Raw genomic sequence first — 53,301 nt, 5'->3', positions numbered from 1 at the left:
GGTGCACCTGGTGCGCTCAGAGCTGTTCGCCGAGCTCGCCGCCGAGAGGTTCGACGTCTCCCCCGGCCAGCTCGGCGAGAACGTCACCACCGCCGGCATCGATCTGCTGGCGCTGCCGTTGGGCACCCGCCTGTACCTCGGCTCCGACGCCGTGGTCGAGGTCACCGGCATGCGCGACCCCTGCTCGATGATCGACAAGTTCCAGTCGGGCCTCAAGAAGACGCTCAAGCACACGGATGAAGCGGGCCGGATCCTGCGCAGAGCCGGAATCATGGGCGTCGTTATCGCCGACGGCACCGTGGCTGCCGGTGACGAGCTGCGCGTGGAGCTGCCGGCCGGCGAGCCGCTTCCCCTGGGCGTCGTCTAGCGCCGGTTCCCCGCGCGCCGAGTTGCCGGTAAGTGCCGCTTCACCGCTCCCGAAAGGGCGATGTGCGGCAACTCACGAGGGAACCCCGGGCGGCTAGAGCTCTTCGGTGGGGTGGAACCAGGGCGGGTACACGGCGACCTTGGGCTTGTGACTCAGGGTGGCCAGGATCGGCTTGACCGCATCGCGCACGCGGTCGTTGGCCACGCCGATCAGCGTGATCAGGCCGAACGGGACCTCGCCGGGCACGAGCAGCTCGGCCTTGAGGATCGCGTCGGAGTCGAGGTCGGCGCGGAGCATCTGCAGCATCCGGTCGGCCGACTCGGCCGTGGCACCGAAGCGGGTGGCGGTGAACGCGGCGTCGCCATCCGTCACGGCGAAGTGGCTGGCGGTCGGGTCGGCCGCGGCGTCGATCTGCGCGTCGAGCACCTTCTTGACCGTCGAGACCAGGATCACGAAGTCGTACGCGGCGGCGTCGTGGGCGTCGTCGGACAGGCGCGGGTCGAGCGACTGCGCGCGGATGTTCTCCCAGACTAGGGCGTTGGGCGACAGGAAGAAGGGCACGTGGTCGGCAACGGCGAGGCTGTCGGCGCCGGAGACGCGGACGTCGCGTCGGGCACTGCGGTTTTCCGGCGACGAGATGTCGACGACGGGACGGTCGGTCCAGTCGGCACTGGTGTCGGCCAGCAGCCGGCCGGTGGCGAGAATACCGGGCAGGTTGCGGATGTGGGTGAGGTGGTAGATCCGCTGCTCACCGACCTTGTCGTCGTGGCGCTTGGTGCGAGCGGTGCCCGTGGTGATCGGGGCGACGATGGTACGCAACGCCGTCGGCGCTTCGGGGGTGCGGGCTCGGCTGGCACGCGGGGCGCGGGCAGCGGGCACGGTCGGTGCGACGGGGGCGGCGGGTGGGAAACACAGGGCGCACAGCTCCCCGTCCAGTCCGTGGATGCATTCCTCGTTCACAACTCAACCTTTCGTGTGCGCAGGCTCGACCACGTCGGGTTCGACGGACATGTGCCTACCTATCTAAGTTACGGTCATTTCGGCGGTCTCGGTGACACATCAAGGGCTATCCGGGGGTGATCCGGTGTCGATCCGGAACCAATCGGGTCACTGACGCCCTGACGAGGCCGCAGAACGGCTGTGCCGGCCCGGATCATCCCACCGGTGCAGGGAATCGTCCCTCCGACCGACGCGAGCGGGATCGGGCTCTCCCTACCGTGAGGACATGCCCGTTTTTGATGCCCTCAACGACCTGGTCCTCACCCTCGCCGGGTCGGCTTGGGTCTACCCTGTCGTGTTCGTCTTTGTGGTCATCGACGGCTTCTTCCCCCCGCTTCCCAGCGAGACGGTGGTCGTGGCGCTCGGCGCCCTGGCCGTCTCCACCGGCACACCGCACCCCGTCGGGCTCATCGGCGTGGCCATGGTGGGCGCGGTGCTCGGTGACAGCATCGCCTACCTGATCGGCCGCCGGATCGGCCTGACCCGCTTCGGCTGGCAGCGCCGTCCCGGCGCGGCGCGGATCGCCGACAGGGCGCGCGCGGCCCTGCTGAGCCGACCGGCATCGCTGCTGCTCACGGCCCGGTACATCCCGGTCGGCCGGGTCGCCGTGAACATGACCGCGGGCGCCACGGGCTTTCCGCCGCGCCGCTTCGTCTCGTTCGCGGCTCTCGGCGGGCTCTGCTGGGCCACATACTCGGTGCTGGTCGGAATGATCGCCGGAGCCTGGCTGCGGCACAACCCGCTGTTGGGAGCACTGCTGGCCGTGGCCGCCGCCCTGCTTCTGGGCGTTGTCATCGACGCCATCGTGCTGCGGATCGTGCGTCGGCGCACCGACCGGCGGGCCGGCATCCGCAGCGGGGGAACGCCGGCGCCGACACCACATCGAGAGCTACTCCATCGAGAAGTCGGCGAAGTCGAAGCCGGGTGACACCAGGCAACTCACCAGGGCGTCCTCCTCGCTCGGCACTGTGCGCTGCCAGACATCCGCCGGGATGATCACCTGGCTGTGTTCGCCGCGCAGCAGCCGGCCGCCCAGGACCGGGCTCGACTCGGTATCCGGCTCATCGCCGTCGCCGCCGAGTTCCAGCTGCACGGCGCCCTGACCGTTCCAGATCCAGATTTCGCTGGAGGACAGGCGGTGCCAAGCGGAGAACTCCCCAGCCGGCAGGAGAAAGTGGATGAGCGTGGCCGCCGGCCGCACCCGTTCGGAGCCGTCGGCATCCGTGAGCGTCACCGGCACCGGCGACGTCCAGGTACGCCGGTACCAGCCGCCCTCCGGATGTGGTTCCAGACCAAGTTCGATCGCCAGCGCCGGACGCTCCAGACGTTCGATGAACTCCCCGGCGGCCGTGCGGCGGGTGGCAAGTCGGCTATTTCGGTCCTGTGCGGCCATCAGAAGTCTCCCTGGTGTCGAGGGTGCGGAGGATGCATAACTCCTGCAATTCTCCCCGCCCGCCGACGTCCGCCGCGTCAGTCCACTGACGCCGGGTCGGCGCCTGGAATCCCGAAGGAGTTATGCTCAGCGCAGCAGCTGGCCGGCATACTCGCTGAGTCCGGCCAGCACCAGGAACACGCCCAGCAGCAACACCGTGATCACCGTGATCACCGGCATGTTGCGCACCAACCAGCCGCGCAGGCGCACCAGCTTCTCCCGCACCGCGGGGCCACCGAACGCGTACGCCAGCACCGGGCTGAGCATAGTGATGGACGCCAGCGCGGTGAACAGGGCCACCGAGACCACGATGCCGGTGGGGTCGCTGTGGGCGCCCAGGATCACCACCCCGGCGGCAGCCGCCATGACCAGGTTCTTCGGCCGGAACGCGGCGTAGCCGACCCCGATGATGGTCGCCCGTGCCGGGGTCAGCCGGTCCAGCGCGCTCAGCCAGCGCGGCAGCGGCACCTCCGCGTCGCGCCGCGGCCGGTCGTGCCACTGCACCAGGCCCAGCACGATCAGGGCGATACCGAGCAGCAGCGGCACCGCCACCTGCAGGGTGCGGGTGCCGGCCGACCTGTCGTGCGGCAGCAGCGATGACAGCAGCGCCAGCAGGGTGGCCGAGAACAGCACCCCGAGAAACCAGCCGATGCTGAACCCCGCAGCCGCCTTGAACCCGTCGGGGGCGAGCAGGATCAGCAGCAGCCCCGCCAGCGGCAGCGGGCTGAGCGCGATGGTCAACGCCAGCGGCAAGAGCTGTGTCCACTCGTTCACCCGCGCTCCTCCCCTACTCCAGCTATTGCAGTGACGAGGTCAGCCGGGCCAGGTTGTCGAGCACCTTGGCGCCGGCCGGCCGGTGGAGCCAGTCGGCCAGCTCGACCTTGCTGCTGTTGGCCCGGTAGCCGTCCTGCACCACCCGCATCCGCTTCACGAATTCGGTGCCGTGCACCAGAACCGAGACCTCCATGTTCAGGCTGAACGAGCGGATGTCCATATTGCTGGATCCCACCACCGACACGTCGTCGTCGATGGTGAAGTGCTTCGCATGCAACACCGTGGGCTCCGCGTAGAGGTAGATCGACACTCCCGCCCGTAGCAGTTCCTCGTAGTAGGACCGCTGCGCGTGGTAGACCAGCGCCTGATCGCCGATGTGCGAGGCGAACAGCTCCACCTCCACCCCGCGCGATGCCGCCGTGACGATGGCCAGCATCGTCGATTCCTCGGGCACAAAATAGGGGCTGGTGATGCTCACCCGGCGCTCGGCCTTCTGGATGAGCATCGCGTAGAGCTTGAGGTTGTTGTCATTCTCGAAGCTCGGACCGCTCGGCAGCACTTGGGCGTCGAGCAGATCCGGGGCGGGGTCGAGCACGATGGGCGACGTGTCGAAGGGCAGCATCTCGTCGGTCTCGCTGAACCAGTCGGCGAGGAACACGGCGTTCAGCTCGCGCACCGCTGGCCCCTCGATGCGCATCATCAGCTCGTGCCAGCGCAGTCCGCGCTTGAGGTTGCCGGGCTTGAGGTAGGTGGCGTCGATCATGTTCTGCGAGCCGCTGAAGCCCAGCCGCCCGTCGACGACGAGGAGTTTGCGGTGGTTGCGCATGTCGGGCCGGCGCCACTGGCCCTTCCAGAACCGCAGGGGCAGCAGCGCATGCCACTCGGCGCCCATCGACGCAAACGCCGCGATGGTCTCCTTACGGCGCGGCAGCATCAGGCAGGCGAGGTAGTCCGAGAGCACCCTGACCTGCACGCCGCGCTGGATGGCCCGGGCCAGGGCGTCGAAGAACGGCTGCGTGACGGTATCGAGCACCAGGATGTAGAACTGCACGTGCACGAACTCGGTGGCCTCGTCGACGGCCTCCACCATCCGCTCGATCGAGCCCTCATAGTCCGGCAGCAGCTCCACCCGGTTGCCGCCCACCATGGGCAGCGCCCCGAGGTTGCGGTTCAGCTGCACGGCCGAGCCGAGCCAGGGCGGCCACTCGTCGCGGTGGCTCACCAGGTGCAGGCCCTCGGTGCGGGCCAGGATCAGCTCGTTCACCTCGCGTTGCTTCTCCCGCCTCCGCCGCGGCAGCCGCCCCACACCCACCAACAGAAAGATCAGCACGCCGAGGTAGGGGATGAAGATGATCGCCAGCACCCAGGCGATGGCCGCGGATGGCCGCCGGTTGGCGGAGACGTACACCGTGGCGATGAGCACGAGAAGGGCGTGCAGCGCCACCAGTAGCCAGGCACCGAGCTGAAAATCCACCATCGTTCTCCCTTGACCTCGTCGTGAACGTACACCGGCATCGCCGGCGGCGGTTGGCGCAGCTTGCCGGAGCCACCGTGACGCACTACATTGCGGTGTGCGGCGAGCATCGCATCATCGTCAGCTGCGCCGCACGCTGCACAGCATTCGCCAGGTCGAGAGGTGACACGCATGGCAACCCATCCCCCCACCCGATTCCTGGTGGCCTCCGCTGCGGTGCTACTGCTCGTCCTCGCCGGCTGCAGCATCCAGACGCCGAACTCGGCCTCCAGCTCGGGCACCGTTCAGGCCGGCGCCCTCGTGGGCACCTGGGTTCTCGAGGAGACCTTCGACAGCCCCGAGCAGCCGTACATCTCCTTCGTGCAGGACAACACCTGGAGCGCCTCCGACGGCTGCAACCGGGTGCAGGGCACCTGGGAGGTCGACTCCGACGGCACCCTCACGACGACCTCCGGCCCGCAGACCATGATGGCCTGCCCCGGCGCGCAGCTGCCGCTGGCGGTCACCCGCGGCACCCGGGTGGAGGTCGACGGTGACACCCTGGTCATCCACAGTTCGTTCGACTCGACGGCGACAACCCTGGTGCGGTCCACCGACAGCACCGTCGGCCCGCAGGGTCTCCCGATCGGCTATTGGGTGGAGTCGAACACTCCGACGGCGCCGTTCCTGTCGATCGAGGCCGACGGCACCTACTCCGGCAACGACGGTTGCAACGTGCTCACCGGATCGTGGGAGCAGGCCGATGACGAGGCGATCCTCTTCACCGGCGGCGTTACCACGCTGATGGCCTGCGAGGGCGTGGATCAGTGGCTGAACCAAGCCGCCCAGGGCCGGGTGCAGGCCGGCGTGATGACCCTGCAAGCCGCCGACGGCACCGTGCTCGGCCAACTGACGGCCCGCTAGGGAAGAGGCGACGCATGGGCACCTATCCGCTCACCATCGTGCTCATCGTGGGAGTCGCGATCGCGCTGGTCTTCCTGCTGCGGTTCGGCATCCGCCAGAACGCCGCCGCGGCCGCCGTCGACCCGGACCCGGATGCGACGGGCGCCCTGGCCGTGCTCAGTTTCATCCTGGCGCTGATCCTGCCGGTGATCGGGGTGGTGCTTGGCCATGTCACGCTGTCCCGCATCGCGCGCGGCCAGGCCAGCGGGCGCACCTTCGCCTATGCGGCGCTGTGGGTGGGCTACCTGTTGCTGGCCCTGGAACTGGGTGTGATCATCTTCCTGTACCAGAACAACTACTGGGCTTGACCGGCGCCGGGGCGCGGGCTGATCAGTACCAGTTCATCGCCTGCGAGTGCGACCAGGCTGCGCACGGGGTGCCGTAGGAGCCGTTGATGTACTCGAGTCCCCAGGCGATCTGGGTGCTGGCGTTCGTGGCCCAGTCCGAGCCGGCCGAGGCCATCTTGCTGCCGGGCAGCGCCTGCGGGATGCCGGTGGCCCCGCCGTTGTCGTTGTAGGCCGTGTACTTCCACTCGGATTCTTTCTGCCACAGCTGAGCCAGGCAGGAGAACTGGGATTCGCCCCAGCCGTAGCGCGACGAGGCCAGGCTCGCGGCGGTGGCCTTCGCACCGGCGGGGGTGTTGCCGGCGGCCACGGCGTCGGCGGCGGCCTGTGCTTCGGCGGCGGCCTGAGCGTCGGCGGCGGCCTGAGCGGCTGCGGCCTCCACGGCCACCCGGTCGGCTTCCACGGCGGCGGCCTGCACTGTCGCGGTCTGCTCCTTGGCCTGGGTGGTGAGCTCGCTGACCTCGGACAGCGGCATCGAGTAGTAGCCGGCCAGCGTGCTGGACGTGGCCGACAGGGCCGACGCGTCCACCTTGTTCGCGGCGGCTTCGAGCGCGGTGTCGGCGTCGACGAGGGCCACGGATGCGGCGAGGTGCGTCTTGCTGATGGCCGCGGCCTTGGCGGCGGCACGGTCGTCGCGCTCCTGCTCGGCCTGCTGCTGCTGGTCGGCGACGGCGGACTGCACGGTGAAACCGGTGCCGGTCACGACCCCGGCGAGCACGAGGCCTCCGGCGAGGAGGGTGAGGCGTGTGCTGCGCGAGCGGCGGTTCTTGCGCCCAGCGCGGGTGCTGGTGCTGCTGGTGGTGCTGGGAATTTCGGGCGTGGCGTTCTGGGTGTTTTCGGGGCGCATGGACTTCCAGGTCGTGTCGGGGTGCGCTCCATCGGGCACGCTCACTGATGGGTGGGCCCACGCGCGCAGAAGCGGCGCGGGCAAGCGGCCTAGCCTGCCTAAACTCCCTGAACGGAACCTCAGTTTTTCCTGCCAAAGCCATGTGAACGGGCGCCACACCGCCACGTGAAGATGCCCAGGTGGCGACCAGAATGCCCGGCCAGACGGTTATTCGCACCGCGCATTGCGGCGAGCGCAGGTTGTCCTGTGGGGTAGCGTAAAAAGATGCCCACCACAGACCACACTTCGCAGGCCGCCGCCGATCACTCCTCAGCTCCAACCGGGCCTCCCACCAGCGCCGACCGTCTCATCGCGGCAATCGAGAGCATCAACGACGTCGACGTCGCCAACTCCCCCGAACCCGACCGGGCGGCCGTGCTCGAGCTCATCGACATCATCAACGATGAGCAGCGCTCCAGCTTGCTGTTCGCCCTGCTCTTGGAGCGCATCCGCACCGGTGCCTGACCTCTCCCGGACGCCCGTCGAGCAGCGCGCCCTCGACCTGGAGAAGACCGCCGACTGGTACCGGCGCTTCCGGCTGTTCGAGACTCCGGGCCAGTCCGGGCTCTACGCCGACTGGGCCGGCGGGGTCGAGGACGATGCCGAGGTTCTGGCGCTGATCGTCACTCTGCCCCGGCCCAAGCGCCAGCCGAACCTGGTCTTCGCCTGCGCACGTCTGCTCGGCGCACCGCTGGCGGGCTATCCGGTCTTCCGCCGCTGGCTTCTCGAGCAGTGGCCGGCGGTCGCCGCCGAGGCGCTGGTGCGCGCCACCCAGACCAACGAGCCCCGCCGCCTCACCGCGGTCATGCCGATCCTCGCCTCGATCGGCCCGCGGGTGGCCCTGATCGAGGTCGGCGCCAGCGCGGGACTCTGTCTCTATCCGGACCGGTACAGCTACGACTACTCGGGTCGGCGGGTGGATCCCGCCGACGGACCCAGCCCGGTGCTGCTCTCAGCCGAGACCACCGGGCCGGTGCCGTTGCCGGAGCATCCGCCCGAGGTACTCTGGCGCGCCGGCCTCGATCTGAACCCGCTGGACGTTCACGACCCTGAGGACGTGCGCTGGCTCGATACACTCGTCTGGCCCGAGCAGGCCGCGCGCCGCCAGCGACTGGATGCGGCGATCTCGATCGTGCGACGGGACCCACCGCTGCTCGTGCGCGGGGACGCCGCCCACGACCTCGAGGCGCTGGTCGCCCGCGCGCCGGCGGGGGTGCCGCTGGTCATCGTCAGTCCCGCGGTCCTGGTCTACCTGGCCCCCGAGCAGCGGGCGGCCTTCGCGGATGCCGTGACCGGCTTCGGCCGCTGGATCTCGCTGGACGGCGTCGGGGTGCTGCCCCGGGTGGACGCGTTGCTGCCCGAGACGCCGATGCCGGGCGACTTCACAGTTTCCCTCGACGGCCGGCCACTCGCCCGGTGCGGTGCGCACGGACAGAGCCTCGACTGGTTCGTCGGCTAGGTCTCCCCGCAGGGGGCGCTTCTAAGATGGCTGGATGCGTGCACTCGTGGTCCACACCCCAGGCGGCCCGGACGCCCTCACCCTCGATACCGTCCCCGGCCTGGTCGTCGGCGCCGGCGACATCCGTATCGCGGTAGCCGCGGCCGGCGTGAACCGGGCCGATGTGCAGCAGCGGATGGGCCTGTACCCGTCGCCGGCCGACGCGCCTCAGTGGCCGGGTCTGGAGGTCTCCGGCACCGTCACCGAGATCGGAGTCGCCGTCACCCGCTTCGCCGTGGGTGACAGGGTCTGCGCCCTGCTGGCCGGCGGCGGCTACGCCACCGAGGCCGTGGTTCATCAGGACCTGGCCCTGCCGGTTCCCGACGCCGTGGACCTGATCGACGCCGCCGCGCTGCCGGAGGCGCTGGCCACAGTGTGGTCGAACGTCTTCATGAGCGCGGGACTCACGGCCGGCCAGACCCTGCTCGTGCACGGCGGCGCCAGCGGCATCGGCACCACCGCGATCCAGCTGGCCCGGCTGGCCGGGGCCCGCGTCCTGGTCACGGCCGGCTCCGCCGAGAAGTTGGCGGTGTGCGGGCAACTCGGCGCAGACGTGCTGATCAACTACCGCGAGCAGGACTTCGTGGCCGAGGTGCTCGCCGCGACCGGAGGGCACGGCGCCGACGTGATCCTGGACATCATGGGCGGCTCGTACGCGGCCCGCAATGTGGCGGCGCTCGCCCTGGGCGGCACCATCATGGTGATCGCCAACCAGAGCGGTGAGGACGCCGTCTTCAACCCGTTTCACCTCATGCAGAAGCGGGGCCGCTACTGGGGCACCACGCTGCGCGCCCGGCCCGCCGTGGAGAAGGCGGCCATCATGGCCGACCTGCTCAGCCGGGTGTGGCCGTGGCTGGACTCCGGCGCACTGAAACCGGTGATCGACAGCAGGTTCTCGTTCGCCGACGCGGCGGAGGCGCATCGCCGGCTGGAAGCATCCGCGCACGTGGGCAAGATCGTGCTGGTGCCCTGACCCGACGCCCGGTTCGGGTGGGGCTTATCGTCAGGTCCGGGCCGCGGCGAGCTCGACCCGGTTGCGGCCGGCGGCCTTGGCCTCGTACAGGGCGGCATCGGCACGGCCGAGCCAGCGGGAGACGCTCTCCCCCTGTTTGAGCAGAGCCACCCCCACGCTGGCGGTGCAGTGAAGCCCCTCGGTGACCGCGCCCCACGGATGGTTGCGCACCTCGCCGAGCAGGCGCTCACAAATCTGCGCGGCCTGGTCGAGGGTGGTGTCGCCGAGCACCAGCAGGAACTCTTCGCCGCCGACCCGCACCGCGAGATCACTGTCGCGGGTGGACTCGCCGAGGATCTCGGCCATGGTGGTGAGCACCCGGTCGCCGGCCGCGTGGCCGTGATCGTCGTTGACCCGCTTGAAGTGATCCATGTCGACCATCACCGCGCACAGTGGTTCCGCACGTTCCCCGGCGAGGCGCATCATCTCGGGCAGCTGCCGGTCGAGGGCCCGGCGGTTGGGCAGCCGGGTGAGCGGGTCGGTGTGTGCCTGCTGGTCAAGCTCCTCGGCACGGATGCGCTGCATCTCCGCTTCCAGCTGCGAACGCTGCGCCTCGTGGCGGGCCTGTTCGATTTCCAGCGAGTTGATCAGCATCCGCGACTGCAACCCGGCGGTCTGCCTGGTGAGTCCGAGAATCAGCACGTGCAGCCGTTCGTGATGGTGCAGGGCCTGCTCGAACCGGCCGGCGCCCCGGTGCATCTCGTAGAGCGACCTGTGCAGCTTCACGTTCAGGGCCGCGTCCTCAGCCACCGACGGGTCGGCGAGCTGGGCGTCCATCATGGCGCAGGCCAGGTCGACGCGACCCTCGGCCTGGGCCACCTCGGCCAGCTGGGAGTCGTTGTTCACGGCCAGGTTGCGGTAGCCATTGGTGACGGCGATGGTCTTGGACCGGCCGGCCTGCCGGCGCGCTTCGGCGTATTCGCCGCGCTCCATGAGGAACCCGACAAGGTTGGTGCGCGCGATGGTCTCGTCGAACGCGTGTCCCTGCTCGACCGCTCGCGCCACGGCGGCACGGATGATGGCGATCCCGTCGGTCAGGGCCACCTGGGCGTCTTCGCCCCTGGCCCGCCGCGCCCGGGCGATTTCCAGATAGCTGTCGCCCAGATTGTTGCGCGCCGCGAACTCGGCCTGAGAGTCACCGAGGGTGTCGGCCAGGGCGAGCGCCTGCCGGCCCAGCTCGATGCTGCGATCGGCGTCGCCGAGGGCCTGGTGCACCATCGACGAACGCGACAGCGCCCAGAACTCCGCCGTGTGGCTACCGCAGAGCCGCGCGGCTTCGAGGGCGCCGAGCACGTGGCCGAGCGCTGGTTCCTCCAGCGCTGTCTCGTGGAACGCGAGCGCGAGGGTGCAGTGCACCATCGACTGGCCGAGCAGGTCACCGCTGGCGGCGAGGTACTCCAGGGCGAGCAGACCGTGCCGCACGGATGCCTCGAACTCGCCCAACCGCAGCCGGTGGCCAGAGAGCAGCTGTCGGGCGCGGGCCTCCTGGCCGGGGGTGATGAACGGGTCGGCGAGCACCTGTTCGGCCTGCGCGGCGCCGGCATGGTGTTGGCCGTCCTGATTGGCCTGGGCGCTCTCGGCGAGCAGCCTCTCGATCGTGGACCGACGGGCGAGCGAGGCCGGCAGACCGGCCGTCCGCAGCGTCTGGTGCAGCTCATCGTCGGATGCCGGGTTCGGCAGGTCGACAAGCTCCACAAAACCGCCGGGCAGGGTCGTGTCACGCCCACCGTCGGCCAGACTCAGGTCGGCGATGCCATCGGCCACCGAATCTACGGCGGCCAGAAGGGCGTCGGATGCCGGCTGTTCGGACGGCACCGTGGCGCCGGCCGGAAGCGGGGCCACCAGGTCATCGAAGGTCGTCATGACGACTCACAGGCCCGGACATTACCTGGAGACAGGCCGAGCGTCCTGCCCGCTCGTTTCAGCGGGAAGTGCTGTGTTGGTACGCCAGGTGCCTGCACGGCTCAGTCCCCAAACTGCTCGTATCTCCGAACCTAGCAGCGCCGCACCGGCCGCCGGGGCTGTGTCGCGCTGTCCTGAGCCCCCGTTCGCGGGTGATTTCACCGCAAATGATCGCGCTCTCACGAATGTCGGCACACGAGGCGGTGCGTGGACCGGTCCCGCGCTCCGGTCACCGCCAGCCCAGGCCGGGGGCCACGAAGCGCAGCACAGAATCGAGCAGCTGCGCGTTGTAGTCCACACCCAACTGGTTGGGCACGGTCAGCAACACGGTGTCGGCCGCCGCCACCGCGGCATCCTGCGCCAGCTGCTCGACGAGCAGGTCGGGTTCGCCGATGTAGCTCTTGCCGAACCGGGCGAGGCCACCGTCGAGGTGGCCGACCTGGTCGCGGTTGTCGGCCTGCGCGCGCAGACCGAAGAAGCGGCGGTCCTGCTCGGTGACCAGCGGCATGATGCTGCGACTCACCGACACCCGCGGGGTACCGGGGTGCCCGGCGTCCGCCCAGGCCCGTCGGAAGATTCCGATCTGTTCGGCCTGCAGGTCGCCGAAGTCGGCGCCGGTGTCCTCGGTGAGCAGGGTGGAGCTCATCAGGTTCATGCCCTGTTCGCCTGTCCACTTCGCGGTGGCGCGGCTGCCCGAGCCCCACCAGATGCGCTCGGACAGTCCGGGCGACTGCGGTTCGATGGCAAGCAGGTTGCTGTGCCCGGTGAACTGTGGGTTCGCGGCAGCGAAGCCGGCCCCGCGGATGGCGCGGCGGAATTGTGCGGTGCGCTCGCGGGCGTCATCCGCGTCGCTGTGGCCGGGGCCGGGCACATGCCCGAACGCCTCGGCGCCGCGCAGGGCGGTCTCGGGTGAGCCGCGGCTGAGGCCGAGCTGCAGCCGTCCGTTGCTGATCAGGTCGGTGATCGCGGCCTCTTCGGCCATGTAGAGCGGGTTCTCGTAGCGCATGTCGATCACGCCGGTGCCCAGCTCGATCCGGCTGGTGCGGGCGGCCATTGCGGCCAGCAACGGGAACGGCGAGGCGAGCTGCCGTGCGAAGTGGTGCACCCGCACCGACGCGCCGTCCACACCGAGCTCCTCGGCCGCCACCGCGAGCTCCACGGTCTGCAGGAGGGCATCGCGTGCGGTCCGCACGAGCGATCCCGGCACCGCCTGGTAGTGGCCGAAGGACAAGAACCCGATCNGATCCCGGCACCGCCTGGTAGTGGCCGAAGGACAAGAACCCGATCTTCTTCATGGTTCGTGCAGCGTTCCCCGGCTGTGACGTATTCCCGATCTCATCCGCGGTTCTGTGCCGCGGGGACGGTGCTGTGCGGGGTAGGCGCCGGTGTGCGGGTGGCGCGCCACCCGCACACCGGCGCGTGACCCGCAGAACGGCGCCGGGTCGTTAGCCGGACGAGGCCCCGCACCCTGCCAAGCTGAGGACATGCGGCATCTGTTCCTCGACTTCTTCGGCACCCTGGTCAACTACGCGGACTCCCGCGCGGGCCAGGGCTACGCCGACACGCACGCGAGCATGCGGGCCTTCGGCGCGCGCGGCACCGAGCAGGAGACCGCCGATGCCTGGCTGGATGCCTTCCACCAGCTCAACACCGAGTCCGACGTCGACCACCGCGAGTTCACCATGGAAGAGCTGTCGCGGCGCGCGTTCGTGCGGCTGCTCGGCCGGGAACCCGACGCAACCGAGATCGCCGCGGGAGCGGCGAGCAACATGGCGGACTGGGAGCGCGGGGTGGTGCTGATCCCCGGTATGGCCCAGACGCTCCGGGAACTGGGCCAGAGCTTCACGCTGACCATCGTCTCGAACACGCACAGCGCATCCGTCGTGCCCCGCCAGCTGGCGGCCATGGGGGCCACCGACCTCATCGCCAACATTGTGACGTCGCTCGAGGTGGGTTTTCGGAAGCCCCATTCGGCGATCTACCAGGCGGCCCTCGACACGGCGGAGGCCGATCCGGCCCGGGTGATCTTCGTCGGCGACACCTGGGATGCAGACTTCGACGGCCCGCGGGCGCACGGCATGGAGGCCGTGCTCGTGGCGCCCGCCCCGCGCGACGGGGTGCCGGAGACCCGTCGGGTCACCTCGGTGCTCGACCTACCCGACCTGCTCTCGTTCCGCTACCCGAGCACCCGCCCGATCAGCACCCGCGGGGTGGCATAACTCCAGCGGTTCCCGGCGCCGCGTCTACCCGCGCAGCGGGGCGCGACGGAGGGCGCCCCAGCCGAGGCCGAAGGCCAGCGCGGCGGGAATCAGCAGCGCGGCGAAGAAGCTGACGGTGCTGATCCCCATCAGCCAGTCGATGATCGACGGGGCCGTGCCGGTGAGGACCGCGAAGGCGATGAGTCCCAGCACCAGCAGAGCCACAGCCGCCCAGAGGACCAGCATTCCCAGTGAGCGCCAGCGGGCGTAGACGGCGGCGAACGCCGACGTGACGGCGAAGATCAGGATCTGCAGGGCGAAGAGGGAGAGCCACACCGCGCCGGCACCGACCTCGCCGAGCCAGAGCGCCGTGAAGTGGTGGAACACGACGCCGGACTCGTTGATCGCCCGCTCGATCTCGGTGAGGATGGCCCAGCCGGTGGCGTTGAAGGCCGCGATCACGACATAGGTGAGCAGCGTGCCCAGGGCGTATTCCCGGCGGGTGATGCTGAAGCCCAGCGCGAAGGGGAAGACCGCGCTCACGGCCTGAACGCCCACCACGGCGAGGTACCAGAGCGGCGAGAGCACCGCCCAGCTGTAGCTCATGCCCTGCAGGGCGTCTTGTCGGCCGGCCTCGGGCACCGCCGCGGAGATCAACAGCGCCACCACGATCGAGATGAACAGGGCGACTCCGGTGATGATCCAGGGGATGCCCACATAGGTGAGGCGATTGACCAGGTGCAGCCGCATCACCTTGACGAGGCGGTGCCGGCTTGCCAGGCGGGGCACCGGAGGTGCGGTACTGATGGCGGTCATGATGTGCTCCTCACTCGTGGACGACCGACGCGACGGCGGGCGCCGGCGCCGATCGGGTGCTCAGGTCGACGATCAGTTGTTGGAAGGACACCGGTGCAATCTCGAGGTTCGCAGCGGTGGCGGCGCGGTGGTCGGCGGCGGTCAGCCGGCCCGCGATGGTCACGGTGGCCAGGCCGCCGAGGGTATCGCGATGCAGAATCTGACGGCCCTCGACGAAGCTGTCGACGTCGCCGGCCCGTCCCGCTACCGCGGCGGCGCTGCCGCGCAGGCTCTCGGCGCTCTGGTCGAGCAGCAAGCGGCCCTCGTCGAGGACCAGCACGTGCTCGAGGAGGTTGCTCACCTCATCGATCAGGTGGGTCGACAGCAGGATCGTGCGGGGCCGCTCGGCGTAGTCGGCGAGCAGGGTGTCGTAAAAGGTGTGCCGGGCCACGGCGTCCAGGCCGAGGTAGGGCTCGTCGAAGATCGTGATGCTGGCCCGACTGGCCAGGCCCACGATGACGCCGAGAGCGGACTGTTGGCCGCGGGAGAGTTTCTTCACGTCTCGCTTGAGCGGCAGCCGGAACTTGCCGACCAGGTCATCGGCGAACGCGGCATCCCAGTCGGCGAAGAACCACGGGGCCCCGGCTAGAACGTGCCGGGCCTGGAAACCGTCGGGGTAGCGCTGCGCCTCCGACACGAAGCAGATCTGCTGCAGGACGGTGCTGTTTTCCACCGGATTCTCGCCGAAAAGGCGCACGCTGCCGGCGCTGGGGAAGTCCTGGCCGGTCAGCATCCGCATCAGGGTGGTCTTGCCGGCACCGTTGCGGCCGAGCAGCCCGCAGATCATGTTGGGTTCAAGGCTGAACGTCACGTCCCGCAGCGCCGCGACGTCCCGGTAGCTGCGGCTGAGGCCATCCACCTGGATGACCGGGTTCTGGCTGTTCATCGTGTCTCCCTTTCGCTGAGCTGGTTCTCGATGAGCTGGGTGATCTGGTCGGGCTTGATGCCCAGGCTGGCGGCTTCGGCGAGCATCGGGGCGATGTACTCCAGCACGAAAAGTTCGCGCCGGCGCGCCGTGATGCGCTCCCGGGCACCGGCGGCCACGAACATGCCGATCCCCCGGCGTTTGTAGAGGATGCCCTGCTCGACGAGCAGGTTCACTCCCTTGCCGGCGGTGGCCGGATTGATGCGGTAGAACATCGCGAATTCATTGGTCGAGGGCACCTGGCCCTCTTCGCTGAGCGCGCCGGACAGGATGTCGTTCTCGACCCGCTCAGCGATCTGCTGGAAGATCGGTCGACCCTCATCCATCACGACGATTACCTCCATGGTTAGTTACCTAACTAATGAACCACAGGACCGCGGCGCGCGCAAGGCCCCGGCGCGGCGACCTGCGCGCGTGACTGGGTAAGCTCGGCGAATGATTACCGAGGGGTTCAGCATCCGCGCCACACGGGTGGACGACTGGCGTGAGGTGCGCGCGCTGCGCCTGGAGATGTTGCAGGACACCCCGATCGCGTTCGGCGAGACCCTGCAGGACGCCCTCGGTCACACCGACAGTGAATGGCGGATGCGCGCCGCCCGCGGCACCGCCGAACACGGCACGGTTTTGGTCGCGATCGACCCCGCCGGTCGCTGGGTGGGCACCATGGGCGGGTACGTGCCCGACGCGATCACCGGCGCATTGCTCGTGGGCGTGTATGTGTCGCCGGAGCACCGCGGCCGCGATGCCGGGGTCTTCGACGCCCTGCTCGTCGCGATCCAGGAATGGGCCCGAGGCGAGGGCGACCGGCTGACCCTGCACGTGCACGAGGACAATGCCCGCGCCCGCGCCGCCTACCTGCGCCGGGGGTTCACCGAGACCGGGCACCGGGTGCAGTACGTCCTGGACTCCAGCGCCATGGAGATCGAGATGGTCAAGCCGCTCTAGCGGCCACCACCACCGCCGCCCCCACCACCACCGCCGGAGAAGCCGCCGCCACCGGATCCGCCGGAGAAGCTGCCGCCACCGCTGCTCGACCACGAGGACGTGGGTGTCTGAGTGGTGTTCATCGAGTTGACCATGCCGCCGAGGGCCGTGGACAGGTGGATGCCGCTGAACGCGTTCTGCGAGAGGAACCAGTCCGGCGTCGTCGTGGCCTGCTCGTAGTACACCTCGAGCTCAGCGGCCCACTCTTTCTCCACACCCCAGAGCACCGCGAACGGCAGGAGCTTTTCGTAGAGTTTCACCAGTTCCACGGTGTCGAGGGTGGATGCGGCGGGTTCCATCCCGGGCACGGTACGGGGCACGGTCACTCGCAGGGCGCCATCCGGGCTCTGCAGCATGCGGAACCTGTCCGCCTCGGCCAGGTCGAGATACATCTTCATGCCGGCGAGGTAGTCGCGCCGTTCCAGGCCGGCCGCGGTGAGCAGCAGCGGCCGACTCCCCGCGACGATGCCCACTATCACGGCGGACGCGGCGAGGAGCAACAACGGAGACCACCAGATCGCGGGCGGGTCGCCGATCACGAGAACTGCCACGACCAGGGCGACCAGCGCGCCGAGACCGACGAGCAGACGGATCCTTGCCCGGGTCAGGGCCGGTCGAGCGCGCCAGCCGCGGGCGGTGTTGCGAACCGTCGCATCTGCTGTGGCGGCCTTGAGCCCGCGGGCGAGCGGGTCGTTGGTGACCCCGAGTTCGCACACCGCACCAGCCGGCAGCCCGGGGAAGAAGGTGGCGAGCACGGCGAGCTCCTGGTCGTCGACGCCGTCGGTGCGGAGAAGCTGCAGCGTGTAGTCGCCGCCGTCGGCGCTGACCGGGTAGTCCAGGATGCGCACATTACCGCGCACCGCAAAGCTCACGATTTGCGCAGCCATGGCCGACTTCGGGCGACCGATGAGGTCGGCGGCCTCGAGGAGGTTGTAGCCGTCCGCAACGCTGTACTGGGCGATGATGGTGCCGCCCTTCGGGTCGCGGGGGCGCGCGAAGGTCCGGGCGAGAACGAACACCCCTCCGAGCATGGCCATGCCCAGCAGCCCGAACGGGAACCCGCCGAAGCCGGACGAGGGACCGAAGCCGGGCGAGTTGTCGGCGTCGGACCTCGCCTCGGCGGGCACCTGCACGAAGGTGCCGAGCGTGAAACCGATGGCAAGGGTGAGATTCTCGCCCGGGCCCAGATCGGCGGCCTCGGCGGTGAACATCTGGCCGGCCGGGGCGGCGGCATCCGGGTCAGCTTCCTGCACGATCTGGCAATCGCCGCTCTCCCCCTGAGCCCCGGTGTAGCAGGCGTTGTTGCCGGTCAGGAAGGGGGCGATCACCGGATCGACGTGCACCCGGGCGGCGACGGTACCGAACTGCTGGTCGAAACCGGTGCCGTTGGTGTCCCAGTAGAACTCGTCGTCGTTGGTGTCAGCGAACGCGCGCACCACGTTCTGCTGGGTGTAGCTGATGACGTACGTCTGGGTGCCGCGCACGAACTCGTCGGTTCCGAGCGCAAGCTCGGTGAAACCACCGTTGATCTCGGTCTCGAAGTACACCGGCTCGCCCTGAGCATCGGTGACGGACTCTACCGTCGTGTTCAGCGGCACACCGTCATAGTCGTTGGGGATGGCGCGGATGATGCCGCGGTTCTGGTCGAAGTCGGGGAACTCGGCCACGAAGGTCTCGACAGTGCGCAGGGTGGAGTGCCCGGCATCGTCGCGGCCCAGGTAGTACTCCCCCGCGTACAGCGCGAAGGTGAAGTCCGAGGTGTCGGCGGGCACAGCCGCGCGCACGCTCCCGACCACGTTCGAATGCGCAGCCGGAGCTGCCGATGCCGCCGTTGCCGGGCTCAGCGCAGTGGCGTTCGCCGCCAGCGGGGCGCCGAGCGCCAGCACAGCAGCAACGACAACAGCGGACAGGACCTTCAGAAGACGCGTCACGCCCCCGAGCCTAGTGACCACCTCACATTGAGGTCGAAGGCATGCCGCTCCACGACTGTCCCCTCGGGCAGGTCCCCGGCCACGGCTAGCAGCCAATCGACGAAGTCAGCCACCGGAAAGTCGCTGCAGTCCGGGCACCGTCCCATGAGCTCGAGTCCCGCCATCGACGCGGCGAGGTACTCCTGCCGAGTGAGCCCGGGGATGTCCCGCACCAACGCTGTGGTCGTGTGCCTGGTAGAGCTCAGGCCGGAGAACGAGCGTCCGCACCCGCACGCTCCGAACGGGTTGCGCTCGCTCGAGGGTGAGTGAGTAGGTGACGTCAGGCTAGACGGAGCCACCGACATCCGCGGGCCTAGAAGCCCTCGGGCGTGTGCGGCCGGTACGGGGCGGCCAACCGGGCCAGCTCGTCGGCGGTGAGGGTGAGGTCCACGGACGCGACGGCATCCAGGAGGTGGTGCGCCTGGGTGACGCCCACGATGGGCGAGGACACGGCCGGCTGCTGGCGCACCCAGGCCAGCGCCACCTGGGCGCGGGGCACCCCGCGCTCTGCGGCCACCTGGGCCACGGCGCGCGCGATCTCGCGGTCGCCCTCCTCCTGCTGTTTGTACAGGGTCTGGCCGAAGGTGTCGGTTTCGGAGCGGTCGGTGGTCTCATGCCAATCGCGGGTGAGCTTGCCGCGGGCCAGCGGGCTCCACGGCAGCACGCCAACGCCCTGATCGAGACAGAACGGCAGCATCTCGCGTTCCTCCTCGCGGTTGAGCAGGTTGTACTGGTCCTGCATCGACACGAAGCGGGTGAAACCATGGAGATCGGCGGTGTACTGAGCCTTCGCGAACTGCCACGCGTACATCGACGAAGCGCCGATGTACCGGGCCTTTCCGGCCCTGACCACGTCATGCAGCGCCTCCATGGTCTCTTCGATCGGCGTCAGCGGGTCCCAGCGATGGATCTGATAGAGGTCGACGTGATCGGTGCCCAGCCTGGTGAGACTGTGGTCGATCTCGGCCAGGATGGCGCGGCGCGAGAGTCCGGCACCGTTGGGGCCCGGCCGCATCCGCCCGTGCACCTTCGTGGCGAGCACGTACCGGTCCCGCGAGCTGAAGTCCCGCAGCGCCCGGCCGAGGATCTCCTCGCTGCTGCCGTCGGAGTACACGTTGGCGGTGTCGAAGGTGGTGATGCCGGCTTCCAGCGCCTGCCAGATCAGCGGGCGACTGGTCTCCTCCGGCAGCGTCCAGGAATGATTGCCGCGCATCGGATTGCCGAAGCTCATACAGCCCAGCGTGATCGCCGACACCTCGAGTCCGGTGTTGCCCAGTCGCACGTATTTCATGGCGTTCCCTTCGTTGCGAAGCCGAGCCGCTTAGAGGCCGGCGCCCCTGCCGGTGTTCCGAATCTTCGGGCTCTGGGCCGCTTCGGTCTCGCTGCGGGAGTCGTGCTCGGCGCGCTGATGAGCGGAGAGCGGAGCTGAGCGAGGGCGGCGGGAGATCACGTAGAGGAACACGGAGACGGTGATCGCCACCGCCAGGATGAGGATCCCCAGGATCAGGCTGAACGTTTCGGACACTAGGTCCTCCAAGCGTTGCGGATGGGTCACTCGGGCCGGTTGGGCCTTCACAAAGGTCTACCGTCTGGGCGCGCCGGCGTCAATTGTGCCGTCGCGGATGACCCCCCGGTGCCGGCACTCCCGCGGTACGCTCCGTTCATGGTCGATCGTTATCGCTCAGTGGAGGAGTACCTCGCCGCGCAGCCCGCAGAACGACTGCCCGTGATCCAGGCGCTGCGGCAGCTCGTTCTGGAGGCCAACCCGGCCGCAGAGGAACACATCAAGTGGAACTCCCCCAGTTTTGTACTCGCCGGGATCGACCAAGCCACGATCAGCGCTCAGGGCAAAAACGGGGTGCGGCTGGTGCTGCATCGGGGCGCGACCACCGCCGAGAACCCGGATGCCGCATCCGCTTTCATCGGCGACCCGAACGGCCTGCTCACCTGGCACTCTGATATCCGGGCGAGCTTGCTCGTCACCGATCTCGCCGATCTGGAGCACAAACGTGCAGCGGCCGTCGAAGTCGTGCGCGCTTGGCTCGCCGAGGGCACCGACTCCCCGTGACCGGAGGTCCCGGTGCCGTCACGGGCTGGGTTGGATAATCCAACCAAAGGTAGACTACGCACATGTCAACGGGACCCTCCGATGCTCGTGCGCACCCCGTCTCGTCGAAACGCTCCGGCGACGACCTGCGTTGCTCCATCGCGCGCACTATGCAGGTGCTCGGCGACCGGTGGACGATCCTGATCGTGCGGGAGGGTTTCCGCGGACACACCCGGTTCAGCGACTTCCGACGGGTGCTCGGCATCCCCACCGACATCCTCACCTCCCGGCTCTGCTCGCTCGTGGCCGCCGGGGTGTTCGAACGCCGCGGCTACCGCGAGCCGGGCGCCCGTGAACGTTTCGATTACCACCTCACCGCCGCCGGCGACGCGCTGCTCCCGGTGCTCGGCGCGCTTGCCCAGTGGGGTGACGACTACCGGCCGTCCGGTCACGGCCCCAGCCGGCTCTACCAGTACGCCGACACCAGCGAACCCACCTCGGTCGCGTTCGTCACCGCCGCCGGCGTCGTGGTGCCGTTGGCCGACATCGCCATCGTGCCGGGGCCGGGCGAGAACGACCCTGACATCGGCCCCACCCGCCCCCTCGCCGCCGCGCACCCCTGATCGCCGGGCTCGGCTGGGCCGCCGGCAGCCGGCGCTGCAGTCAGTTCGGCGGAAGGTTGACCGTGTCACCCTCGGAGGTGAGGTCGGCGCCCTCGCGCAGCTCCAGGACCTCGATCGTGGGATCGGCGACCAGCGCGTCCACGAGTGCCCGGGTGCCGGCGATCACCGTAGAGTCGAAGTCGATCTCGCTCACCAGCGCCCAGGCGTGGTCGTCCGGCCAGATCAGGTTCGGCGACTGCGGCCACGTCGAATCGGTCCATGGCGCATCCGTCAGCCAGGCCGGGTCGACGAACCGGCGGATGCCCGCGTCGAACAAGACGTAGTCCCGCCCGGGCAGTCGCAGCCGAGCACCGGACGACACCTCGGCGGGCAGCAGGCCGGGGCCCCTCGAATCGTCGGGCTCGACCATCGCGGCGAGCGCCGCCTGCCGGAGCCTCGCCTCGGCGGCCTCAGTCTCACGATCGGTCGCACGATCGGATGCGCGGTCGGCCGCCTCTTCGTCGCTCACCATGATCACGGAGACCCCGGTACCGCTGACGAGTCCACCCCAGCCCTCCCACACGGCCGCGATTCCGGCATCCGGGGTGCCGGTGTGGGCGGCCAGGTGCAGGGCCACGGCGGCGAGAACGGCCACGTCGAGGGTGCCGACGGCGGGTTCGGAGTACCGCCAGCCGTCGGCATCCACCAGTTCGTTGTACTCGTTGGGCACCCCCGGGTTCAGCCGGCCGAACTGCGCCAGCGGATGCATGGTGGCACCCCCGACCTCGGCCACCCGCGCCCACGGCACGCTCCGGTAATCGATGCCGGACGCAAACCCCCGGTTTGGGCCCGACCAGGTGCCGGTGCCGGCTGGCCGGTCAATCGTGACGGGGTGGAACACCCGCGCGTACGCTTCGAAACCATGCGGCACCGCGGAGTGCATGTTTCGCCACCGCACATCCAGCCGCTCGCGCAGCCACTCACCGCGCCCCACGTCGCCCACCCAGTCCATACCTCACCGTAGGACCTGCCCGGCCAGAACACACTCCCCCGATCAGCCGCGGGATGCACAACTCCTGCTATTTCTTCCGGCCGGCCGGTGGCGCCCCGGATGTCAGCGGACGACCCGCCGCCGTCCCATGGCTCTGCAGGAGTTATACCCCCGATCGGGTGGTTTCGCTGGGGGTGTGGGCGCAACTCCCGGGCACCTTCCCCGGTCCCGGCCGCGGCAGTACCGTGTCGGGCATGAGGCGGATGTGCCCCTCGCCGATGACACTGAATGGAGGCCTACCTTGAGCAGCACGCCCACCCGCCGCCGCGGTTACCTGCCGCCCAGCCGCTTCATGCGGCACGTCGTCAACCCGGTCGCCCGGGCGTGCGGCACCCCCACCCTCATCGTGCGTGGTCGCATCAGCGGCCGGGAGATCAGCACCCCGGTGGCACCGTTCCGGTTCGAGGGCGACCGGTATGTCATCGCCGGCCGCGGCGAGACCCAGTGGGTGCGCAACCTCCGGGTCGCCGGTCGCTGCGAGCTACGCATCCGGTGGCGCCGACACCCGTACCGGGCCACCGAGCTGCGGGGCCTCGAACACGACCAGGTCGCCGCCGACTACCTCGAGAAACTGGGCCGTCGGGCCAGGCCGTTCCTGGCCGAGCTGCCGGATCTGGTCGACCATCCGATCTTCAGGCTGGAACTCTGCGAGGCACCGGTGCGCAGCTAAACCCGCCGCTCACCGCACGGGCAGCCCCACCAGGCGCAGCCACGCGGCGAGGTGCGGTTCGTCGAGCACCGGAGCCCGCAGCCCGACGTAGCCGTCCGGTCGCACGACGAGCATGCCGGTGCCGGGCCTGTCGTCGAGCCGGTAACTGTGCACCAGCGGGCTCAGCATCCGGTCGGGCACCGGTCGCGCGTTCGCCTGCAACAGGATGTGCACCCCCGGCCGCGCGAGCAACGCGTGCAGGCGCACCCGACGGCCCTCGCAGCGCACCAGGGTGTCGGGCACCCGCGAGCCCGGCCGCAGCACCCGCCGGGCCAGCCCGCCGCGCACCGGGGTGAGTGACGCGCGCACGTCCATCGACAGCGGACTGTGCGGGTACCGCAGCCGGAACTGCGAGAGGGTGCGGATGCCCACCGCGGTCAGCCGGCGTTGCCGGGCGAGCCAGGGCAGCACCGGCCCGGCCACAGGCACCAGCACCGCCCGGCCGAGCTGGGCCAGCGGATGCAGACTCGCCTCGGCCCAATATATGGTGTGCGTCAGCCGCAGCACGGCCCGGTCGGCGGGGCGACGCTCCAGCGCGTACGAGTCCAGCAGCGCCGAACCGGGCCGGGCGGCCAGGGAGCCGCCCGGCCGCGTGTCACCCGGGGTGTCCGCCGTCTCGGGCAGCCGCCGGACGGCCGCGGCTGCGAACGCCAGCTTCCAGCCGAGGTTCACGGCGTCGTGGATGCCGGCGTTCATGCCCTGCGCGCCCGCCGGCGAATGCACGTGGGCGGCATCGCCGGCCACGAACAGCGGACCCCGGCTGAACCGGCTGGCGATCCGGTGTTGCAGCCGCACCTGGGCCGACCAGGCCACCTCGATGATCTGCGCCGGCAGCCCGGCCTCGTCGACCAGCCGCTGCAGTTGCTCCTGCGGTACGGGCGGACCCGGCTGGCCGAACGGCTGCCGGTCGTCGCCGGCCCGTCGGGTGGCGAGCATCCGCCAGGTGGCCCGTTCACCGATGTTGAACAGGAATACCAGCCCCTGCCGCCCGACGACCACATGCGCGACCCCGGTCTCGAGCATCACCGGCGCCACCGCCCGCGATCCGGCGCCGGCGGGGCCCAGCTCCACGTCCGCGAGCACCACCTCCTGGTCGTAGTCGCCACCGAGGAATCCGCCGACCGACCGGCGCACCAGGCTCGCCGGCCCGTCACAGCCGGCCAGGTAGCGGCACAGCACGTCCTCGTCCGGCTCATCGTCCGCGGTGCGCAGCACGGCCCGGGCGCCGCCCTGACGCAGCCGCGCCAGCCGCACCACCTCCGCACCGCGCTGCACCAGCACGCCGCGTTCGGCGAGCGCGGCGGCCAGCACGGCCTCCACGTCGGACTGCCGCACCAGCAGCGGGTGCGGGAACGCGGTGCCGGGCAGATCAAGCTTCTCGATCGACACCGACACCACCCGCGAGGGCAGGTGCAGCCGCACCGACGGTGCGGAGTCGCCGAGCGCGAGCAGGGCATCCGTCACCCCCAGCGGACGTAAGAGTTCGAGGGTGCGCGGATGCATCACCATCGCCCGCGACGGCCGGAACGCCTCCGGCCGGCGTTCGACGACACGCACCCGGGCGCCGTGGTCGACGGCCTGCAGCGCAAGGGTGAGGCCGGTCGTGCCGGCACCCACAATCAGAAGATCGGTGTCGAAATCGGTCATGCGGGTTCGCGCACCCGGCGCTTGGCCGACATCGGCTCGGCCGGACGCCACCAGTCCCCCGCAACGCCGACAGCCCCGGCCGAAAACCGGTACGGATCGCGCAGGAACTCGTCCCGGTGCACCCCGGGCAGTACCGCGTAGTGGATCGATCCGGGTTCGCTGCCCAGCGCGAGCACCCGCCACAGGGTGCGGGCGTAGGTTTCCGCGAGCTCCGGGCCGTCCCACTCGTAGATGCCCCGGTACAACCCGTTGATGTCGTGGGTCAGCCACAGCTTCGACACGTAGCCGGGAAAGCCGACGAACAGCGGGGTGTTCATGATGCTCTGCACCCGAAACCAGCGGTGCGCCCGGCCGCGCAGCAGCCGCAGGCGAAACCCCACCACCAACACCGTGGGGGTGTGGGCCGCCGCGCGGTCCACCACTGTTTCGCGGTAGACCACCGCGCGGCTACCGTCGGCGAACGACAGTCGCTTGCCGGCGTTGCCCCGCGGCAAGTGGATGCGCCGCTGCACGAGCAGCAGACCGGTGCGCGCCACGCAGGCGGCCAGGCCCCGCACCGCCGGGCCCAGCGGAAGAGGCGGTTTCTCGCTCATCATGGTCGCTCCTCCCGATACCAGCGGCGGCCACCGTCGCCGGCGGCCGGTCCCCCGACGGTGCCAGCATAGGCAGCCGGTCCGTTTCGGGGAAGGCCCGGCCGGGGCACCTGGATGGGTACCGGTTGTGGCGCGGGAATCGGCGGGTAAGCAGATGCGCCTGCACAGTTGCGCCTCTTCGTGGGTCCGGGTGGCCGGAGGCGTCCACGGGGCCGACGTCGGTGCACGATTGAGCGAACTCCGGAAAAGTCCTCGAGAAACCCGGGCGCTGAGCGGTAGCCTCAGGTGCGCGCGCTCGGAGCGGCCACGGCCGCCGTCGATACTGCGTTCGCCGCCCGAACCACCAGGTGGCCCGTCCACCATCAGTCCCACCCGGAACGGCCCCGAAGGACCCATGATCTCTACCTCCTCGCTCGACGACCCGTGGCCATCCACCGTGGCGCCCAACGTGCACCTCGTGCAGTTGAGCCAGGTCACCATCGATGCCCTCGCCGAGGAGGACCTCGACCTGGCCAACGAGCAGGCAGCGGTGGAACTGAGTCCCTTCTTCGTGCAGGCGGCCAGCGCCAACACCTGGCGGTACCGCAGCCGGCAGCTCGCCGCCTCGCCGGGCGACGCCAGCTGGATCACCCGAGTCATCTTCGACCCCGCCCGGCGGCTCGCCGTCGGTCAGTCCGGCTACCACGGCCCGCCGGACGACACCGGCATGGTCGAGGTGGGCTACGCCGTGGATGCCGCATACCGGCGGCAGGGCTATGCCCGCGCCGCACTCACCGCGCTGCTGGAACGCGCCCGCATCGAGCCGGCCGTCACGGTGGTCCGGGCCACCATCAGTCCCGACAACCTGCCGTCTCGGGCCCTTGTCGCCCAGTTCGGCTTCGTCGAGGTGGGCGAGCAATGGGACGACGAGGACGGCCTCGAAACCATCTTCGAGCTGCCCCTCGGCTGAGCCGGGCCACCCAGGCACCGCCGCGAGGCACTCTCGCGGCACACCTTCGTTCTCGCGGCACACTTTGATTCTCGCGGCACACCTTTGTTGTCGCGGCACCTGCTCTAACCTGTGCCGCCGTGAACAATACCTGCCACGAAGCACAACACCTGCCGCCGCACCGGATGCCCGCCGCAGCCACCCGGGTGCGGCGCCACCGGCATCCGTGCCAAGCTTGAAACCCGTGCCTCGCGCTCACCAACGGGACCCGCACGACCACTCACCACCACCAGAAAGTCCGCTGACGCAATGACGCCTCCCGCCCGCTCCGCAGAACGCACCGCTGCCCGCCCCGACGTGGCCGTGCGCCGCGCTCGCTTCGCCGTTGCCATGCTGTTCTTCACGAACGGCGCCCTGTTCGCCAACCTGATCCCCCGGTATCCCGCGATCAAGTCCGAGCTCGGGCTCAGCAACGCCGAATTCGGTTTCGCGGTCGCGGCGTTCCCGCTCGGCGCCCTCCTCGCCGGGCTCGCCGCGGGCATGCTGATCCGCCGGTTCCGGTCGTCGCGGGTCGCCGTGGTCTCGACGATGCTCACCGCGGTGGGCCTGATCCTGGCCGGAATCGCCCCCAGCTGGGCTGCCCTGGCCGCCGGTATCTTCCTGGCCGGAGCAATGGACTCCATCACCGACGTGGCCCAGAACTCGCACGGCCTGCGCGTTCAGCGGCTCTACAAACGCTCTATCCTCAACTCCTTCCACGCAGTGTGGAGCATCGGCGCGGTCACCGGTGGCCTCCTCGGCGCCGCCGCCGCCCAGCTCGACATTCCGCGCGGCCAGCACCTCATCGTGTCCGCCGTCACCTTCAGCCTGTTCGCGCTGTACAGCTACAGGTTCCTCCTCGCCGGCCCCGAGCCCCTCGAACCCGAAGCCACCGCCCCGGAACCGCACGCCGACGCACCCACCCGCTCGGCCGGCCGCTGGGGCAAGTGGCTGGTGCTCGGCGCGCTCGTGGTGATCGCCGCCTCCGGCGCCGTCGTCGAGGACGCCGGCGCGTCCTGGTCGGCCATCTATCTCTCCGACGCTCTCGGCGCATCCGCCCTGGTGGCCGGGCTCGGCTTCATCGCTTTGCAGGGCATGCAGTTCATCGGCCGGCTGCTCGGCGACGGCCTCGTCGACAGGTTCGGCCAGCGGGCTGTGGCCCGCACCGGCGGCGCGATCGTGTTCCTGGGTATGGGCACGGCCCTTGCCTTTCCGTCGATCCCGGGCACCGTCGTGGGCTTCGGCCTGGCCGGCTTCGGCGTCGCCACGCTGATCCCGGCCGCGATGCACGCCGCAGACGAGCTGCCCGGCTTCCGCGCCGGCACCGGACTCACCATCGTCGCCTGGCTGCTGCGCCTGGGTTTCCTGTTCTCGCCGCCCATCATCGGCGCCATCGCCGACCTCTCCCAGTTGCGCTACGGGCTGCTCCTCGTGCCGCTGGCGGGCCTGCTCGTGGTGTTCTTCGCACCGGTGCTGGCCACCCGGGTACGCACTCGGTCCGCGGATGCCGCCGCAGCGGATGAACCGGACCTCACCGCAGCGCCCGCACCGACGGCGCCCTGAGCACACTCTGAACGGTCGCCGGGTCGCCGGGGCCGGTCGGCCCAGCTGGGCGTGCGGGTGGGCTAGACGCGCGGTGTCTCGTCGTCGGCCGGCATCTGGTCGCGCATCGGCTCAGCGGGCCGCAGCACCAAACCGAGGAACACCGCCAGGCCCAGCACCCCGGCGAGCAGTCCGCCGCCGCCCAGGTAGATCTCGGCCGGCGTGGCGAAACCGCTCGGCGCATCCGGTTGGAGGCCCACGTAGATCAGGTACCCGGTGAACCCGACACAAAATCCGGCACTGACGACCAGACCGATCACGGCGGCGCTCGGGCGCTTCATGGGGTACTCCTTCGGGTGGATCCTAAGCTGAGTCAACCACAGTTTCGCTCTGATCAGCGTATTATTTCGCACGGGGACTCGTGCGGGGTCTCCGCGACCCCCGGCACCCGGCATCCACTCAGCCGACACCCGCCTAAACTCGACGGATGACCGCACCTACCGCATCCGCCGCCGCCACCATCACCATGTTCGGCGCCGAGTGGTGCCGCGACTGCCGTCGCTCGAAGAAGCTGCTCGACGGCCTCGGTGTGGTCTACGACTACGTCGACCTGGAGGCCGTGGCCGACGGCGCCGACCGGGCCAAGGCCATCAGCGGCCGCACCCAGATCCCCGTGATCGTGTTCTCCGACGACACCCACATGGTCGAGCCCAGCGACGCCGACGTGCGCGCCAAGCTCTCCGAGCTCGGCACCATCTAGCCTCCGGGCCGGAGGGCGTTCGGGCAGCACGCGGGGGTCTCACCGTCGAGGCACCCCGAGCATTCCCGCCAGCGTCTTCAGCGCCGCGGCCACCTCCCCGCTTCCCCGCCTGCCCCTGGCACCCGGCGGCGCACCCTCCGTGGCGGTGCGCGCCACGTGCTCGGCCACCCGGAACAGCCAGGCCCGGAAGGCCGAGTCCATCGTCGGCGCCTGCGCCTCGACCAAGGCCAACGCCCGGGCCAGCTCGCCCAGCACCCGGGCCTGGTCATCGGCGGCGCCGTCGATCACGCCGAGGTCGCGGGCGAGTACCTCGGCCACCAGGTCCGCGTCGATTTCCTTGACGATGGGCAGCGCGTCCGGGTGATGCGCCTCGCGCGTCACGGCCTTCTCCGCGGCAAGCATCTCCGTTACGACCACCATCGGCCCTCTGGGCGACGCCCCCACCATGTACAGTCCCACGAGAAACGGTGCGGCCCCCACGGCCTGCCATTCCTCGGCGGTGAAGGCCTCCCTGACGGCCATCTCAGTTCCTCCTCGAGCGCCGACCCCCGCGAGAGGTGCCCGAGCGGCACCAACCGCGCCCGGCCCGAGGCGCCTCTGTTTCGTCCCACCGTCCCGCTACGCCCACGCCGCGCCCGCGCTTCGGCCCGGCTAGCGCTGCGCCAGGCCTCCCGGTCCACGCTACGCCTGCGCCGCCGGCGCCCGCTACGCCTGCCGGGCAGGATGCGGTCGACCGAGGTGTGCGGGCAGGATGCCGTCGGCCGAGGTGCGCGGGCAACGCGCCGCTATGCGGGTGGCGCGCCACCCGCATAACGGCGCCTGACCCGCGTAACGCATCTCCCCGCCGCACACCCGCACCCGCCCCGCGTCACCACCCGGCCCATCCGCCCCCACGCGCCGGCGCACCGCCTCACCTGCCCGGCGCATCAGCCCCGTTGCACCCCACCCCTGCTGGGGGTACCGTAAACGCAACATCGCACCCGGCCCCGATCGTGGCCGGCTGACCTCCGTTGCCGCATGGAGCGGTAGCCGACAGCGCAACCTGAAAGCCAACCCGCCGCGCATCCCCGGCCCCGGGTCACTCGTAACGACGTCCGCACCACTCCACGCACCGGTAGTCTTCCCCCCGGGGGTACAGATGGACACGACACAGCACAACACCGCAGAGCGGAACGCGCCGGAGGCCGACGGGCTGACGATCTTCGACGACGTGCACGAGGTGCGTGACGAGCCCGTCGCTTTTGTGGGATTGCAGCTGATGGCCGTGGTCCTCAGCTACTCCTTCGCGCTGGGCGTCCTGGTGATCATCCTGGTCCCGGTCGTGCTGGCCCTCACCCTGTTCTGGCCGTACCTGCCTGGAATGCTGTTCCCGGAGCTGGCGGGCCTGTAACCGCCCTCGGCTCCGAACGCCGGGCCCACCCGGTCGACATCCGAGCGCATCCGCCTATTTGACCAGCGCCGCCCGGTACCGCTCGTACCGTGACCTGCCCACGAGCCGCCAGAGCAGCCGCACCGGAGCGGGCAGGTGCTCGTGTTGCCAGTCGTCGCCGCCGTCCGGTTGCGCGGCGAGGATCGTGCCGAGCTGAACGAACATCTTGCCCTTGGGGGTGGCCTTCCGACCGTGTTCGGAGAGCGCGTCGATCTCCCTCGGCGTGATGACGGTCTCCATCACGGGCACGATGTGGGTCTCCTCGTCGGGCAGGTGCACGGCGAGCGCCGCATTGATGCCGGCCAGCGCTGTGGCAACGGATGCCGCATCCGTTGCCCGGCCGCTCGCCCGCCAGGCCGGCAAGGCCGCATCGAGTTCGTTGAGGTGCACGAGCATCAGCGCGTGCTGCTCCTTCATGCGCGTCACGTGGACCGCGCAGGAGGGGGCCCGGCTCTCGAGCCGGCCCCACAGCATGGTGTCTTCGCCTTCGTGGTGTGCGTGCAGCCCGGTGGAGAGCATCGCTAGGTAGTCGCCGACGAGGTCGGCCTGCTCGGCGTCGTTGTCGGGCACCGCACCGACCAGCGCCGGGGCCTCACCGAACCCGGCCCGGAACATCCGATGGATCTCGACCATGCCGCGGCCTTCGCAAATCTTGACGGCACCGGCGCCGTCGTCAGGGTTATCGCCGCTGGAGGGCAAGGCGGTGGCTGGCATGGGGCCTCCTTCGTGAGATGTGCACGCTGGAACCGTATCCGCGTGGCTGTGCCCCTTCAAGGGGGTTGCCACGGTCGGACTCGCCAAGTGGATGTGGGAGCGCCGCGCGGGTTTGCGGGAGCGACGTGGGGTTAGCGCATCCGCCGGATGCCCGGCCCCGCATCCGCCGATCGGTGCCACACTCGCGACAGCCGCCGTGGTGCACGCTGACGCGGCGACAGCGCCGCCCCCTACGATCGAGACAGCACCCACCCCATCCCGAAGGAGATCACCATGGAGCTAACCGGTCGAGACGTCGACGAGTTCCTCGCGACCCTGGACGGCCCCTTTGTCGACTCGATGCGGGCCCTCGACGCCATCATCTCCGAGGTCTTCGCCGGGGTCACCCGCGAGCTGTGGGAGGGCGTCTTCTGGGGCGGCACCGAGCAGCAGATCATCGGCTACGGCCACACCGTGATCGCCCGGCCGGGCAAGCCCACCGTGGAGTGGTTCGTGGTGGGACTGGCCAGGCAGAAGAACCACCTCAGCGTGTACGTGAATGCGGCCGACGAGGACGGTTCCCTCGTTCAGCAGTACAAGGGCCGGCTCGGCAAGGTCAAGGTCAGCTCCGCCGCGATCACGTTCGCGTCGATCGACGCCCTCGAGCTGGACGCGTTCCGGGCCCTGCTCCAGGATGCCGCGCGGCTCACGCCCGACGCCACCTGAGCCAGCGCGCAGCCGCAACGCCTCGGCCCGGGCGTGGCCGCCGAGGTATGCGGGCGAGGCGCCGTTATGCGGGTGGCGCGCCACCCGCATAACGGCGCCTGACCCGCCTAACGCCCCGAAGGCCACGCCGGCCGCTCCTCCGCCGGACCCGTCCCTCCGTAGGATGAGCCCATGCCTGCAACCCCCGAACTCGAAACCCCGTCAGCGGATGACCGCGAACTCATCGAGCTCGCTCGTGCGACCATCGACGCCAACACGGATGCCGGCCCCGACGAGGACGGCGCCCACACCATGGGCGCGGCCGTCCGGGCCGCCGACGGCCGTATGTTCGCCGGCGTGAACCTGTTCCACTTCACCGGCGGTCCGTGCGCCGAGCTCGTCGCCCTGGGCACCGCCCGCGCCGGTGGTGCACGGGAAATCACGACGATAGTTGCCGTGGGCAATCACGGTCGCGGCGTGGTCGGCCCGTGCGGGCGGGACCGCCAGGTGCTCTTCGACTACCACCCCGGCATCCGGGTGTTACTGCCCACCGCCGAGGGGGTGCGGGTGGCCCGGATCGAGACCCTGATGCCGTTCGCCGCGACGTGGAGCCTGGCGGATGGCGTGCAGCCGTTCGACGACGACCGCCTCCGCTGACGCCGGGCAGTCCCCCGCTGCCCGAGTCGTCGGCAACTGTTGCCGATCCGCCCCCCGCCGGTGCTCCCGAGGGTGGCCGCGGAAGGCCCGACCGGCGGGAGAGAATTGCGGTATGACCCGATCGGCGACCCTCAACCGGCCCCTCGCCCTTCTCGTGGCCGCCACCCTCTTCATGGAGATCCTCGACGGCACCATCATCCAGACCGCCGCTCCGGCCATGGCCGTCGACCTCGGGGTGAACGCCGTCGACATCAACATCGCCATGACCGCGTACCTGCTCACCCTGGCGGTCGGGGTTCCGGTCAGCGGATGGCTGGCCGACCGGTTCGGCACCCGGCGCATCTTTGCGCTGGCCATCGTGATCTTCACCGTGGCCTCCGCCCTCTGCGCGCTGAGCACCTCGCTGCCGATGCTCGTCGCCATGCGGGTGCTGCAGGGTGTGGGCGGCGCGATGATGGTGCCGGTCGGGCGCCTCGCGGTGCTGCGCGCGATCGAGAAACGTGACCTGCTGGATGCGATGGCCTACCTCACCTGGCCGGCCCTGCTAGCGCCGGTGCTGGCGCCGGTGCTCGGCGGGGTGCTCGCCGACACCGTGGGCTGGCAGTGGATCTTCCTCGTCAACATCCCGATCGGTGTCGTCGCGTTCGTGGCGGCGCTCCGGCTGGTGCCGGCGAACGACCCTGTGCACCGGCACCGGCTGGACTGGGCCGGTTTCACCCTGGTGGGGGTGGCCCTGGCGGCGCTGGTCCTCGGCATGGAACAGGTCGGGGCGGCCCCGACGAACTGGTGGCTGGCCGGCGGGCTGCTCGCGCTGGCGGCCGGGGTGGGCGCGGGTGCGGTGTTGCGGTTGCGGCGGGCGGCGCATCCGCTGCTCGACCTGACCGCGCTGAGCATTCCCACGTTCCGGGTGGGCAATGTCGGCGGGCTGGTCTACCGGCTGCTGATCGGCGCCGCACCGTTCCTGTTCGTGTTGCTGTTCCAGACCGGATTCGGCTGGAGCGCCTCCCAAGCCGGGCTGCTCGTGATGGCGGTGTTCCTGGGCAACGTCGCCATCAAGCCGGCGACGAGCCCGCTGATTCGCCGGTTCGGCTTCCGCATCGTGATCGTGGGCAGCAACCTTTGCGGCGCCGTGGTGTTCGTGCTGTGCGCGTTCATCGACCCGGCCACCCCCATCGCCGTGATCGCGGTGCTGCTCTTCGCGAGCGGGGTATTCCGCTCGATCGGCTTCAGCGGCTACAACTCGGTGCAGTTCGCGGATGTGCCGGCGCCGCTCACCTCCGGCGCGAACACCCTCGCGTCCACCCTGCAGCAGGTGGCCGTGGGGCTCGGCATCGCCGTGGCCGCGCTCATCGTGCGGGCCACCACGGCCGGCGCGGTGTTGGTGGACCCCGGCGCGGACGAGCTCGGCTACCGCTGGGCGTTCGCGGTGCTGGCGGTGCTGCTCCTGCTGCCCGCGATCGAAGCCTGGCGGATGCCGGCCCACGCCGGCGCGGAGGTCGCCGCCCGGCGGACCCGGCTGGTGGCCCGCTGAAACCCCACGGTCCCTGATGCTCCGCGCCCCACCGACCGGAATTCGCGTTATGCGGGGTAGGCGCCGTTATGCGGGTGGCACGCCACCCGCATAACGGCGCCGTGCCCGCGCAGCACCCCGGAGCAGGCATCCGGCACCCGAACCACCCCTCCTGCGGCCGAGCCGACACCAGGCCCAGGGGCCGAACCGCTACCGAGCCAGCCGCCCCCGACTCCTCAGCAGCTCCACCAGGGCATCGAGAACCGGCACCTGCCCGCGCACCAGCTGCACCCGGGCCTGCTCCAGACCCACCCACCGGGCGTGGTCCACCTCGGGGAACGACCGCAACCGGCCGGACCCCTTCGGCCACTCCAGCTCAAACGTGTTGCTCACCACGATGTCGACCGCGAGGTCGGCCTCCGCCGCGAACACCGTCACCACCTTGCCCGACGGCTGCCGAAACTCACCCAGCTCGACATACTCCACCGCCGGTGCCGGCACCCCGATCTCCTCCTCGAACTCCCGCCGCGCAGCCGCGAACGGGTCTTCCCCGAGCCCGTACTCGCCCTTGGGGATCGACCAGGCCGCGGCATCCTTGCGCGCCCAGAACGGGCCGCCCATGTGCGCGATCCACACCTCGGGCTCCGCCGCATCCGTCAACCGATAGAGCAGGATGCCCGCGCTCAACACCACCATGGACCCACCCTTCAGGATGCGGCCAGCCTGGCCCGCTCGGCGGCCACGTCGAAGTCGGCGGGCGGCCAGGTGAGCACCATGTCGTTCAACGCCCTGAGCAGCAGCTCCCGAACCGCGAGGCGGGCGAACCATTTGCGGTCGGCGGGCACGACGTACCAGGGCGCGAACACCGTGGAGGTGCGCTCGAGCGCGGTCTGGTACGCCGCTTGGTAGCCGGGCCAGAGCATGCGCTCGTCGATGTCACCCGGGTTGAATTTCCAGTATTTGTCGGGCCGGTCGAGCCGCTCGAGCAGGCGCTTCTTCTGCTCGCCGGCGCTGATGTGCAGCATCACCTTGATCACGGTGGTGTCATCGTCGACGAGCTCCTGCTCGAAGGCGTTGATCAGGTCGTAGCGTTCCTCGATCTCCTCTGGCGACGCGAGCTGCCTGACCCGGCCGATCAACACGTCTTCGTAGTGCGACCGGTCGAAGACTCCGATCATGCCGGCGGTGGGCAGCTCTCGGCGGATGCGCCACAGAAAGTCGTGCCGCAGCTCAACCGGGGTGGGTGCCTTGAACGCCACGTGGCTGACGCCCTGGGGGTCGACAGCGCCCACCACGTGGCGCACGATACCGCCCTTACCGGAGGTGTCCATCCCTTGCAGGATGAGCAGGATCTTGCGCGGGTCGCCCTCCCGGCTGTTGGCGAAGAGCATCTCCTGCTGGTGCGAGAGTGCCTCAGCGGCGGCGACCCCGGCGGTCTGGGCATCCGTTTTGCTGCCGCTGAAGCCGGGCGTTGAGCCGGGATCGACGGTGCCGAGGACGAACCCGCGGGTGACCTTGAGCAGGTTGCTGGATGCGTCCGTCCAGGCGGAAGCGGATGTCGAGGCCACAGTGGCTCCCTTCGTCGGATGTTGCCATTCTGCTCCGACGGCTGCCGAAAACGGTGGATTCCGTGACGAATTGCCGGTTTCACGCCACTCATAGGTAGGGCGAGTCATCCGCTCGGCACCGTGGCCGGTCAGCTCGGCCGTACCCGGCCTGGGCTCGGACGCCTCGCCTCAGTCCCCAACCAGAAAGCAGGCCACCATGACCGCACTTCGTCTTCTCCTCGCCGCCGCCGTGGCCTTCGCGTTCTACCTCATCGGCGCCAAGGCCGGCCGAGGCCGGTACAAGCAGATCCGCCGCAACGCCAAGAAGGCGTGGAACGACCCGACCGTGAAGAAGGCCCGCGCCGGCACGAAGAAGCTCGCCCGCCGCAACACGAAGAAGATCACCAAGGCCGTTCACCGCTAAGCCAGCACCCCCTTCGAAAGGAATCTCATGACTGACAACACCGCACAGCAGGCCCACGACCTCGTCGAGGACACCGTCGCGAAGGCCGGCGAGCTCGCCGACCAGGCCCGCCACGCCGTCGACGACACCGTCGCCACCGCCACCGCGGCCCTGCGCGACATCGACACCACCGCAGCCATCGCCTCGGCACGGGAGTTCGCGACCGACACGTTCGGGAAGCTCTCCGACGCCTACAAGCGCAACCCCACCCTGGTCCTCACGCTCGGCTCCGTCGCCGTCGCCGCGGTGACCGGCCTCGGCGCCCTGCTCGCCAAGCGCCGGTAGTCGCGGAGCCGACCCGCGCGGGCGCTACCTGAGCGCAGCCGTCATCCCCTGTCGAGCACCGCCGCGAGCGTGGTGCCGAGCAGCCGGGCCGACTCCGTGTACTTGGCCGTGAGCCGCCGGCTCATCTCGGGCGGCAGCGCGGCCTGACGGACCGGGTTCGCGTTGTGGGCGAGGTCGGCGTGCTTCACGACCAGCGCCAGCGGGTCGGCGGCCACCCGGGCCATCGACTCGGCGAGCGGTTCGCCGGCCCGCTTGGTCAGCGCATCCACCGCCCGCACGACGGGCTCGTCAAAGCCCTGCGCGCGCAGGTCGTCGAGCGTGATGGGGGTGTCCTCCACGACGTCGTGCAGCACGGCCACGGTCTTCTCGGGCACGGTGTTGACCAGGCTCATCACGCCCAGTGGATGCTCGATGTAGGCCACCCCGAGCTTGTCGACCTGCCCGGCGTGCGCCGCCTGTGCCAGCGCGATGGCGGCCGCCAGGCTACCGGCCGCCTGGCTGCCCTGCCCGGCGGTGTCGTCCTGCTCGGGACCGGCGCCGGACGGCGCGGTGGTGTCTGTCATGGCAACTCCTCGAGGGCGATCAAAACTGAGTCACCTCGACGCTAGCGCACCCCGTGCCGGCCCGCGGTGCCGTCGGCGGTGCTCCTCGACGTACCGCACGCATGCCGTCGAGGCGCCGTCGGCGTGCCGTCGCTGTGCTCGTGGAGGTATGCGGGTCGGGCGCCGTTATGCGGGTGGCGCGCCACCCGCATAGCGGCGCCCGCCCCGCACAGCGCGCCGCCTTCGCGGCCACGCGTCACCCGGGCACCAAGGCCCTACGCTCGACGACCTACGCACGGCCGCCACCCAACGCGGCTACCATCCACAGCATGACCGAACCCACGAACCCCAACCCGGCCCCCGTCCGGCAGCTGCGCCTCGTCGTCGCGACCGAAGACTTCGATGCCGCCCTCGCCTTCTACCGCGACGTGCTCGGGCTTCCGGTGTCGGAGTCCTACGAGGGCGAGGGCGACGCCCGGGTCGTGATCCTCAGCGCCGGGATCGCCACCCTCGAGCTGTCCAATCCCGCCCAGGTGCGGCTGATCGATCGGGTCGAGGCCGACGGCCAGCCCAGCCATCGACTCCGCGTCGCGTTCGAGGTGGACGACACCGCGGCGACCACCGACCGGCTCGTTGACGCCGGCGCGATTCTCACCGCCACGCCCCGCGAAACCCCGTGGCGCTCGATCAACTCGCGAATGGATGCGCCGGCCGGCCTCCAGATCACCCTCTTCCAGGAGCTCGACGCCGGGGAACACCCCTCCGGCGACAGCGACGTCCCGGCCTAGGAGCGCCTCGCGCCGGCCGCATCCGCGCTCACCTGGGAGGGACGGGGATTGCCCTCATCACGATTGCGGATGAAACTGCCCGTGTGGATGACACCAACTGCCCTCACCCCCTCAGTAAGCGCGATGCTGCCGCTCTCGTCGGCGTGCTGGCCAACCTCGAAGGGCTGGTCTGGATGGCCGGCCTCGACGATCATTCGGTGCAGACCCTTCTGCACCGTCTCGCAAGCGACGGCATCGCCGCGCCACTGAGCGAGGGCGCCGACCCTCGTTACAACGTGCGCCAGGCGCTCAACGACCTTAACCAACAGCTGCGCTACGCCCTGGGCGAGTACGACAGCCCGCACAGCTCGGCGCCGGTGCCTCGCTGAGAGAATGCTGTTCGAGCGGGACTGGTCGCCGGGTGCGACAGGCTCAACCAACGGATGGGTCGAGCGCGCCACGGCGTTGCACGGCTCAGTGCACCACCCTGTAGACGACGTGGGTGACCAGCTCGTTCTCCACCGAGCTCACCTGTTCCAACCTCACGTCGTCCAGTCCCTCCAGCAAGGGCTCGCCGGTGCCCTGCACCACCTGCGCGATATGCAGCCGCAATTCGTCGATCAGCCCGGCCGCGAGGTACTGCCGCACAGTGGACGCACCGCCGGCGATGGCCACGCTCAGTTCCCCCGCCGCGGCACGCGCCTGCTCCAAGGCCGATTCGATGCCGTCGGTGACAAACGTGAACGTCGTGCCTCCCGCCATGACCAGCGGTGCCCGCGGATAGTGCGTCAGCACGAACACCGCCGCGTGGTGGGGCTCGTCGCCCCACCAGCCCGTCCACTCGTCGTCCCACTCCCCTCGGCCGGGACCGAACATGTTGCGGCCCATGATGTATGCACCCGCCTCCAGGATGGCCGCCAATTGGGCGGCATTCTCGGCAGGCTGCTCGAGCGCCCAGCGGTGCAGCCGCATTCCCCCTTCACCGAGCGGATTCTCCAGGCTCTGGTTGGGGCCGGCCGCGTAGCCGTCGGTGGAGACGGTGATATCGCAGGTCACTGGCGTCATGGTCGATCGCTCCGTTCGTTCGGTCACGCGCTCACGGCCGCCGGCACAACATTGTGCGGCACCGGGTCGTGCCGCAGGTAGCTGCGGCGGAAGAGACCGCTCCCCGCCGTCAAGGCCCGGAGCTCGATGGCATACCGTAGCAGCTCGGCATCCGGGATCTCGGCGCTGATCTCGGTGGGCTCATCACCCACCGAGGTGGTGCCGGTCATGTGGCCGCGGCGGGTGGACAGGTCGGTCATCACCGCACCGACGGAGGCGTCGGGCACGCTGATCGTGACCGCCGAGACCGGTTCGAGCAGCTGGATCCGGGCCTCCGCAGCGGCCTCCCGCAGCGCCAGCGCCCCGGCGGCCTGGAACGCCGCATCCGACGAATCGACGCTGTGCGTCTTGCCGCCCACCAGCGTCACCCGGATGTCCACAACGGGGAATCCGGCCGAGACGCCCTTCTCCATCTGCGCGCGAACGCCCTTCTCCACCGACCCGATGTAGTGCCCGGGGACCACGCCGCCGACGATCTTGTTCACGAACTCGAACCCCGCCCCGCGCTCCCGTGGTTCGACCTCGATCTCGCAGATGGCGTATTGGCCGTGGCCGCCGGACTGTTTCACGTACCTCCCCCGGGCGCCGGCCGGCGTGGCGAAGGTCTCCCGCAGCGGCGTGATCACGTCGACGGTCTCCAGCTTCACGCCCTGGCTGCGCAGCCGGTCCAGCACGACCTCGGCGTGCGCCTCGCCCATGCACCACAGCACCAGCTGGTGGGTCTCAGCGTTGCGCTCCACCCGCAGGGTCGGGTCGACGGCCACGATCTTGCCGAGATTCTTGGCCAGCGCATCGTCATCGCTGCGCGCCGCGCCGTGCACCGCCACCGGCATCAGCGGCTCCGGCATCTCCCACGCCTCGACCAGCAACGGCGCCTCCCGGTCGGACACGGTGTCCCCGGTCTCCGCGTCGGTCAGCCGGGTCAGCGCGCAGATGTCTCCCGCCACGCAATACGGCACCGGTCGCAGGATGGCGCCCAGCGGGGACTGCAGGTGGGTGACCCGTTCGTCACTGTCGTGGTCCTGATGGCCCCGGTCGGTGAGGCCATGGCCGCCGATGTGCACGATGGTGTCCTCCCGCAGCGTGCCGGAGAAGATGCGGACCAGGCAGACTCGGCCCAGAAACGAATCGATGGTGGTGCGCACGACCTCGCCCACCAGCGGCCCGTCCGGATCGCAGGTCAGCGGCCCCACCGGTCGGCCGTCCAGGTCCGTCACCGACGGCAGGGCACGCTCCATCGGCGAGGGGAACGCGCCGGTCAGCAGCTCCAGCAGTTCCGTCATGCCCACCCCGGTCTCGGCGGAGGTCGCCAGCACCGGATAGAAGCTGCCGCGCACCACGGCGATCTCCAGGTCGGCGGTGAGGGTGTGCAGGTCGATCTGGGCGCCGCCGAGATAGCGGTCCATCAGGGTTTCGTCTTCGCTCTCGGTGATGATCCCCTCGATCAGGGTGGCCCGGGCCGGCTCCGCGTCAGCGCGTTCGGCCTCGGTGGCCGGCCGTTGGGTGGGCCCGGCGGTGCCCGCGCCGGAGTCCGAGACCGTGCCGGAGAGCAACCCCAGCAGCCCGGTGATGCTCCCGTCGGTGCGGATCGGCACGGCCAGCGGCAACACGGCGCCGAAGTTCTCCTGGCACGCCGCCAGCACCGCCTCGTACGCCGCCCGCGGGTGATCGATCCGGTTGATCACCACCGCCCGGGGCATCCCGATGCGCTCGCACTCCGCCCAGAGAGCGGTGGTGGCCGCGTCGACACCGTCAACGGCCGAGACCACGAACAGCGCCGCATCCGCTGCCCGCAGCCCGGCACGCAGGTCGCCGACAAAATCGGCGTAGCCCGGGGTGTCGAGCAGGTTCACCTTCACCTCGCCGACCGTCAGCGGCAGCACCGACAGCGCCACGGATCGTTGCTGGTGGATCTCGGACGGGTCCGAGTCGCTCACCGTGCTGCCGCCCTCGATCGTGCCCATCCGGGTGAGGGCACCGGTGGCCGCGAGCAGCGCTTCGGCGAGCAGGGTCTTACCGGCGCCGGACCGACCGACTAGGGCGACGTTGCGGATTTTCTCCGGCCGATCTGCCGGAGGGCCCGACGACGTCGCGGCCTTGCGTTGTTCCGCGCCGCCCCGGCCCGTCCCCTTCGACGCATCCTGTTTTCCCGACATGAGCAACTCCCGACGTCGTCGTCCCAACTTTTCCTCACCGCTGCATCCAATTGACACCCAGACCTCACCAAACGGCAAGGGCCGACCGGCACGCTACCCCCTGTGCGCAACCCCCCAGCGATCCCGGCCTGCCAGGCATAGGGTCTCGCCAAGCACACCGTGAGGGAGGTCATCTGATGGGACATCTGGTCTACGACTCGAGCCTCAGAATCGACTTCAACGATCGGATGCTCGCCCATCTTCAGGTTGCCTTCGCGGTGAAGCTGCACTCGAACGAGAGTTTCCAGTTCTCCTGGCGACAGGACAGAGATGGCGACGGCGGTCGAGGTTCGATCTGGATCCACCCCCACATTTCGATCCTCTACAGGTTCACCGATCGACTGAAGCCAACGCTCAATCCCCGCTGGATCGAAGCGCTCGTTCGCTCCGCCGACACGCCAGAGGGCATGTCCGCCCTGCCCGAACCGAGCGCGCTCAGCACGGCTGCGGTTCCGCCCGCCGCACCATGACACGCTGAGCGGGGCCATGGTGGCTCGGCGCCCGTTACGCTCGAGCCATGGGTTCCCGAACTGAGCAGTCCACGCGGGTGCGCCCGACCGGGCAACGGATGCCGTCCTCGTCGCGTCGCACCCCCGCCCGGCGCACATCCCGCGCCGCACGGTACCTCCCGATCCTGGTCTTCGTGGCCGGCTACCTCGTCGTGCACCTGCTCTGGCCGATCCCCGTATGGGTGGCCGGCCTCTACCTCGTCGCCAGCATCGTCTGCTTCGCCGTCTACGCGGCCGACAAGTCTGCGGCCACTAAGGGGCGCTGGCGGGTGTCGGAGAAGACGCTGCTGCTGCTCGGCGTCGTCGGCGGCTGGCCGGGCGCCATCGTCGCCCAGCAGACGCTGCGGCACAAGACCCAGAAGGCCAGCTTCCGGTCCGCCTTCTGGGCAACAGTATTTCTGAACCTGCTTGCCTTCGCGGTGTTCGCGACGCCCGTGTTCGACCTCCTGGCCGAGTGGACCCAGCGAACCCTGTCCCTCTAGCGTCGAGTCTCAGCCGGAATGCGCGAGGTTAGCGCACCCCGCCCATCAGCCGCAGGATCGGCCGGGCGAACAGCGCCAGGATAATCCCGAGCACAATGGCGATGCCACCGAGCACCCCGAAGTACAGGTGTTCGGGGGCCACCGCGTACCACTCGGCCAGCAGACCGGAGATGGCGGTGCCGAGGGCGACCGACAGGAAGAACAGCGCGACCATCTGGGTCTTGAACAGTTCGGGCGCGAGCTTCGTGGAGACGGACAGCCCGACGGGTGACAGCAGCAGTTCCGCGACGGTGAAGACCAGCAGGATGCCGACCATTGCCAGCAACGGGGTCGAGTTGGCCGCGCCCCCGGCGAACGGCAGGAAGAAAAGGAACCCCACGCCCATGATCGCTGTGCCGAAGGCGAATTTCACCGGCGTGGACGGCTGCTTCGAGCCCCACTTGGTCCACAGCGCAGCGAACACACCCGACAGCACGATGATGAAGACCGGGTTGATCGACTGCACCCACGACACCGGCATCTCCCAGCCGAAGAACACGCGGTCAAGCCGCAGGTCCGAGTAGAGCGTCACGACGGTGAACTGCTGCTGGTAGAGCGACCAGAACGCCACACTCGCCACGAACAGCGGGATGAACGCGTACACGCGCTTCCGTTCCACCGTGGTGATGTTCCGGTTGGTGAGAATCACGACGAAGTACGACACGGATGCGACGATCGTCACGCCGATGACGATGGTCACCAGGTTCGAGGCGGTGATGATCCCCATGAGCACCAGCACCACGATGAGCACGATGAACGCGGCCGCGATCATCGCGTACGGCAGGTACTTGCTGCGCGGCAGCGGGTCGGGCACCTCGCGGGAGGAGTCGGGCAGGCGCTTGCGCCCGAACGAGTACTGGGTCAGACCGATCGCCATTCCCACGGCGGCCAGACCGAATCCGTAGTGGAAGCCGATGGTTGACTGCAGCAGTCCGGTGAGGATCGGGCCGAAGAACGCGCCCAGGTTGATGCCGAGGTAGAACAAGGAGAAACCGGCGTCGCGGCGGGGATCGTCCTTGCGGTACAGCGTGCCGACCACGGAGGTCGCGTTGGCCTTGAGACCACCGCTGCCGAACGCGATCAGGATCAGGCCGACGATGACTCCGGCGACGCCCGGGATCAGGGCCAGGGCGATGTGCCCGACCATGATGACGACCGCACTGACGTAGAGCACCCGTTCGGAACCGGCCAGCCGGTCGGCGATCCAGGCGCCCAGGATGGTGGAGAGGTAAACCGCTCCGCCGTACGCCCCGACGATGCCCGCGGCCGTGGCCTGCGGGATATCGAGGCCGCCCTCCGCCGCCGAGTAGTACAAATAGAGCAGCAGGATGCCCTGCATCCCGTAGAACGAGAAGCGTTCCCACATCTCGACACCGAAAATGCTGGCCAGCGCCCGAGGCTGACCAAAGAACCGATGGTCGTCCTGTGGGGTGCCTGCCGCTGACTCCGCAATGTTTGTCATTGTTCCGACGATACTACGGAGGCGGAACTCCGAATACCGTGGGTCGGCTGACGCGGGCGGCATAGGCTATGGCGCTCCGCGGCATCCGTGATGTCGAATTCGCGAGTCATCGAGCCTCGAACCACACCTGGGTGAACCCGCCGGCGGCGATGAACACCGTGCCGCCGCGCTTGTCGCCTTTGCCCTTGCGCGCGTCGGGGATCGGCTGGCCGGCGGCGTCGAAGGCCTGCTGCACCAGCTGCTGCCCGCGCGGCACGTCGATGCGGCGCTTCGTGTCAGCGACGTCGGCGCTCACGAACAGCGTCGAGTAGCCGTCCGGCCCGGTCACCGCGACCGTGGAGATCAGCGGCTGGATCAGCAGCGCGTCCAGCTGCACCGAAGCATCCGTCGTGCCGACGACCTCGCTGGCCTTGCCCGGCAGGGTGTTGGCCAGTGGCAGCGGCAGTAGCTGGCCGGGCACCTCGGTGACGCCTTGCTCGCCGGCGCCGCCGTTGGCTGTGCTGCCCAACAGCGGGGCCTTGCCCTTGCCCGGCCGCTTGCTGCCGACGGTCCACGTGGTCGTGCCAGCGGGGTCGACGACCTGGTTCACGATCGGGTGCACCCGGCGCGCCTGGTCGTCGGTCGGGACGGTGATGCGCAGGGTGCCTCCCGCCGCCAGGTCCACGTAGGCGCCGCCGGACCAGTTGGCCTCACCGGTCCAGGCCGAGGCCGGGGTGGTCACGGTGCCGCCGGTGATCGTCCCGGACTCGGCCTCCACCACACTGAGCCCGTCGGTGGCCACCGTGGCGGTGATTCCCAGGGCCGCGGCCTTGAGGTCGGGGTTGGCGTCCAGGGTGAGCATCGAGAACAGCGCGTGGATGGTCGACTCGGCGCCGGAGTTGGGGTTCACCCCGCCGTCCGGCTCGATGCCGTCGATGGCGGTGCCCGTGGCCGGGTCGTACGCCGGCAGGCCACTGGGGTTCGCGCCGAAGTACCAGCCGGCGGTGATCGCGGCGAGGTTCAGCAGCCCGGGGGCATCGGCGGCCTCAGCGGTGGCCACCAGGCTCTGCAGCCGGGAATCGACGCCGTAGGCGATCTGCGCCTCGCCGGGGGTCGGCGACCAGGCGTTGTCAGGTCCGCCCGCGGCGAGCAGCTGCGGGGTGAACTGTGCGGTGTCCTGAACCGCGGCCGCGAGCAGGGTCGGGTCGTCGAGCACCCCGGATGCCGTTGCCACGGCCGCCGGGGCCAGCCCGCCCCAGGCGTGCCACAGGCTGGGCGACTTCGTCCACGGCATGATCGCGCCGAAAGGCCAGTCGCCGCTGGCGCCCTCATCCGTCGACATCGCCGCGATGCCCTCGCTCAGCTGGCTGAGCGCGGTTTCGGCCACGGCCACGGTGGGGCCGGCGGGCTCGGCCTGCAGGTAGGCGGCGAGGCCGAGCACGGCCTCGGCCGACGCATCCGCGCCGTCGGCGATCAGCCAGGCCGGCACCGGGTCGCCGTCGGCGACGTCGTAGCTGGGGTAGTCGCCGAGCGACCCGGCGTTGAGCGCGGCCAGGCTGAGGTTGAGCCGCTCCTCGAGGAACGCGGCGAACTCCGGGTCATCGTCGGCGAACGCGGCGTAGCCCTCGCCGAGCGCCCACACCATGCGGGCCAGCCAGTAGGACTCGTCCGAGTCGCTCGGGTCGGGCAGCTCGACGGGCTTGGCGCTGGGGTTCAGGGTGCCGTCCACCTGCTGCCAGAGCACCACGTTGCCGGCGTTGGGTCCCTCGGTGGTCTGCAAGTAGGTGAGCGAGCGCAGGGTCTGGAAGGCGTGGTCCCGGCTCGTCGTGTCGCCGGTCTGTTGCCAATGCCGCAGGTACACCACGGCGGCGCGGGAGGTGTCGTCGGCGTTGAACGCGCCCTGGCTGTAGTAGCCGGTGGCCGAGTCGAAAACACCGCCGCCGATCGGGCTGTAACTGCCGTCGTCGTTCTTGTCGGCATAGGTCCAGGGTGCCTCGACCACCGGGTTCTCCGCGGCCTGGTAGGTGGTGTGCCCGGCGATCACCGGCAGGGGCACCTCGGCGAGCAGGAAGTTGAGGTGGCTGAGGTTGGTGAGCGGGGCGGATGCTTCGGCGGCCGGGAGAGCCGCCGGGGTGCTTTTTGCGGTGGTGCCGGTAGTGGTGGTGGCCGCCGACGCTGGCACGGCGGCCAGGGCGCCGGTGCCGACGAGGGCGACCGACAGGGTGGCGGCCAGGGCGAAACGGCCCGGCCGTGAGTGAGCGGATGAACAGGAGCTTGATCGAACATCGTTGTACGTCATTCGTCAACTAAACCGGTTAAGTTCCGTCGCGTCAAGAGTTATCCTCAGTTCTCTCCACAGGTCCGTCCGGCCTCCACCTGCGAAATCCAGGGCGTTGTGCCCCCGCGCGCGGCGGACGAGACTGGCGCGTATCACTGGCATCGACCCGGAAAGAAGGCCGCCATGACTGCCGTTCTCGTCATCATCGCCGCACTGATCGCCCTCGTCGGTTACGCCTTCGGCACCAAGGCCGGCCGGAGTCGATACGAGAAGGTTGAGCGTGGCGCCCGGAAAGTCTGGAACGGGCCGGAGGCCAAGAAGGGTCGCGCCCACCTGCAGAAGCTGGCCAAACACAACGCGAAGAAGATCGACAAGGCGCTGCACCACTAGACGCTCCCCCAGGGGGCAGCTGCGGTCCCCAGCCGGAATGCACAACGAGTGTTGCGCAATGATCGTTGTTCTTATATCGTCGGGGGCATGACTCCCCGCGATACCCGCCGAACCACGCTCACGTCGGCCGCCTCGATGCGGGTGCTCGCGCATCCGACCCGCCTGCGTCTGCTGGGATTGCTGCGCGAACTCGGACCGCAGACCGCGGCGCAGCTCGGCGACATCGTGGACGAGGCCCCGGGCACCATCAGCTACCACCTCGGCAAGCTGGCCTCCATCGCGTTGATCGAGCCCGCCGAGGCGCAGAGCAGCGACCAGCGCGAACACTGGTGGCAGGCCACCACCGCGCTCACCAGCTGGGAGCCCGCCGATCTGCTCGACGATCCCGACCAGCTCGCCGCCTCGGCGAGCCTGCAGAAGTCGATCGCCCAGGCCTACGCCGCCCGGTACACCGACTACATCGACGCAACACCGAACCTCCCCCGCGACTGGGTCGGCGCCGCCGCCAGCGGTGACCGCAGCCTGCGCCTGACCGTCGAGGAGCTCACCGCCATGCGCGCCGAACTCGAGGCGCTCGTGGACCGCTGGGTCGAGACCGGGGCCGCCCACGACCCCGCCGGCAGCGACGGCGCCGAACCCGTGGTGCTGGTCTACCAGGCCTACCGCCGCCCCTGACCGGCCCACCGATGACCACACCCACCACGGAGGCGCGCCCCCGCGACCGCCGCGCCACCGGTTCCCTCACCGCGCTGCTCACCGCACACGCCATCTCCCAAACGGGCAACGTCGTGACCGCGTTCGCCATCCCCTTTTACGTGCTCGGCCTCGGCGGCTCCGGGGTCGAGGTGGGCGTCGCCGCGTTCTTCGCCACCGCCCCGGTCGTGATCGGCGGAGCGCTCGGAGGGGTCGTCGTCGACAGGGTCGGCCACCGCCGCGCGGCCATCGTCGCCGACCTGGTCAGCGGAGCGACCGTGCTGACCATCCCGGTGCTCGCCCTCACCGTCGGCCTGCCGTTCTGGGCACTCCTCTTATTGGTGTTCGCCGGGGGCCTGCTGGACACCCCCGGGCAGACCGCCCGGCGGGTGATGCTGCCGAGCCTCACCGCCCGGGCAGGAGTACGCCTCGAGCAGAGCGTCGGCCTGCTCGACGGCTCGGAACGCTTCGCGAGGCTGATCGGCGCCTCCATCGCCGGACTGCTCGTCGCGCTGGTGGGGCCGATGGCGGCCCTGTTCGTCAACGCCGCCACCTTCGCGGTCTCGGCGCTGCTCACCTGGGCGTTCGTGGCCGTTCTGCCTGCCGACTCCCTCAAGCCCGCGGCCGTCGACCGCTCCGACGCGCCCCGAACCAGCTACTGGGCCGACCTCGCCGAGGGATTCCGGTTTGTCATCCACGACCCGCTGATGCGGCTGATTGTGGGCCTGGTTCTCATCACGAACCTGTTCGACGCGGCCCGCGGTGCGACCCTGCTGCCCCTCTACGCGAACGATCGCCTGGGCGGCGCGGCCGTGCTGGGTCTGCTGGTGGCGGTCATGGGCGGATGCGCCCTGGTCGGCAACGTCGTCTTCGGTTTCGTCGCCCACCGCGTTCCTCGCCGGCTGACCTTTGCGGCGTGCTTCGCCCTGGCCGGCGGGCCCTCGAGCGCAGCCTTCGCCCTCGGCGCTCCACTGCCCGTGCTCGTCGCCATGACCGCGCTGTCCGGCCTGGCCGCCGGGGCGATCAACCCGATCCTGGGCACCGTGGAGCTCGAACGTGTTCCCCCGCACATGCGCGGCCGGGTGTTCGGCATGATCAACGCCGGCGCCTGGGCGGGGGTGCCGTTCGGCGCCCTGCTCGGCGGTATCGCCGCCGACACCATCGGCCTCGCGGCATCCTTCGGCATCATCGCCGTCGCCTACACTCTCGTCACGCTGAGCCCGCTCACCGGTGGCGCCTGGCGCGAGATGGAGCGGCAGCCGGCGCCGACGACCGACACCTGATCCACCGCGGCCGTCCGCGGCTGCCCGCGGCTGCCCTGAGGTCGCGCCAGCGGCGCTATGCGGGTGCAGCGCCGCTATGCGGGTGGCGCGCCACCCGCATACCGGCGCCTTGCCCGCACAACGACATCGAGCCAGCCCAGGCCGTCCCCGAGCTCGCGCGTTGGCCCAACCACGTCGTTGATCTGCATCGGCCCAGCCCACCTGACCCCCGGCACGATCGCCGCCGCGCTGGGGTTCGTGCCGACCGGACGTCCTCGACAGTCGCCCAGGTGGGCCATCCTAGGCTGGGCCCATGCAGAGTAACGCCGTCTTCGTGCCCCGGGACCAGAGCTGGTGATCGCCGACAGCCAGGCGACACGCAGCCGTCGACTATTCGTCACCGGGGTCGTCCTGATCGACCTGATCGCAGTCGCCATCGCCTTCTGGCCGGTGCTTGTTCTCGGCTTGGGGCTCCAAGCGATCGGCGACGCCAACGGCTGGTGGCTGGGCGATCCCAATTCGAACGATAGCGAAGAGGTCTTCGCCACCATCGTCGGAGCGGTCGGTCTGCTGATCGTGCTGGTGGCGGCGGCGGTTCCAGTGGCACTTCTCGCGCGGCGGCAGCGGCAACCGGTGTTCCGCTCAACCGCGCGCAACACGCTCTACCTTCTGGGCGTCTGCCTCGTGGTCGGCATCCTGCTCGTCATCTTCTGACGGGGGCCGCTGAGACTGAGGGACGAACGATTAAGAGGAGATAGGTCGCAAAATAGGATGCTGCGCCCGATTGCATCCTAATAGAGTCACTGTTTCCTTTTTTGGAGGTGCCGGCTGGCTCAGGATGCGTTGACGTTGATCAGCACCTCGTTGCGCCGCAGGAACGCGGGCTTGAACGGTGGATCGTAGCGGGCGAATCGCGGCTGACCAACCGGGGTGAGCCCGGCGGCCGAGATGGCCTGCCGCAGTTCGTCGAGGTGCCGCGTGTAGCTGTCCTGGGTCCAGCGTCCGCGGTAACGGATGACGGCCACGAGTGCCTCAGGCACGGCACGCAGGTGCACCTCGGGGTTGGTCGGGCGCGGGGCGGTGTCGATGGTGAGGCTGGCTGGCAGAACGAAGGCCACCCGGTAGCCACCGTCCGCGGCATCACCGGCATCGACAGGCTGCTGCACCACCGGGGCGGTCATAGCAATCCGCGATCCGGCGGCATCCTGCACCACCGGCGCCGTCATCGCCACCTTGGTGCGGGAGACGTTCTCTCCGCTGATGTAGGCGAACAGAGAACGGAAGGCCCGGTTGCCGGCCTCGTCGAACGGCCCACCGACCACGATTTCGGCCAGCACATGGCCGGGATAGCGGCGCACCTCGAAGTCGTCGTAGCTCTGCACACGGTCGTAGGGCTGCTTTTCGGTCACACGCCCACGCTACAACGCACCCCGCCCGCGACCATGATCGGTCGGGGCGGGGTGCGAACGGAAGCAGTGCCGAGAACTAGACGGCGGCCGGAGCAGCTTCCGGCTTCGTGTAATTGTGGTGGGCCTGCGCCACGGCTTCGTCGAACTCCGCCTCAATCTCGATCGACGGCTTGTAGGTGGCCAGCGAGACCACCACTGTCACCAGCAGGCTCGCGAGGAAGCCCGGCACGATCTCATACATCGTGGCGCTCAGCTCGGAGTTGCCCCAGATGAACACGACCACGGCACCGGTGACCATGCCCGCCAGGGCACCCCAGGTGGAGAGCTTCTTCCAATACAGCGAGAGCAGCACCACGGGGCCGAACGCCGCACCGAAGCCGGCCCAGGCAAAGCCGACCAGTTCCAGGATGGTCGAATCCCGGTTCAGTGCGATCAGCCCGGCGACGAGGGCCACCAGCAGCACGCCCAGACGGCCGAGCATGACCAGCTGCTTGGGCGTCGCATCCTTTTTGCCCACGATCTTGTACAGGTCCTCGACCAGCGCCGAGGAGCAGACGATCAGCTGCGACGAGATGGTGCTCATGATCGCGGCCAGCACCGCCGCCAGCACCAGACCGGCGACGAACGGGTGGAACAGTATCTGCGAGAGCAGCAGGAACACCGTTTCCGGGTTGTCCAGGGTGACGTCGGGGTTCTGCTGGAAGTAGGCGATGCCGATCAGCGCCGTGGCCAGGGCGCCGAGGGCGGTGAGAATCATCCAGCCGATGCCGATCCGGCGGCCGGCCTTGGCGTCCTGCGGGCTGCGCAGCGCCATGAACCGCACGAGGATGTGCGGCTGGCCGACGTAGCCCAGGCCCCACGCGGCGGCAGAGATGACGCCGAGCACGGATCCGCCGGCGGTCAGCGAGAGCAGGTCGGGGTTGACCTCGCGGATGGAGTCGATGGTGGCGCCGATGCCGCCGGTGGCGGAGAGGGCCACCACGGGCACCACGATCAGGGCGGCGAGCATCAGCAGGCCCTGCGCGACGTCGGTGAGGGTGGCACCGAGGAAGCCGCCGAAGAGCGTGTAGAGCAGCGTGACGCCGGCGACGATGAGCATCCCGGCCAGGAAGGTGGAGCCGAACGAGTTCTCGAAGAACACCCCGCCGGCGACCATGCCGGAGGACACGTAGAACGTGAAGAACACCAGGATGATCACACCGGAGACCACGCGCAGCAGACGCGAGGTGTCCTTGAGCCGGTTCTCGAAGAAGCTCGGGATGGTGATGGAGTTGTTGGACACATGGGTGTACGAGCGCAGCCGCGGGGCCACGAACTTCCAGTTCAGCCAGGCGCCGATGGTGAGGCCGATCGCGATCCACGCCTCCACCAGACCGGACACGTAGATGGCGCCGGGCAGGCCGAGCAGCAGCCAACCGGACATGTCGGATGCGCCGGCGCTGAGCGCCGCGGTGCCGGGCTTCAGGCCGCGGCCGGCGAGCATGTAGTCGTCCAGATCCTTCGTTTGCCGAAAGGCAAACCAGCCGATCGCGAGCATCCCGGCGAAGTACAGCACAATCGCCGCCAACTGAAAAGTTTGATCCGTCATTGGAGTTCCTTTTGTTCGGATGCCCGGCCTGCGGGCACTCGGATGCCGCAAGCGGGCACGAGAAGTCGTCAAGTTTCACACACAAACGAGTTTCTGTGAAGTCGCACAGCCCGAACGGCGTCGCCAACGGGGCCGTTCACCGGCTCGGTTACGACCCGGAGGGAGTGGTCCGTCCGGGCGCCGGTATCAGGGTCTCGAGCTCGTCGATCAGGGTGGTGCCGGCGGCGTCGTGTCGGATCGCCTGGCCCAGCGCCTCGGCGGCCTTTCGGTAGTCGTCGGTGCCGAGCACCGTGGTCACACCCCGGGCGATGCGCTGTGCCGGTGCGCGCCGCGACACCGCCACTCCGGCGCCGCGAGCCGTGACCCGGGCGGCGTTGTCGGCCTGGTCGCGGCCGTGGTGCAGGATCACCAGGGGCAGTCCCGCCGCGAGCGCCTTGATGACAGTGCCGTGGCCACCGTGGGTGACGACGAGGCTGGCGTGGCGCATCACCTCGCGGTGCGGCGCCGAATCCACCACCGTGACATTCGCCGGCGCGCGGAGCGCGTCGGCGGGAACCGTGGGCCCCGTGGTCACCAGGCCCCGCACGGGCAGGCTGCCGAGCGCGTCGACGACCCGTTGCAGGCAGTCCACCTGATTCTGGAACGTGGAGGACATCGCGACCAGGACCAGCGGATTGTCACCGGCCGGCGCGGTCCATTCCTCCTCGGCCGCCCAGGCCGGATCGTCCAGGATCGGCCCCACATAGCGGGCGTTGTGCGGCAGCGTCGCCGGAAAGTCGAACGCCCGGGAGGTGAGCACGAGCTGACGTCGGGCGTGATGGATCTGGTCCCACATGTGCGCGACCGGGCCGAGACCGTAGTCGGCCCGCACCGCGTTGATCTTCTCCAGCGCGTACCGGTCGATCATCCGGGCGCCCAGGGCGGTCATGGTCTCATCCCGCAGTCGCCCGAGCGGTCCGTGCACGGGTGACAGGCCGGACCCGAACGGCGGCATGCCCGTGGCCGGCAACGGGTAGGAGTTGGGGAGCAGCACGTCGAACGGGCATCCGAGGGCCTCGGCGGCGATCATGGCGCCGAGCGCAAAGGAGGAGGTGACCAGCAGATCCGGCCGCACGGCGTCCAAAGCGACCGTCGTGTCCCGGGCCTGGGCCGGCGCCGGACCGGTGAACATGTAGTCGGCGATCCCCCGGGCGAGGCTCGTCGGGGTGCGCAGCTCATAGTCGCGGAACGCCTCGGCCGGGCTCCACAGGCAGGGCACGAACATCGCGCCGGTGCTGCGCACCTGGTCCGCCAGCGACTCGTCCGCGAGCACGGTGACCCGGTGCCCCCGGTCGACCAGCCGGCGTGCGACACCGAGCTCGGGAGGAACGGTGCCACCGCCGTCGGTGAGGGCGAACAGGTAGGTGCGCGGTGTGACGGTGGTCTCGGAGGTCGACGCGACGCCGGTCATGCCGGTGATAGTACGCCGATTGCCGGTTCCGGCGCCGACCGCGCCGGTTTCTAGACGACCGCCAGCTCAGCGCCGAGCACGGCATGGGTGATGAGGCGGTCCAGCGCTCGCACGTCGACGGCCTTGCCCACCTTGATCTTGATGTGACCGGCCCGCGTCCACAACTCGATTTCCCCGTTCATGTCGAGCGAGCCGGCGTTCTCCGACGACCACATGTTCACGCTGGAGTACGGCAGCGAGTACATCTCGACCTTCTTGCCGGTGATCCCCTGAGCATCCCGCACGATAAGACGCTTGGTCGTGAACACCGCGCTGTCCCGGAACGTCTTGTACGCGGCGACCGCCTTCTCCCCCGGAACAAGCATGGGTTCAACGTCGGCCGGGATCGGAACCTCGGAGACAAAAGTCCAGGCGGTGATTGCAGCGGTATCCATGGGAGTCCTTTGGGTCAGGTTCACCGCGTCTGAACGGATGCGGCACGGCCAATCTATTGCTCGTCGGCCACGAGCTCGGGCAGCGGCAGACCCCCATAGCGGGGCTTCGCAAGCGCCCTACCGCGGTCGCCGCAACCGGATCGGCCCCTTCGCTGTCGACGGATCCACCACGGAACCACCCTGCGTGATCTGCAGTGCTCCGCGGGCGACCATCCGCCGGGCGGCCCGCCGGGCCGGCTCCATGAGGTCGCGCCACTCCTCGCCGCCGATGGCCCGCGCCGCGTCGGACGGACAGATCGTGGCATCCTGCGCCCGCGCATCCAGCAACGTCACGATGGTCTCCTCCAGCCGGAGGTCGGTCGAGTTGATGCCGTGTGAGCGGCACGCGGCGGAGCAGTATTTCACCGCATCCCAGTTGTCAGCCCACTTGGCGCGCCACTCGATGCGCCGTCCACACGAGGCGCAGGTCTTGTCTGCCCGATCATCGGGAGAGGCGGGGGTGCGTTGACGGTGGGCCATGCCTTCTATCCTGCGGGATTCCTGCCCTGAGCGCTCTCCTACTGGCCGGCCGCCACGTCGATCAGCACCTTTCCCACCACGCCGCTCTCCACCAGCGCATGGGCATCCGCGGTGTGCGCGAGATCGGTGCGGTGCAGCGGCAGCCCGGCCTCCTCCCCCACGGCGAGCGCGCCGTCGATGAGGGCGGCGGTGATGTCCTCGGCCGCGGCCCGAATCGCGTCCATCCCCACCGTGTAGAGCAGCACGAACTGGTAGCGCACGTTGAGGCTGAAGTGCTGGCGCACGTCGAGGGTCATCTGGTCGCCGCCGTTGTTGGCGTAGACCGCGATCGACCCACGGTTACGGATGACCGCCAGGTCTAGCCGCGCATTCTGGGCGGGTGCGACCTCAACGATCAGGTCCACCCCCTCCGGTGCGATCGCCCGGATCT

The 53,301-nt window shown here is 69.7% G+C and carries 61 protein-coding genes (2 of these 61 running past the window's edge); 29 read left to right on the top strand and 32 right to left on the bottom strand.

Annotated elements, in window-relative coordinates; genetic code table 11:
* Positions 1-367 carry the 3' portion of an MOSC domain-containing protein gene (locus E3O57_RS15045; RefSeq protein WP_133159707.1) on the top strand. 227 nt of this gene lie to the left of the window's left edge, so the window shows 367 of its 594 coding nt (coding positions 228-594); its start codon lies beyond the left edge, outside the window; it ends in the stop codon at positions 365-367.
* A 93-nt stretch (positions 368-460) separates the two neighbouring features.
* Here the strand turns inward: E3O57_RS15045 and E3O57_RS15040 are convergent, their stop codons facing one another.
* Positions 461-1,327: a DUF4433 domain-containing protein gene (locus E3O57_RS15040; RefSeq protein WP_103461659.1), complete on the bottom strand. Its 867-nt coding sequence runs from the start codon at positions 1,325-1,327 to the stop codon at positions 461-463.
* A 265-nt stretch (positions 1,328-1,592) separates the two neighbouring features.
* Here E3O57_RS15040 and E3O57_RS15035 point away from each other — a divergent pair, with 265 nt between their 5' ends.
* Positions 1,593-2,294 (top strand): DedA family protein, encoded by a 702-nt coding sequence (locus E3O57_RS15035; RefSeq protein WP_103461660.1) that lies wholly within the window; start codon positions 1,593-1,595, stop codon positions 2,292-2,294.
* Here E3O57_RS15035 and E3O57_RS15030 read toward each other — a convergent pair.
* From E3O57_RS15030 to cls, 3 genes are all read right to left on the bottom strand, one after another.
* Positions 2,256-2,759 (bottom strand): cupin domain-containing protein, encoded by a 504-nt coding sequence (locus tag E3O57_RS15030; RefSeq protein ID WP_103461661.1) that lies wholly within the window; start codon positions 2,757-2,759, stop codon positions 2,256-2,258. The genes E3O57_RS15035 and E3O57_RS15030 overlap by 39 nt on opposite strands.
* Before the next feature lie 126 nt (positions 2,760-2,885).
* A complete protein-coding gene (locus E3O57_RS15025; RefSeq protein WP_088456824.1) occupies positions 2,886-3,572 on the bottom strand; it encodes a GAP family protein in 687 nt (228 codons plus the stop codon).
* A 22-nt stretch (positions 3,573-3,594) separates the two neighbouring features.
* Positions 3,595-5,049 carry a cardiolipin synthase gene (gene cls, locus E3O57_RS15020; protein ID WP_088456825.1) on the bottom strand — a complete coding sequence of 485 codons (1,455 nt, stop codon included), beginning with the start codon at positions 5,047-5,049 and terminating at the stop codon, positions 3,595-3,597.
* Between the two features lie 168 nt (positions 5,050-5,217).
* Here cls and E3O57_RS15015 point away from each other — a divergent pair, with 168 nt between their 5' ends.
* Both E3O57_RS15015 and E3O57_RS15010 read left to right on the top strand, forming a co-directional pair.
* Complete coding sequence (locus E3O57_RS15015) at positions 5,218-5,949, top strand: META domain-containing protein (protein ID WP_088456826.1); 732 nt, start codon at positions 5,218-5,220, stop codon at positions 5,947-5,949.
* A gap of 14 nt (positions 5,950-5,963) precedes the next feature.
* Entirely contained in the window at positions 5,964-6,296 is a 333-nt protein-coding gene (locus E3O57_RS15010; protein WP_088456827.1) for a DUF4190 domain-containing protein, read from the top strand.
* Between the two features lie 22 nt (positions 6,297-6,318).
* Here E3O57_RS15010 and E3O57_RS15005 read toward each other — a convergent pair whose 3' ends face one another.
* Positions 6,319-7,224: a phospholipase gene (locus E3O57_RS15005; RefSeq protein WP_241990445.1), complete on the bottom strand. Its 906-nt coding sequence runs from the start codon at positions 7,222-7,224 to the stop codon at positions 6,319-6,321.
* Between the two features lie 219 nt (positions 7,225-7,443).
* Between E3O57_RS15005 and E3O57_RS15000 the strand changes: the two genes are divergently transcribed.
* From E3O57_RS15000 to E3O57_RS14990, 3 genes are read left to right on the top strand one after another with little or no spacing between them, the layout of a single operon-like run.
* Complete coding sequence (locus tag E3O57_RS15000; RefSeq protein ID WP_103478713.1) at positions 7,444-7,683, top strand: hypothetical protein; 240 nt, start codon at positions 7,444-7,446, stop codon at positions 7,681-7,683.
* A complete protein-coding gene (locus tag E3O57_RS14995) occupies positions 7,676-8,677 on the top strand; it encodes a DUF2332 domain-containing protein (RefSeq protein ID WP_241990444.1) in 1,002 nt (333 codons plus the stop codon). The genes E3O57_RS15000 and E3O57_RS14995 overlap by 8 nt, the downstream gene beginning before the upstream one ends.
* 34 nt (positions 8,678-8,711) lie before the next feature.
* Positions 8,712-9,689, top strand: a complete 978-nt coding sequence (locus tag E3O57_RS14990; protein WP_103478711.1) for an NAD(P)H-quinone oxidoreductase — start codon at positions 8,712-8,714, stop codon at positions 9,687-9,689.
* A gap of 30 nt (positions 9,690-9,719) precedes the next feature.
* Here the strand turns inward: E3O57_RS14990 and E3O57_RS14985 are convergent, their stop codons facing one another.
* Together E3O57_RS14985 and E3O57_RS14980 are read right to left on the bottom strand one after the other, a co-directional pair.
* Entirely contained in the window at positions 9,720-11,591 is a 1,872-nt protein-coding gene (locus E3O57_RS14985) for a GGDEF domain-containing protein (RefSeq protein WP_103478710.1), read from the bottom strand.
* 268 nt (positions 11,592-11,859) lie between these two features.
* Entirely contained in the window at positions 11,860-12,822 is a 963-nt protein-coding gene (locus tag E3O57_RS14980) for an LLM class flavin-dependent oxidoreductase (protein WP_241990443.1), read from the bottom strand.
* A gap of 292 nt (positions 12,823-13,114) precedes the next feature.
* Between E3O57_RS14980 and E3O57_RS14975 the strand changes: the two genes are divergently transcribed.
* Positions 13,115-13,849, top strand: coding sequence for an HAD family hydrolase (locus tag E3O57_RS14975; RefSeq protein ID WP_103461675.1), 735 nt, complete (start codon positions 13,115-13,117; stop codon positions 13,847-13,849).
* Between the two features lie 24 nt (positions 13,850-13,873).
* Here E3O57_RS14975 and E3O57_RS14970 read toward each other — a convergent pair whose 3' ends face one another.
* From E3O57_RS14970 to E3O57_RS14960, 3 genes are read right to left on the bottom strand one after another with little or no spacing between them, the layout of a single operon-like run.
* Positions 13,874-14,644 carry a hypothetical protein gene (locus E3O57_RS14970; RefSeq protein WP_103461676.1) on the bottom strand — a complete coding sequence of 257 codons (771 nt, stop codon included), beginning with the start codon at positions 14,642-14,644 and terminating at the stop codon, positions 13,874-13,876.
* Between the two features lie 10 nt (positions 14,645-14,654).
* Positions 14,655-15,569, bottom strand: a complete 915-nt coding sequence (locus tag E3O57_RS14965; protein ID WP_103478708.1) for an ABC transporter ATP-binding protein — start codon at positions 15,567-15,569, stop codon at positions 14,655-14,657.
* Positions 15,566-15,952 (bottom strand): GntR family transcriptional regulator, encoded by a 387-nt coding sequence (locus E3O57_RS14960; RefSeq protein ID WP_241990442.1) that lies wholly within the window; start codon positions 15,950-15,952, stop codon positions 15,566-15,568. Before E3O57_RS14960 ends, E3O57_RS14965 begins: the two co-directional genes overlap by 4 nt.
* A 91-nt stretch (positions 15,953-16,043) precedes the next feature.
* Between E3O57_RS14960 and E3O57_RS14955 the strand changes: the two genes are divergently transcribed.
* Positions 16,044-16,553, top strand: coding sequence for a GNAT family N-acetyltransferase (locus tag E3O57_RS14955; protein ID WP_103478707.1), 510 nt, complete (start codon positions 16,044-16,046; stop codon positions 16,551-16,553).
* On the opposite strand, the gene E3O57_RS18895 is transcribed toward E3O57_RS14955, so the two are convergent.
* From E3O57_RS18895 to E3O57_RS14940, 3 genes are all read right to left on the bottom strand, one after another.
* Entirely contained in the window at positions 16,550-18,523 is a 1,974-nt protein-coding gene (locus tag E3O57_RS18895; RefSeq protein WP_174776348.1) for a DUF2207 domain-containing protein, read from the bottom strand. The genes E3O57_RS14955 and E3O57_RS18895 overlap by 4 nt on opposite strands.
* Before the next feature lie 352 nt (positions 18,524-18,875).
* Positions 18,876-19,853 (bottom strand): aldo/keto reductase, encoded by a 978-nt coding sequence (locus E3O57_RS14945; RefSeq protein ID WP_103478706.1) that lies wholly within the window; start codon positions 19,851-19,853, stop codon positions 18,876-18,878.
* Between the two features lie 30 nt (positions 19,854-19,883).
* The gene (locus E3O57_RS14940) at positions 19,884-20,087 is read right to left on the bottom strand and encodes a hypothetical protein (RefSeq protein WP_103478705.1); all 204 of its coding nucleotides are present in this window, start codon (positions 20,085-20,087) and stop codon (positions 19,884-19,886) included.
* A gap of 138 nt (positions 20,088-20,225) precedes the next feature.
* Between E3O57_RS14940 and E3O57_RS14935 the strand changes: the two genes are divergently transcribed.
* Together E3O57_RS14935 and E3O57_RS14930 are read left to right on the top strand one after the other, a co-directional pair.
* Entirely contained in the window at positions 20,226-20,630 is a 405-nt protein-coding gene (locus tag E3O57_RS14935; protein WP_103478726.1) for a DUF1801 domain-containing protein, read from the top strand.
* 62 nt (positions 20,631-20,692) lie between these two features.
* Positions 20,693-21,232 (top strand): helix-turn-helix domain-containing protein, encoded by a 540-nt coding sequence (locus tag E3O57_RS14930; RefSeq protein ID WP_103461681.1) that lies wholly within the window; start codon positions 20,693-20,695, stop codon positions 21,230-21,232.
* Positions 21,233-21,272: 40 nt separating this feature from the next.
* Here E3O57_RS14930 and E3O57_RS14925 read toward each other — a convergent pair whose 3' ends face one another.
* Positions 21,273-22,223, bottom strand: coding sequence for a hypothetical protein (locus E3O57_RS14925; RefSeq protein ID WP_165787865.1), 951 nt, complete (start codon positions 22,221-22,223; stop codon positions 21,273-21,275).
* Between the two features lie 280 nt (positions 22,224-22,503).
* Between E3O57_RS14925 and E3O57_RS18765 the strand changes: the two genes are divergently transcribed.
* On the top strand, positions 22,504-22,932 hold the full coding sequence (locus E3O57_RS18765) for a nitroreductase/quinone reductase family protein (protein ID WP_103430060.1): 429 nt from the start codon (positions 22,504-22,506) through the stop codon (positions 22,930-22,932).
* A 9-nt stretch (positions 22,933-22,941) separates the two neighbouring features.
* Here the strand turns inward: E3O57_RS18765 and E3O57_RS14915 are convergent, their stop codons facing one another.
* Together E3O57_RS14915 and E3O57_RS14910 are read right to left on the bottom strand one after the other, a co-directional pair.
* Entirely contained in the window at positions 22,942-24,618 is a 1,677-nt protein-coding gene (locus E3O57_RS14915) for an FAD-dependent monooxygenase (protein ID WP_103478702.1), read from the bottom strand.
* Entirely contained in the window at positions 24,615-25,214 is a 600-nt protein-coding gene (locus E3O57_RS14910) for a hypothetical protein (protein ID WP_103478701.1), read from the bottom strand. The genes E3O57_RS14915 and E3O57_RS14910 overlap by 4 nt, the downstream gene beginning before the upstream one ends.
* Before the next feature lie 391 nt (positions 25,215-25,605).
* Between E3O57_RS14910 and E3O57_RS14905 the strand changes: the two genes are divergently transcribed.
* Both E3O57_RS14905 and E3O57_RS14900 read left to right on the top strand, forming a co-directional pair.
* A complete protein-coding gene (locus E3O57_RS14905; RefSeq protein WP_103478700.1) occupies positions 25,606-26,160 on the top strand; it encodes a GNAT family N-acetyltransferase in 555 nt (184 codons plus the stop codon).
* A 288-nt stretch (positions 26,161-26,448) separates the two neighbouring features.
* Positions 26,449-27,741, top strand: coding sequence for an MFS transporter (locus E3O57_RS14900; RefSeq protein WP_088456845.1), 1,293 nt, complete (start codon positions 26,449-26,451; stop codon positions 27,739-27,741).
* Between the two features lie 62 nt (positions 27,742-27,803).
* On the opposite strand, the gene E3O57_RS14895 is transcribed toward E3O57_RS14900, so the two are convergent.
* On the bottom strand, positions 27,804-28,061 hold the full coding sequence (locus tag E3O57_RS14895; RefSeq protein ID WP_103478699.1) for a hypothetical protein: 258 nt from the start codon (positions 28,059-28,061) through the stop codon (positions 27,804-27,806).
* 146 nt (positions 28,062-28,207) lie between these two features.
* Between E3O57_RS14895 and E3O57_RS14890 the strand changes: the two genes are divergently transcribed.
* Positions 28,208-28,480, top strand: coding sequence for a glutaredoxin domain-containing protein (locus tag E3O57_RS14890; protein WP_103478698.1), 273 nt, complete (start codon positions 28,208-28,210; stop codon positions 28,478-28,480).
* A gap of 39 nt (positions 28,481-28,519) precedes the next feature.
* On the opposite strand, the gene E3O57_RS14885 is transcribed toward E3O57_RS14890, so the two are convergent.
* Positions 28,520-29,002 carry a hypothetical protein gene (locus tag E3O57_RS14885; RefSeq protein WP_103478697.1) on the bottom strand — a complete coding sequence of 161 codons (483 nt, stop codon included), beginning with the start codon at positions 29,000-29,002 and terminating at the stop codon, positions 28,520-28,522.
* Positions 29,003-29,618: 616 nt separating this feature from the next.
* Here E3O57_RS14885 and E3O57_RS14880 point away from each other — a divergent pair.
* The gene (locus E3O57_RS14880) at positions 29,619-29,870 is read left to right on the top strand and encodes a hypothetical protein (protein WP_103461691.1); all 252 of its coding nucleotides are present in this window, start codon (positions 29,619-29,621) and stop codon (positions 29,868-29,870) included.
* A 54-nt stretch (positions 29,871-29,924) separates the two neighbouring features.
* Here E3O57_RS14880 and E3O57_RS14875 read toward each other — a convergent pair whose 3' ends face one another.
* A complete protein-coding gene (locus E3O57_RS14875; RefSeq protein WP_103478696.1) occupies positions 29,925-30,623 on the bottom strand; it encodes a hemerythrin domain-containing protein in 699 nt (232 codons plus the stop codon).
* 273 nt (positions 30,624-30,896) lie between these two features.
* Here E3O57_RS14875 and E3O57_RS14870 point away from each other — a divergent pair, with 273 nt between their 5' ends.
* The 3 genes from E3O57_RS14870 to E3O57_RS14860 all read left to right on the top strand — a co-directional run bounded on the left by E3O57_RS14870 (position 30,897) and on the right by E3O57_RS14860 (position 33,495).
* Entirely contained in the window at positions 30,897-31,328 is a 432-nt protein-coding gene (locus E3O57_RS14870) for a DUF1801 domain-containing protein (RefSeq protein ID WP_103478695.1), read from the top strand.
* 171 nt (positions 31,329-31,499) lie between these two features.
* Positions 31,500-31,964 (top strand): cytidine deaminase, encoded by a 465-nt coding sequence (locus E3O57_RS14865; RefSeq protein ID WP_198416850.1) that lies wholly within the window; start codon positions 31,500-31,502, stop codon positions 31,962-31,964.
* A gap of 112 nt (positions 31,965-32,076) precedes the next feature.
* The gene (locus tag E3O57_RS14860) at positions 32,077-33,495 is read left to right on the top strand and encodes an MFS transporter (RefSeq protein WP_103478694.1); all 1,419 of its coding nucleotides are present in this window, start codon (positions 32,077-32,079) and stop codon (positions 33,493-33,495) included.
* Positions 33,496-33,684: 189 nt separating this feature from the next.
* Here E3O57_RS14860 and E3O57_RS14855 read toward each other — a convergent pair whose 3' ends face one another.
* Positions 33,685-34,170, bottom strand: coding sequence for an NUDIX domain-containing protein (locus tag E3O57_RS14855; protein ID WP_103478693.1), 486 nt, complete (start codon positions 34,168-34,170; stop codon positions 33,685-33,687).
* Between the two features lie 11 nt (positions 34,171-34,181).
* Positions 34,182-35,042 carry a PPK2 family polyphosphate kinase gene (locus E3O57_RS14850; protein WP_241990441.1) on the bottom strand — a complete coding sequence of 287 codons (861 nt, stop codon included), beginning with the start codon at positions 35,040-35,042 and terminating at the stop codon, positions 34,182-34,184.
* 196 nt (positions 35,043-35,238) lie between these two features.
* Between E3O57_RS14850 and E3O57_RS14845 the strand changes: the two genes are divergently transcribed.
* Together E3O57_RS14845 and E3O57_RS14840 are read left to right on the top strand one after the other, a co-directional pair.
* Positions 35,239-35,445 (top strand): hypothetical protein, encoded by a 207-nt coding sequence (locus E3O57_RS14845; protein ID WP_103430071.1) that lies wholly within the window; start codon positions 35,239-35,241, stop codon positions 35,443-35,445.
* Between the two features lie 27 nt (positions 35,446-35,472).
* On the top strand, positions 35,473-35,769 hold the full coding sequence (locus E3O57_RS14840; protein ID WP_103478691.1) for a hypothetical protein: 297 nt from the start codon (positions 35,473-35,475) through the stop codon (positions 35,767-35,769).
* A 41-nt stretch (positions 35,770-35,810) separates the two neighbouring features.
* On the opposite strand, the gene E3O57_RS14835 is transcribed toward E3O57_RS14840, so the two are convergent.
* A complete protein-coding gene (locus E3O57_RS14835; protein ID WP_103478690.1) occupies positions 35,811-36,332 on the bottom strand; it encodes an HD domain-containing protein in 522 nt (173 codons plus the stop codon).
* Between the two features lie 308 nt (positions 36,333-36,640).
* Here E3O57_RS14835 and E3O57_RS14830 point away from each other — a divergent pair, with 308 nt between their 5' ends.
* Positions 36,641-37,099, top strand: a complete 459-nt coding sequence (locus tag E3O57_RS14830) for a VOC family protein (protein WP_103478689.1) — start codon at positions 36,641-36,643, stop codon at positions 37,097-37,099.
* A gap of 83 nt (positions 37,100-37,182) precedes the next feature.
* Positions 37,183-37,467 (top strand): hypothetical protein, encoded by a 285-nt coding sequence (locus E3O57_RS14825; protein ID WP_088456858.1) that lies wholly within the window; start codon positions 37,183-37,185, stop codon positions 37,465-37,467.
* Between the two features lie 85 nt (positions 37,468-37,552).
* Here the strand turns inward: E3O57_RS14825 and E3O57_RS14820 are convergent, their stop codons facing one another.
* Together E3O57_RS14820 and E3O57_RS14815 are read right to left on the bottom strand one after the other, a co-directional pair.
* Complete coding sequence (locus tag E3O57_RS14820; RefSeq protein WP_103478688.1) at positions 37,553-38,143, bottom strand: dihydrofolate reductase family protein; 591 nt, start codon at positions 38,141-38,143, stop codon at positions 37,553-37,555.
* A gap of 23 nt (positions 38,144-38,166) precedes the next feature.
* Positions 38,167-40,338 carry an elongation factor G-like protein EF-G2 gene (locus E3O57_RS14815; protein ID WP_103478687.1) on the bottom strand — a complete coding sequence of 724 codons (2,172 nt, stop codon included), beginning with the start codon at positions 40,336-40,338 and terminating at the stop codon, positions 38,167-38,169.
* A gap of 176 nt (positions 40,339-40,514) precedes the next feature.
* On the opposite strand from E3O57_RS14815, the gene E3O57_RS14810 reads away from it, so the two are divergent.
* Both E3O57_RS14810 and E3O57_RS14805 read left to right on the top strand, forming a co-directional pair.
* A complete protein-coding gene (locus E3O57_RS14810) occupies positions 40,515-40,847 on the top strand; it encodes an ATP-dependent DNA ligase (RefSeq protein WP_103478686.1) in 333 nt (110 codons plus the stop codon).
* A 47-nt stretch (positions 40,848-40,894) separates the two neighbouring features.
* The gene (locus E3O57_RS14805) at positions 40,895-41,368 is read left to right on the top strand and encodes a DUF1294 domain-containing protein (RefSeq protein ID WP_103478685.1); all 474 of its coding nucleotides are present in this window, start codon (positions 40,895-40,897) and stop codon (positions 41,366-41,368) included.
* Positions 41,369-41,396: 28 nt separating this feature from the next.
* Here the strand turns inward: E3O57_RS14805 and E3O57_RS14800 are convergent, their stop codons facing one another.
* On the bottom strand, positions 41,397-42,869 hold the full coding sequence (locus E3O57_RS14800) for a peptide MFS transporter (protein ID WP_103478684.1): 1,473 nt from the start codon (positions 42,867-42,869) through the stop codon (positions 41,397-41,399).
* Between the two features lie 106 nt (positions 42,870-42,975).
* Positions 42,976-45,147 (bottom strand): hypothetical protein, encoded by a 2,172-nt coding sequence (locus E3O57_RS14795; RefSeq protein ID WP_103478683.1) that lies wholly within the window; start codon positions 45,145-45,147, stop codon positions 42,976-42,978.
* A gap of 162 nt (positions 45,148-45,309) precedes the next feature.
* Between E3O57_RS14795 and E3O57_RS14790 the strand changes: the two genes are divergently transcribed.
* From E3O57_RS14790 to E3O57_RS14775, 4 genes are all read left to right on the top strand, one after another.
* Positions 45,310-45,516, top strand: a complete 207-nt coding sequence (locus E3O57_RS14790) for a hypothetical protein (RefSeq protein ID WP_103461705.1) — start codon at positions 45,310-45,312, stop codon at positions 45,514-45,516.
* Between the two features lie 87 nt (positions 45,517-45,603).
* Complete coding sequence (locus E3O57_RS14785; RefSeq protein ID WP_103461706.1) at positions 45,604-46,191, top strand: helix-turn-helix domain-containing protein; 588 nt, start codon at positions 45,604-45,606, stop codon at positions 46,189-46,191.
* A gap of 11 nt (positions 46,192-46,202) precedes the next feature.
* Entirely contained in the window at positions 46,203-47,492 is a 1,290-nt protein-coding gene (locus E3O57_RS14780; RefSeq protein ID WP_103478682.1) for an MFS transporter, read from the top strand.
* A gap of 333 nt (positions 47,493-47,825) precedes the next feature.
* Entirely contained in the window at positions 47,826-48,185 is a 360-nt protein-coding gene (locus E3O57_RS14775; protein ID WP_103478681.1) for a hypothetical protein, read from the top strand.
* Between the two features lie 119 nt (positions 48,186-48,304).
* Here E3O57_RS14775 and E3O57_RS14770 read toward each other — a convergent pair whose 3' ends face one another.
* From E3O57_RS14770 to E3O57_RS14745, 6 genes are all read right to left on the bottom strand, one after another.
* Positions 48,305-48,880: a heme-binding protein gene (locus E3O57_RS14770; protein WP_103478680.1), complete on the bottom strand. Its 576-nt coding sequence runs from the start codon at positions 48,878-48,880 to the stop codon at positions 48,305-48,307.
* Positions 48,881-48,956: 76 nt separating this feature from the next.
* Positions 48,957-50,468: a sodium/proline symporter PutP gene (gene putP / locus E3O57_RS14765; protein WP_103478679.1), complete on the bottom strand. Its 1,512-nt coding sequence runs from the start codon at positions 50,466-50,468 to the stop codon at positions 48,957-48,959.
* A gap of 148 nt (positions 50,469-50,616) precedes the next feature.
* The gene (locus E3O57_RS14760; RefSeq protein ID WP_103478678.1) at positions 50,617-51,918 is read right to left on the bottom strand and encodes a glycosyltransferase; all 1,302 of its coding nucleotides are present in this window, start codon (positions 51,916-51,918) and stop codon (positions 50,617-50,619) included.
* 50 nt (positions 51,919-51,968) lie between these two features.
* Positions 51,969-52,352, bottom strand: coding sequence for a PH domain-containing protein (locus E3O57_RS14755; RefSeq protein ID WP_088456872.1), 384 nt, complete (start codon positions 52,350-52,352; stop codon positions 51,969-51,971).
* Positions 52,353-52,469: 117 nt separating this feature from the next.
* On the bottom strand, positions 52,470-52,871 hold the full coding sequence (locus tag E3O57_RS14750; protein WP_103478677.1) for a DUF2256 and DUF3253 domain-containing protein: 402 nt from the start codon (positions 52,869-52,871) through the stop codon (positions 52,470-52,472).
* 38 nt (positions 52,872-52,909) lie between these two features.
* Positions 52,910-53,301, bottom strand: partial view of an NADPH:quinone reductase gene (locus tag E3O57_RS14745; RefSeq protein ID WP_103478676.1) — the end only. 643 nt of this gene lie beyond the right edge of the window; only the last 392 of its 1,035 coding nucleotides appear in the window; its start codon lies beyond the right edge, outside the window — the gene reads right to left on this strand; its stop codon occupies positions 52,910-52,912.

This window comes from Cryobacterium sp. TMN-39-2 (genome assembly GCF_004402745.1).
In the GTDB taxonomy this organism is placed as follows: domain Bacteria; phylum Actinomycetota; class Actinomycetes; order Actinomycetales; family Microbacteriaceae; genus Cryobacterium; species Cryobacterium zongtaii.
The sequence above is the reverse complement of the archived record's forward strand: the minus strand, read 5'-3'. Positions and strand labels throughout refer to the sequence as shown.

What these genes read in the sequence shown, in the direction of transcription:
- E3O57_RS15035 (WP_103461660.1), top strand. Translation starts at nt 1,593, where the DNA reads ATGCCCGTTTTTGATGCCCTCAACGACCTGGTCCTCACCCTCGCCGGG.
- E3O57_RS15030 (WP_103461661.1), bottom strand. Translation starts at nt 2,759, where the DNA reads ATGGCCGCACAGGACCGAAATAGCCGACTTGCCACCCGCCGCACGGCC.
- cls (WP_088456825.1), bottom strand. Translation starts at nt 5,049, where the DNA reads ATGGTGGATTTTCAGCTCGGTGCCTGGCTACTGGTGGCGCTGCACGCC.
- E3O57_RS15015 (WP_088456826.1), top strand. Translation starts at nt 5,218, where the DNA reads ATGGCAACCCATCCCCCCACCCGATTCCTGGTGGCCTCCGCTGCGGTG.
- E3O57_RS15010 (WP_088456827.1), top strand. Translation starts at nt 5,964, where the DNA reads ATGGGCACCTATCCGCTCACCATCGTGCTCATCGTGGGAGTCGCGATC.
- E3O57_RS15000 (WP_103478713.1), top strand. Translation starts at nt 7,444, where the DNA reads ATGCCCACCACAGACCACACTTCGCAGGCCGCCGCCGATCACTCCTCA.
- E3O57_RS14990 (WP_103478711.1), top strand. Translation starts at nt 8,712, where the DNA reads ATGCGTGCACTCGTGGTCCACACCCCAGGCGGCCCGGACGCCCTCACC.
- E3O57_RS14985 (WP_103478710.1), bottom strand. Translation starts at nt 11,591, where the DNA reads ATGACGACCTTCGATGACCTGGTGGCCCCGCTTCCGGCCGGCGCCACG.
- E3O57_RS14975 (WP_103461675.1), top strand. Translation starts at nt 13,115, where the DNA reads ATGCGGCATCTGTTCCTCGACTTCTTCGGCACCCTGGTCAACTACGCG.
- E3O57_RS14970 (WP_103461676.1), bottom strand. Translation starts at nt 14,644, where the DNA reads ATGACCGCCATCAGTACCGCACCTCCGGTGCCCCGCCTGGCAAGCCGG.
- E3O57_RS14965 (WP_103478708.1), bottom strand. Translation starts at nt 15,569, where the DNA reads ATGAACAGCCAGAACCCGGTCATCCAGGTGGATGGCCTCAGCCGCAGC.
- E3O57_RS14960 (WP_241990442.1), bottom strand. Translation starts at nt 15,952, where the DNA reads ATGGAGGTAATCGTCGTGATGGATGAGGGTCGACCGATCTTCCAGCAG.
- E3O57_RS14955 (WP_103478707.1), top strand. Translation starts at nt 16,044, where the DNA reads ATGATTACCGAGGGGTTCAGCATCCGCGCCACACGGGTGGACGACTGG.
- E3O57_RS14945 (WP_103478706.1), bottom strand. Translation starts at nt 19,853, where the DNA reads ATGAAATACGTGCGACTGGGCAACACCGGACTCGAGGTGTCGGCGATC.
- E3O57_RS14935 (WP_103478726.1), top strand. Translation starts at nt 20,226, where the DNA reads ATGGTCGATCGTTATCGCTCAGTGGAGGAGTACCTCGCCGCGCAGCCC.
- E3O57_RS14930 (WP_103461681.1), top strand. Translation starts at nt 20,693, where the DNA reads ATGTCAACGGGACCCTCCGATGCTCGTGCGCACCCCGTCTCGTCGAAA.
- E3O57_RS14925 (WP_165787865.1), bottom strand. Translation starts at nt 22,223, where the DNA reads ATGGACTGGGTGGGCGACGTGGGGCGCGGTGAGTGGCTGCGCGAGCGG.
- E3O57_RS14915 (WP_103478702.1), bottom strand. Translation starts at nt 24,618, where the DNA reads ATGACCGATTTCGACACCGATCTTCTGATTGTGGGTGCCGGCACGACC.
- E3O57_RS14910 (WP_103478701.1), bottom strand. Translation starts at nt 25,214, where the DNA reads ATGATGAGCGAGAAACCGCCTCTTCCGCTGGGCCCGGCGGTGCGGGGC.
- E3O57_RS14905 (WP_103478700.1), top strand. Translation starts at nt 25,606, where the DNA reads ATGATCTCTACCTCCTCGCTCGACGACCCGTGGCCATCCACCGTGGCG.
- E3O57_RS14900 (WP_088456845.1), top strand. Translation starts at nt 26,449, where the DNA reads ATGACGCCTCCCGCCCGCTCCGCAGAACGCACCGCTGCCCGCCCCGAC.
- E3O57_RS14895 (WP_103478699.1), bottom strand. Translation starts at nt 28,061, where the DNA reads ATGAAGCGCCCGAGCGCCGCCGTGATCGGTCTGGTCGTCAGTGCCGGA.
- E3O57_RS14890 (WP_103478698.1), top strand. Translation starts at nt 28,208, where the DNA reads ATGACCGCACCTACCGCATCCGCCGCCGCCACCATCACCATGTTCGGC.
- E3O57_RS14885 (WP_103478697.1), bottom strand. Translation starts at nt 29,002, where the DNA reads ATGGCCGTCAGGGAGGCCTTCACCGCCGAGGAATGGCAGGCCGTGGGG.
- E3O57_RS14880 (WP_103461691.1), top strand. Translation starts at nt 29,619, where the DNA reads ATGGACACGACACAGCACAACACCGCAGAGCGGAACGCGCCGGAGGCC.
- E3O57_RS14875 (WP_103478696.1), bottom strand. Translation starts at nt 30,623, where the DNA reads ATGCCAGCCACCGCCTTGCCCTCCAGCGGCGATAACCCTGACGACGGC.
- E3O57_RS14870 (WP_103478695.1), top strand. Translation starts at nt 30,897, where the DNA reads ATGGAGCTAACCGGTCGAGACGTCGACGAGTTCCTCGCGACCCTGGAC.
- E3O57_RS14865 (WP_198416850.1), top strand. Translation starts at nt 31,500, where the DNA reads ATGCCTGCAACCCCCGAACTCGAAACCCCGTCAGCGGATGACCGCGAA.
- E3O57_RS14860 (WP_103478694.1), top strand. Translation starts at nt 32,077, where the DNA reads ATGACCCGATCGGCGACCCTCAACCGGCCCCTCGCCCTTCTCGTGGCC.
- E3O57_RS14855 (WP_103478693.1), bottom strand. Translation starts at nt 34,170, where the DNA reads ATGGTGGTGTTGAGCGCGGGCATCCTGCTCTATCGGTTGACGGATGCG.
- E3O57_RS14845 (WP_103430071.1), top strand. Translation starts at nt 35,239, where the DNA reads ATGACCGCACTTCGTCTTCTCCTCGCCGCCGCCGTGGCCTTCGCGTTC.
- E3O57_RS14840 (WP_103478691.1), top strand. Translation starts at nt 35,473, where the DNA reads ATGACTGACAACACCGCACAGCAGGCCCACGACCTCGTCGAGGACACC.
- E3O57_RS14835 (WP_103478690.1), bottom strand. Translation starts at nt 36,332, where the DNA reads ATGACAGACACCACCGCGCCGTCCGGCGCCGGTCCCGAGCAGGACGAC.
- E3O57_RS14830 (WP_103478689.1), top strand. Translation starts at nt 36,641, where the DNA reads ATGACCGAACCCACGAACCCCAACCCGGCCCCCGTCCGGCAGCTGCGC.
- E3O57_RS14820 (WP_103478688.1), bottom strand. Translation starts at nt 38,143, where the DNA reads ATGACGCCAGTGACCTGCGATATCACCGTCTCCACCGACGGCTACGCG.
- E3O57_RS14815 (WP_103478687.1), bottom strand. Translation starts at nt 40,338, where the DNA reads ATGTCGGGAAAACAGGATGCGTCGAAGGGGACGGGCCGGGGCGGCGCG.
- E3O57_RS14810 (WP_103478686.1), top strand. Translation starts at nt 40,515, where the DNA reads ATGGGACATCTGGTCTACGACTCGAGCCTCAGAATCGACTTCAACGAT.
- E3O57_RS14805 (WP_103478685.1), top strand. Translation starts at nt 40,895, where the DNA reads ATGGGTTCCCGAACTGAGCAGTCCACGCGGGTGCGCCCGACCGGGCAA.
- E3O57_RS14800 (WP_103478684.1), bottom strand. Translation starts at nt 42,869, where the DNA reads ATGACAAACATTGCGGAGTCAGCGGCAGGCACCCCACAGGACGACCAT.
- E3O57_RS14795 (WP_103478683.1), bottom strand. Translation starts at nt 45,147, where the DNA reads ATGACGTACAACGATGTTCGATCAAGCTCCTGTTCATCCGCTCACTCA.
- E3O57_RS14790 (WP_103461705.1), top strand. Translation starts at nt 45,310, where the DNA reads ATGACTGCCGTTCTCGTCATCATCGCCGCACTGATCGCCCTCGTCGGT.
- E3O57_RS14785 (WP_103461706.1), top strand. Translation starts at nt 45,604, where the DNA reads ATGACTCCCCGCGATACCCGCCGAACCACGCTCACGTCGGCCGCCTCG.
- E3O57_RS14780 (WP_103478682.1), top strand. Translation starts at nt 46,203, where the DNA reads ATGACCACACCCACCACGGAGGCGCGCCCCCGCGACCGCCGCGCCACC.
- putP (WP_103478679.1), bottom strand. Translation starts at nt 50,468, where the DNA reads ATGACGGATCAAACTTTTCAGTTGGCGGCGATTGTGCTGTACTTCGCC.
- E3O57_RS14760 (WP_103478678.1), bottom strand. Translation starts at nt 51,918, where the DNA reads ATGACCGGCGTCGCGTCGACCTCCGAGACCACCGTCACACCGCGCACC.
- E3O57_RS14755 (WP_088456872.1), bottom strand. Translation starts at nt 52,352, where the DNA reads ATGGATACCGCTGCAATCACCGCCTGGACTTTTGTCTCCGAGGTTCCG.
- E3O57_RS14750 (WP_103478677.1), bottom strand. Translation starts at nt 52,871, where the DNA reads ATGGCCCACCGTCAACGCACCCCCGCCTCTCCCGATGATCGGGCAGAC.